The 51954-nt window shown below is 36.9% G+C and carries 51 protein-coding genes, 1 other RNA gene and 1 pseudogene; 41 read left to right on the top strand and 12 right to left on the bottom strand.

Going from position 1 to position 51954, the window contains the following annotated elements; all coding sequences use genetic code 11:
* On the bottom strand, positions 1-265 hold a 265-nt coding region (locus ACNSTQ_RS19630; RefSeq protein WP_418201477.1), incomplete at its 3' end, for an HTH domain-containing protein.
* Positions 266-702: 437 nt separating this feature from the next.
* Between ACNSTQ_RS19630 and ACNSTQ_RS19625 the strand changes: the two genes are divergently transcribed.
* The 4 genes from ACNSTQ_RS19625 to tatC all read left to right on the top strand — a co-directional run bounded on the left by ACNSTQ_RS19625 (position 703) and on the right by tatC (position 3983).
* Positions 703-2340 (top strand): FAD-dependent oxidoreductase, encoded by a 1638-nt coding sequence (locus ACNSTQ_RS19625; RefSeq protein ID WP_418201476.1) that lies wholly within the window; start codon positions 703-705, stop codon positions 2338-2340.
* Between the two features lie 62 nt (positions 2341-2402).
* A complete protein-coding gene (locus ACNSTQ_RS19620) occupies positions 2403-2969 on the top strand; it encodes a Rid family hydrolase (RefSeq protein ID WP_418201475.1) in 567 nt (188 codons plus the stop codon).
* A gap of 28 nt (positions 2970-2997) precedes the next feature.
* Complete coding sequence (locus ACNSTQ_RS19615; protein ID WP_418201474.1) at positions 2998-3189, top strand: twin-arginine translocase TatA/TatE family subunit; 192 nt, start codon at positions 2998-3000, stop codon at positions 3187-3189.
* A 68-nt stretch (positions 3190-3257) separates the two neighbouring features.
* Entirely contained in the window at positions 3258-3983 is a 726-nt protein-coding gene (tatC, locus tag ACNSTQ_RS19610) for a twin-arginine translocase subunit TatC (RefSeq protein WP_418201473.1), read from the top strand.
* A 104-nt stretch (positions 3984-4087) separates the two neighbouring features.
* Here the strand turns inward: tatC and ACNSTQ_RS19605 are convergent, their stop codons facing one another.
* Positions 4088-4522 (bottom strand): Rrf2 family transcriptional regulator, encoded by a 435-nt coding sequence (locus tag ACNSTQ_RS19605; RefSeq protein ID WP_418201472.1) that lies wholly within the window; start codon positions 4520-4522, stop codon positions 4088-4090.
* A gap of 194 nt (positions 4523-4716) precedes the next feature.
* Between ACNSTQ_RS19605 and hmpA the strand changes: the two genes are divergently transcribed.
* From hmpA to ACNSTQ_RS19520, 17 genes are all read left to right on the top strand, one after another.
* A complete protein-coding gene (hmpA, locus tag ACNSTQ_RS19600) occupies positions 4717-5949 on the top strand; it encodes an NO-inducible flavohemoprotein (protein WP_418201471.1) in 1233 nt (410 codons plus the stop codon).
* Between the two features lie 248 nt (positions 5950-6197).
* On the top strand, positions 6198-7328 hold the full coding sequence (locus tag ACNSTQ_RS19595) for an MFS transporter (RefSeq protein ID WP_418201470.1): 1131 nt from the start codon (positions 6198-6200) through the stop codon (positions 7326-7328).
* A 152-nt stretch (positions 7329-7480) separates the two neighbouring features.
* A complete protein-coding gene (gene lhgO / locus ACNSTQ_RS19590) occupies positions 7481-8680 on the top strand; it encodes an L-2-hydroxyglutarate oxidase (RefSeq protein ID WP_418201469.1) in 1200 nt (399 codons plus the stop codon).
* A 157-nt stretch (positions 8681-8837) separates the two neighbouring features.
* Positions 8838-9614 carry a VOC family protein gene (locus tag ACNSTQ_RS19585; protein WP_418201468.1) on the top strand — a complete coding sequence of 259 codons (777 nt, stop codon included), beginning with the start codon at positions 8838-8840 and terminating at the stop codon, positions 9612-9614.
* Positions 9615-10002: 388 nt separating this feature from the next.
* Complete coding sequence (locus ACNSTQ_RS19580; protein ID WP_418201467.1) at positions 10003-11124, top strand: amidohydrolase; 1122 nt, start codon at positions 10003-10005, stop codon at positions 11122-11124.
* Positions 11125-11415: 291 nt separating this feature from the next.
* A complete protein-coding gene (locus ACNSTQ_RS19575) occupies positions 11416-11979 on the top strand; it encodes a GNAT family N-acetyltransferase (RefSeq protein WP_418201466.1) in 564 nt (187 codons plus the stop codon).
* Between the two features lie 205 nt (positions 11980-12184).
* On the top strand, positions 12185-14905 hold the full coding sequence (locus tag ACNSTQ_RS19570) for a cytochrome P450 (RefSeq protein ID WP_418201465.1): 2721 nt from the start codon (positions 12185-12187) through the stop codon (positions 14903-14905).
* A gap of 167 nt (positions 14906-15072) precedes the next feature.
* Positions 15073-15549 carry a glutathione peroxidase gene (locus tag ACNSTQ_RS19565; RefSeq protein ID WP_418201464.1) on the top strand — a complete coding sequence of 159 codons (477 nt, stop codon included), beginning with the start codon at positions 15073-15075 and terminating at the stop codon, positions 15547-15549.
* 57 nt (positions 15550-15606) lie between these two features.
* Positions 15607-16038, top strand: a complete 432-nt coding sequence (locus ACNSTQ_RS19560; RefSeq protein WP_418201463.1) for a MarR family winged helix-turn-helix transcriptional regulator — start codon at positions 15607-15609, stop codon at positions 16036-16038.
* Positions 16039-16186: 148 nt separating this feature from the next.
* Complete coding sequence (locus ACNSTQ_RS19555; RefSeq protein WP_418201462.1) at positions 16187-17386, top strand: DUF418 domain-containing protein; 1200 nt, start codon at positions 16187-16189, stop codon at positions 17384-17386.
* A 198-nt stretch (positions 17387-17584) separates the two neighbouring features.
* Positions 17585-18265 carry a zinc metallopeptidase gene (locus ACNSTQ_RS19550; RefSeq protein ID WP_418201461.1) on the top strand — a complete coding sequence of 227 codons (681 nt, stop codon included), beginning with the start codon at positions 17585-17587 and terminating at the stop codon, positions 18263-18265.
* Between the two features lie 357 nt (positions 18266-18622).
* Positions 18623-18868: a DUF5392 family protein gene (locus ACNSTQ_RS19545; protein WP_418201460.1), complete on the top strand. Its 246-nt coding sequence runs from the start codon at positions 18623-18625 to the stop codon at positions 18866-18868.
* A gap of 238 nt (positions 18869-19106) precedes the next feature.
* Positions 19107-19382, top strand: coding sequence for a hypothetical protein (locus ACNSTQ_RS19540; protein WP_418201459.1), 276 nt, complete (start codon positions 19107-19109; stop codon positions 19380-19382).
* Between the two features lie 72 nt (positions 19383-19454).
* The gene (locus ACNSTQ_RS19535; protein ID WP_418201458.1) at positions 19455-19859 is read left to right on the top strand and encodes a hypothetical protein; all 405 of its coding nucleotides are present in this window, start codon (positions 19455-19457) and stop codon (positions 19857-19859) included.
* Entirely contained in the window at positions 19850-20107 is a 258-nt protein-coding gene (locus tag ACNSTQ_RS19530) for a hypothetical protein (RefSeq protein ID WP_418201457.1), read from the top strand. Before ACNSTQ_RS19535 ends, ACNSTQ_RS19530 begins: the two co-directional genes overlap by 10 nt.
* 73 nt (positions 20108-20180) lie before the next feature.
* Positions 20181-22472: a DEAD/DEAH box helicase gene (locus ACNSTQ_RS19525; RefSeq protein WP_418201456.1), complete on the top strand. Its 2292-nt coding sequence runs from the start codon at positions 20181-20183 to the stop codon at positions 22470-22472.
* The gene (locus ACNSTQ_RS19520) at positions 22462-23745 is read left to right on the top strand and encodes a ribonuclease H-like domain-containing protein (protein WP_418201455.1); all 1284 of its coding nucleotides are present in this window, start codon (positions 22462-22464) and stop codon (positions 23743-23745) included. The genes ACNSTQ_RS19525 and ACNSTQ_RS19520 overlap by 11 nt, the downstream gene beginning before the upstream one ends.
* A gap of 75 nt (positions 23746-23820) precedes the next feature.
* Here ACNSTQ_RS19520 and ACNSTQ_RS19515 read toward each other — a convergent pair whose 3' ends face one another.
* A complete protein-coding gene (locus ACNSTQ_RS19515; protein ID WP_418201454.1) occupies positions 23821-24144 on the bottom strand; it encodes a 2Fe-2S iron-sulfur cluster-binding protein in 324 nt (107 codons plus the stop codon).
* Between the two features lie 313 nt (positions 24145-24457).
* Between ACNSTQ_RS19515 and ACNSTQ_RS19510 the strand changes: the two genes are divergently transcribed.
* From ACNSTQ_RS19510 to ACNSTQ_RS19485, 6 genes are all read left to right on the top strand, one after another.
* Positions 24458-24808: a CotD family spore coat protein gene (locus tag ACNSTQ_RS19510; RefSeq protein WP_418201453.1), complete on the top strand. Its 351-nt coding sequence runs from the start codon at positions 24458-24460 to the stop codon at positions 24806-24808.
* Positions 24809-24920: 112 nt separating this feature from the next.
* Positions 24921-25469 carry a DUF1273 domain-containing protein gene (locus tag ACNSTQ_RS19505; RefSeq protein ID WP_418201479.1) on the top strand — a complete coding sequence of 183 codons (549 nt, stop codon included), beginning with the start codon at positions 24921-24923 and terminating at the stop codon, positions 25467-25469.
* Between the two features lie 98 nt (positions 25470-25567).
* A complete protein-coding gene (gene gpsB / locus ACNSTQ_RS19500) occupies positions 25568-25876 on the top strand; it encodes a cell division regulator GpsB (protein ID WP_418201452.1) in 309 nt (102 codons plus the stop codon).
* 63 nt (positions 25877-25939) lie between these two features.
* Positions 25940-26329 carry a reverse transcriptase-like protein gene (locus ACNSTQ_RS19495; RefSeq protein ID WP_418201451.1) on the top strand — a complete coding sequence of 130 codons (390 nt, stop codon included), beginning with the start codon at positions 25940-25942 and terminating at the stop codon, positions 26327-26329.
* Positions 26330-26411: 82 nt separating this feature from the next.
* Positions 26412-26802, top strand: an RNA gene (gene rnpB / locus ACNSTQ_RS19490) — RNase P RNA component class B.
* A gap of 146 nt (positions 26803-26948) precedes the next feature.
* Complete coding sequence (locus tag ACNSTQ_RS19485; protein WP_418201450.1) at positions 26949-28106, top strand: THUMP domain-containing class I SAM-dependent RNA methyltransferase; 1158 nt, start codon at positions 26949-26951, stop codon at positions 28104-28106.
* A 47-nt stretch (positions 28107-28153) separates the two neighbouring features.
* Here the strand turns inward: ACNSTQ_RS19485 and ACNSTQ_RS19480 are convergent, their stop codons facing one another.
* Positions 28154-28684, bottom strand: coding sequence for a CBO0543 family protein (locus ACNSTQ_RS19480; protein ID WP_418201449.1), 531 nt, complete (start codon positions 28682-28684; stop codon positions 28154-28156).
* A gap of 288 nt (positions 28685-28972) precedes the next feature.
* Here ACNSTQ_RS19480 and ACNSTQ_RS19475 point away from each other — a divergent pair, with 288 nt between their 5' ends.
* Positions 28973-29221 carry a DUF2564 family protein gene (locus ACNSTQ_RS19475; protein WP_418201448.1) on the top strand — a complete coding sequence of 83 codons (249 nt, stop codon included), beginning with the start codon at positions 28973-28975 and terminating at the stop codon, positions 29219-29221.
* A gap of 165 nt (positions 29222-29386) precedes the next feature.
* Here the strand turns inward: ACNSTQ_RS19475 and ACNSTQ_RS19470 are convergent, their stop codons facing one another.
* On the bottom strand, positions 29387-29692 hold the full coding sequence (locus ACNSTQ_RS19470; protein WP_418201447.1) for an iron-sulfur cluster biosynthesis family protein: 306 nt from the start codon (positions 29690-29692) through the stop codon (positions 29387-29389).
* A 145-nt stretch (positions 29693-29837) separates the two neighbouring features.
* On the opposite strand from ACNSTQ_RS19470, the gene ACNSTQ_RS19465 reads away from it, so the two are divergent.
* The 4 genes from ACNSTQ_RS19465 (at position 29838) to ACNSTQ_RS19450 (ending at position 35665) form a co-directional block, all read left to right on the top strand.
* Positions 29838-31337 carry a carboxypeptidase M32 gene (locus ACNSTQ_RS19465; protein WP_418201446.1) on the top strand — a complete coding sequence of 500 codons (1500 nt, stop codon included), beginning with the start codon at positions 29838-29840 and terminating at the stop codon, positions 31335-31337.
* A gap of 185 nt (positions 31338-31522) precedes the next feature.
* Positions 31523-32272 carry an oxygen-insensitive NADPH nitroreductase gene (nfsA, locus tag ACNSTQ_RS19460; protein WP_418201445.1) on the top strand — a complete coding sequence of 250 codons (750 nt, stop codon included), beginning with the start codon at positions 31523-31525 and terminating at the stop codon, positions 32270-32272.
* A gap of 59 nt (positions 32273-32331) precedes the next feature.
* Entirely contained in the window at positions 32332-33777 is a 1446-nt protein-coding gene (locus tag ACNSTQ_RS19455) for an aldehyde dehydrogenase family protein (RefSeq protein WP_418201444.1), read from the top strand.
* Between the two features lie 481 nt (positions 33778-34258).
* A complete protein-coding gene (locus tag ACNSTQ_RS19450; RefSeq protein WP_418201443.1) occupies positions 34259-35665 on the top strand; it encodes a hypothetical protein in 1407 nt (468 codons plus the stop codon).
* Positions 35666-35687: 22 nt separating this feature from the next.
* Here ACNSTQ_RS19450 and ACNSTQ_RS19445 read toward each other — a convergent pair whose 3' ends face one another.
* The gene (locus tag ACNSTQ_RS19445) at positions 35688-35948 is read right to left on the bottom strand and encodes a DUF6154 family protein (protein ID WP_308447226.1); all 261 of its coding nucleotides are present in this window, start codon (positions 35946-35948) and stop codon (positions 35688-35690) included.
* 155 nt (positions 35949-36103) lie between these two features.
* Here ACNSTQ_RS19445 and ACNSTQ_RS19440 point away from each other — a divergent pair.
* Both ACNSTQ_RS19440 and ACNSTQ_RS19435 read left to right on the top strand, forming a co-directional pair.
* Positions 36104-37080: pseudogene (locus ACNSTQ_RS19440) on the top strand (HD domain-containing protein).
* A gap of 174 nt (positions 37081-37254) precedes the next feature.
* Positions 37255-38991 carry a glycosyl hydrolase family 18 protein gene (locus ACNSTQ_RS19435; RefSeq protein ID WP_418201442.1) on the top strand — a complete coding sequence of 579 codons (1737 nt, stop codon included), beginning with the start codon at positions 37255-37257 and terminating at the stop codon, positions 38989-38991.
* A 102-nt stretch (positions 38992-39093) separates the two neighbouring features.
* Here the strand turns inward: ACNSTQ_RS19435 and ACNSTQ_RS19430 are convergent, their stop codons facing one another.
* The 3 genes from ACNSTQ_RS19430 to ACNSTQ_RS19420 all read right to left on the bottom strand — a co-directional run bounded on the left by ACNSTQ_RS19430 (position 39094) and on the right by ACNSTQ_RS19420 (position 41234).
* Positions 39094-40107: a DUF4003 family protein gene (locus ACNSTQ_RS19430; RefSeq protein ID WP_418201441.1), complete on the bottom strand. Its 1014-nt coding sequence runs from the start codon at positions 40105-40107 to the stop codon at positions 39094-39096.
* 205 nt (positions 40108-40312) lie between these two features.
* Positions 40313-40645: a hypothetical protein gene (locus tag ACNSTQ_RS19425; RefSeq protein WP_418201440.1), complete on the bottom strand. Its 333-nt coding sequence runs from the start codon at positions 40643-40645 to the stop codon at positions 40313-40315.
* A gap of 94 nt (positions 40646-40739) precedes the next feature.
* Positions 40740-41234 (bottom strand): NUDIX domain-containing protein, encoded by a 495-nt coding sequence (locus ACNSTQ_RS19420; RefSeq protein WP_418201439.1) that lies wholly within the window; start codon positions 41232-41234, stop codon positions 40740-40742.
* Between the two features lie 160 nt (positions 41235-41394).
* Here ACNSTQ_RS19420 and ACNSTQ_RS19415 point away from each other — a divergent pair, with 160 nt between their 5' ends.
* Positions 41395-41667, top strand: a complete 273-nt coding sequence (locus ACNSTQ_RS19415) for a hypothetical protein (protein ID WP_418201438.1) — start codon at positions 41395-41397, stop codon at positions 41665-41667.
* 49 nt (positions 41668-41716) lie between these two features.
* On the opposite strand, the gene ACNSTQ_RS19410 is transcribed toward ACNSTQ_RS19415, so the two are convergent.
* Positions 41717-42019, bottom strand: coding sequence for a hypothetical protein (locus ACNSTQ_RS19410; RefSeq protein WP_418201437.1), 303 nt, complete (start codon positions 42017-42019; stop codon positions 41717-41719).
* Positions 42020-42197: 178 nt separating this feature from the next.
* Here ACNSTQ_RS19410 and ACNSTQ_RS19405 point away from each other — a divergent pair, with 178 nt between their 5' ends.
* Together ACNSTQ_RS19405 and ACNSTQ_RS19400 are read left to right on the top strand one after the other, a co-directional pair.
* Entirely contained in the window at positions 42198-44765 is a 2568-nt protein-coding gene (locus tag ACNSTQ_RS19405; RefSeq protein WP_418201436.1) for a helicase-related protein, read from the top strand.
* 19 nt (positions 44766-44784) lie between these two features.
* Entirely contained in the window at positions 44785-45420 is a 636-nt protein-coding gene (locus ACNSTQ_RS19400) for a lytic transglycosylase domain-containing protein (RefSeq protein ID WP_418201435.1), read from the top strand.
* 351 nt (positions 45421-45771) lie between these two features.
* On the opposite strand, the gene ACNSTQ_RS19395 is transcribed toward ACNSTQ_RS19400, so the two are convergent.
* Entirely contained in the window at positions 45772-47169 is a 1398-nt protein-coding gene (locus ACNSTQ_RS19395; protein WP_418201434.1) for a class II fumarate hydratase, read from the bottom strand.
* A 144-nt stretch (positions 47170-47313) separates the two neighbouring features.
* On the opposite strand from ACNSTQ_RS19395, the gene hyi reads away from it, so the two are divergent.
* On the top strand, positions 47314-48093 hold the full coding sequence (hyi, locus tag ACNSTQ_RS19390; protein WP_418201433.1) for a hydroxypyruvate isomerase: 780 nt from the start codon (positions 47314-47316) through the stop codon (positions 48091-48093).
* On the top strand, positions 48093-49001 hold the full coding sequence (locus ACNSTQ_RS19385; protein WP_418201432.1) for an NAD(P)-dependent oxidoreductase: 909 nt from the start codon (positions 48093-48095) through the stop codon (positions 48999-49001). Before hyi ends, ACNSTQ_RS19385 begins: the two co-directional genes overlap by 1 nt.
* 130 nt (positions 49002-49131) lie before the next feature.
* Here ACNSTQ_RS19385 and ACNSTQ_RS19380 read toward each other — a convergent pair whose 3' ends face one another.
* Positions 49132-49611, bottom strand: coding sequence for a glutathione peroxidase (locus ACNSTQ_RS19380; RefSeq protein WP_418201478.1), 480 nt, complete (start codon positions 49609-49611; stop codon positions 49132-49134).
* 236 nt (positions 49612-49847) lie between these two features.
* Here ACNSTQ_RS19380 and ACNSTQ_RS19375 point away from each other — a divergent pair, with 236 nt between their 5' ends.
* Together ACNSTQ_RS19375 and ACNSTQ_RS19370 are read left to right on the top strand one after the other, a co-directional pair.
* Entirely contained in the window at positions 49848-50342 is a 495-nt protein-coding gene (locus ACNSTQ_RS19375; RefSeq protein ID WP_418201431.1) for a flavodoxin domain-containing protein, read from the top strand.
* 38 nt (positions 50343-50380) lie between these two features.
* Positions 50381-51736, top strand: a complete 1356-nt coding sequence (locus tag ACNSTQ_RS19370) for a purine-cytosine permease family protein (RefSeq protein WP_418201430.1) — start codon at positions 50381-50383, stop codon at positions 51734-51736.
* Positions 51737-51954: the final 218 nt, after the last annotated feature.

The following is a 51954-nucleotide window of genomic DNA, read 5'->3' as shown; positions in this document are numbered from 1 at the left end:
TATCATTTAACCCTAGAACTCCACTTTCTCGATAGGCAGCTCTCCACCTTTTGCCTGAAGATTCAACACGTTTCATCCCAATGATATCTATATCAAACCCACATTCCTCAAATATCTCTCTTGGGAATTTTCCCTTTTTATTTTCATTAATGAAAAGATGCTTAAATTCATCAGTATAAGTAATTCCTTTTGTACTAACTGATTTAACATATTTATTAGCTGATAGTAGCTTAATTTCTTTCACTGTAAAAACCTTTTTACTCATTTTGTTTTCTCCGTCTCCATGTTTTTTCTCTGTCGTATTTCTTAATTATACAAAAAAGTACCCTACAGGTAGACTTTTTTTAGTGTCTACTCTATAGGGTACATTTTAATACCTTGGATCGTTTTTTTGTTTTTAATTAAAGTAACTCCATTATAGATTGTATTAAAAATCATCATGGTTATAAAGTTTTAGTAGAAAAGGTTGTAGTTTGTCATGAAATGTAAAATTATTTGACACGGTCCTAAATAAAAATACACAGAAATTCTCGCTTATTCGACAAATAATTGATAGATCGTGTTCTTTTTTTTATAACAAGCGATTATAACACAACTATATTACTATTCAAAATATTCTGTTAAATTTTCTGTCAAAATAGTTATTTTTTGTCGAGAATGCTTGTACTATTTAGCTATCAAAACAAAGGAGGTATATAAAGAGTGGAGAAACCAAAGAAAAATATGACAAGAAGAGATTTTCTAAATCAAGTAGGAAGAGTAGGTGGCGCTGTAGCTGTATTTGGTGCAATGGATGCTGTAGGGTTATTCGGAACACCTACTTATGCTATGAAAAGTGATTTTAACCTACCAAAAAAGGGTGACTTATCTAATGGAAAGAAAAATGGTAAGACGATTATTATTCTAGGGGCAGGGATAGCAGGTCTCTCTGCTGCTTACGAAATGTCAAAGGCAGGTTATGATTGTAAGATCTTAGAAGCACGGGATCGTGTAGGTGGTCGAAATTGGACCGTCCGGGCAGGAACAACTGAAACAGAAATTGGGGGTGTTAGTCAAACTGCTCAATTTGCAAGAGGTGAATACTTTAACGCTGGACCAGCCAGGATCCCGCAGCATCATATTACGATGGACTATTGCCGTGAGCTAGGTGTACCGCTCGAAATTTTTACTAATACAAACGATCACGCCTACTATTATCGTGAAAGTGTCGGTAATCTAGCCAATACGAAAATTAGAAAGCAAATGATTAAAGCAGATATTAGAGGGCATGTATCTGAGTTATTAGCAAAGGCAGTTAATCAGTCTGCTTTAGATAGCGAGTTATCTTCTGAAGATAAAGAAAGATTACTAACTTACCTTCGTGGTGAGGGTGGATTAAATACGAACTATCAATATTCAGGATCGAGTGCTCGTGGATATGATATTCTTCCAGCAGCAGGGTTAGAACCAGGAAAAGTTGGTGATCCATATACTTTAGGTCAATTATTATCCTCAGGAATGCCTAATAGTATAAGTAGTGAATATTCATTTAATCAACAGCCAAACATGTTCCAGCCGGTTGGTGGAATGGATGCGATACCGAAGGCATTTGAAGCACATCTTCCAGGTAAGATCACCTTTGGTGCTGAAGTTAAAGAAATTCGTCAATCATCTGACGGGGTAAAAATTTTATATACTGGAAAAGGAAAAGGGAACGGTGCAGGAAGTGGTAATTTAAGAGAAATTACGGGTGATTATTGCATTTGTACAATACCTCTACCTGTATTATCAAAAATATCTGCTGACTTTTCTTCAGAAATGCAACGTGCGATAGGAAGTATCAGTTATGCGACTACTGGTAAAATCGGTCTGCAATACAAACGTCGTTTCTGGGAGGAAGATGAGCGTGTGTATGGTGGGATGACAACAACGAACCTTGATATTAACCAAATTTGGTATCCTTCATCAGGTTATGGAACACAAAAAGGAACTGTTGTTGGCTACTACAATTTTGGTAATGATGCTGTGGCTCTTGGGGATATGTCAATTGCCCAGCGCCAAGCACATGCTTTAGCACAAGGAGCGAAAATTCATGGTGACACTTATAAGAAAGAGTTAGAAGCTGGCTTTTCTCTAGCATGGCATAAAATTGAGTATAGCGAAGGTGGTTGGGCAAACTATTCGGCTTCGCAAAGACAAAATGAGTACGTGACTTTGAATAAACCAGATGGTCGCATTCATTTAGCGGGTGAACACTTAAGCTATATGACAGGTTGGATGTCAGGGGCTATCGAATCCGCATTGATAGCAGTAGGTAGAATTCATGAAGAAGTGATGCAAAGTCCAAGTGTTGCCTCATAAATAACTTGTAGACTAGTAACGTCGAAACTAAAAAATGGATAGAAAATAGAGGAGGATAAATAATGAAAATACTATCTAAAAAAATTGTAGCATCTGCAATAATTGGGACAAGCTTATTAGCGGGGGTAACGTTTACGGCAGCAAATGGTGATATGGCCAAACTGATGAGAGGAAACGATGTTGTATTTTTCGGAAGCTCGACTTCTTCCATATCTAGTTCAGTAGCGATACCACATAATTATAACAAACTTTATTTCAGTGGGACGGTTCCGGTTGTAAAGGATAGAAATGGTTCAACCATTTATGAAAGATATGGGAATACAGAAGAACAAGCGATTACAATCTTAGAGCGATTTAAACAAGATTTAGAAGCAAAAGGACTATCGATGTCAGACATCACTTACTTACGTGTCTATGTGGTTCCAGATCCAGAACATCCAGAAAACCCTGGTGAAATCGACTATCAAGGTTGGTTCAATGCCTATGCAAAATACTTTAACACAGAAGAAAACCCTGTAAAAACTGCTCGTTCAACGGTTGGAGTTGAAGGTCTAGTAAACTCAGATTGGTTAATTGAAATTGAAGCGGAAGTCGCTTATAAAAGCATTAACCCAGGAAAAGGAAAATAATAAAACAATAGAGTAGGAGATGAGTTTAATGTTACAAAACATCGGAGTTCCCGGTTTAATTTTAGTATTAATTATCGCGCTTGTGATTTTCGGCCCATCCAAGCTTCCTGAGATTGGCAGAGCAGCCGGAAGAACGTTAAGTGAATTTAAAAGTGCAACAAAAGATCTAGTCAATGGAAATGATTCAGAAGAGGAAAATTCAAAAGAAGTGAAAAGCTAAAGCTATAAATTTAATAAGGAGATGTAAACAACTGTTTACATCTCCTTTTGTATAAAGGATGTGATCATATGACGGTAAAAGAAATGAATTTAGTCGACCATTTAGAAGAGTTGCGAAAACGATTAATTATTGTCATTAGCTTTTTCATTCTTGCCTTATTCGGGTCGTTTGCATTTGTAGAAAAAATATATGACTGGCTTATTATTGCTGCCGATCAAAACTTAACGATATTAGGTCCGAGTGATATTTTATGGATCTATTTTATGATCGCTGGATCGTGTGCGATTATCGTAACGACTCCGATGATTCTTTATCAAGTATGGAAGTTTGTAGAACCAGCCGTAAATGAAAAAGAGCGTAAAGCAGTTTTTCTGTTTCTTCCACTATTATTTATTTGTTTTACGGGTGGAATTTCATTTGGTTACTTTGTTTTGTTTCCAAGTGTTTTATCTTTTTTACAAACATTAGCTGCTGACCAACTGAATACGATGTACACGGCAGAAAAATATTTTAAGTTTTTATTACACTTAACGTTACCTATTGGGTTTTTGTTTGAAATGCCAATTATTATCATGCTTTTAACAAGGATTGGTATCATTAACCCAGTTATGCTGGCAAAGACAAGAAAAATTGGTTACCTAATCTTAACAATTGTTTCCACGCTCGTTACACCGCCTGACTTTATATCAGCTCTTATCGTTATGGCACCACTCATTTTACTTTATGAAATAAGTATTAGTATTTCCAAAATAATGTATAGAAAGAGATTGAGAGTTCTTAAGGAAGCTAGTTAAGTTATTAAGATCGGTGGTTTAGTACAAAATAATAAGGTCAGGGTTTCCTTTTCCTAAGAATTAACCCTGACCAGTAATATAGTCAATTTAAATAATAAACTTTTTTACTCCTTCGATAGTAAGGACCTCAAAAAATCCTTATTCACTAACATATCCTCAAGTGTATATTGATCGAGTACTTGTAAATAGGCTTTCATAGCTTCGTTTAATACATGTTTTAAGCGGCACCCCGAACTAATCATACACATATTTCGCTCCGCATCAAAACATTCAACTACTTCTAAGTCTTCTGTTTGTCGTACAACGCTTCCAATGTTGATTTCACTTGGAGATTTTGCAAGTTTAATTCCACCATTACGCCCTCTAATCGTTTCTATTAATCCGAGTTTACCTAGTTCAAAAACAATTTTACTTAAATGGTTATTTGAAATTCCATAAGCTGAAGATATCTCTTTAATACTAGCGAGTTTGTCATCAGAGAGAGTGCCTAAGTATAGAAGAACACGAAGAGAGTAGTCTGTATAAGTTGTTAACTGCATGTGAACCCCTCCGTTCAAAATAAACAAGTAATATACTTATATTTTATCATAGTACCATAAAAGAGTATTTTATTTTAATTATGTCTATTTTATGAAAAGGTGTATTTAAAATATTGCTTTAAAATTCCTTCCGTGTTTAAATTAAAGATGTATTTCAAATATATGTTTTAATATTCACGGGGAGATGATCGGAAATGACGGCTACAAAAATACTAAGTCAAGAAACGATTTCAATTATTAAATCAACGGTACCTGTTCTTGCAGAACACGGGGAAGCAATTACTAAACGTTTTTATCAAATGATGTTTGAAAATCATCCAGAATTATTACATATTTTCAACCACGCAAATCAGAAGCAAGGAAAGCAACCTAAAGCATTGGCTAATTCTGTATACGCTGCAGCTGCTCATATTGATAATTTGGAAGCAATTATTCCTGTAGTTAAGCAAATTGCACATAAACACAGAAGCTTAAATGTGAAAGCGGAGCATTATCCAATTGTGGGGAAGCATTTACTATTGGCCATAAAAGACGTATTAGGGGATGCCGCGACGGATGATATTATAAATGCCTGGGCAGATGCTTATGGAGTAATTGCGGATGTGTTCATTTCAGTCGAAAAAGAAATGTACAATGACGCTGAGCAAAAAGAAGGTGGTTGGAAGGAATTTAGACCATTTACAGTCGCTAAAAAAGTAAAGGAAAGTGATGTTATTACATCCTTCTATTTAAAGCCTCTAGATGGTGAAGAGATTTCTGAATTCCTACCTGGTCAATATATTTCGGTTAAAGTCATTATCGAAGGTGAAGAATATAATCATATTAGACAATATAGTTTATCAGATGTTTCAGGAAAGGGATATTATCGTATTAGTATAAAACGTGAAGACGCACGTGGAGACATTCCTGCAGGAATTGTTTCGACGTATATGCATAACGAAGTGAACGAAGGCGATGTTCTTGAGATAACAGCTCCAGCAGGTGATTTTGTTCTTAACACGGAATCAACTCGTCCTGTCGTGTTAATTAGTGGTGGTGTGGGACAAACGCCAATGATCAACATGTTAAAAAAATTATCTCAACTTCCAGAGAAGAAGGTCACTTATATTCACGCGGCCATAAATGGAAACCATCACGCATTGAAAGAAGAAGTAGCAACAGTTGTTTCAGAAAGTACTAACATTAACTATTTTCTTGCTTATGAACAGCCAACAGAAGAAGATCGAACAGCTCAAATCTATCAAAAAGAAGGATTTGTTGAACTTGAATGGTTGAAATTAGTCGTTCCAAGTAACGATGCCGATTTCTATTTCTGTGGTCCAGTTCCATTCATGAAAGTGATAAATCAATCATTAAAAGACTGGGGAGTACCTCAGGAACAAATCCATTTTGAATTTTTCGGTCCAGCTGGTGATTTAGAAAAGTAAGGTAGTAGTAAAACGATTAATCGAGGGGAAGTTTAATAAAAACGGGTTTGATCTCAATTATAAGAACCGCAATGGCCTAAGCTCCATCGCGGTTTTTATTGCTCATTTAGTTTTAGTTTTACATTGGAAATAGAAATTACAGTTATCGTGAAATACATATATTTAGTCTTAAACTATTTCTTATCAGACCATGTTTACATACATACACATACATACATACTATATCTTCCTTATTGAAGGTGAAAAAAATGATCTTAATCTACATCATCATCGCAGTTGCGTTTATCGATACGTTTTCCCAGCTCCCAATTATTGCGCCTTTTGCCCTTGACATTGGAGCGAGTCCGTTCTTAGTTGGTATTATTATTGGAATGTATTCCTTTGCAAATATGCTGGGGAATTTGTTATCAGGAGTTTGGATTGATCGCATCGGTTCTAAGCGAATTTTATATGTTGGAATGCTTTCGGTAGGTGTTATTATCTTTTTCTATTCGATAGTCAGTCACCCATATGAATTATTAGTTGTTCGGTTTTTCCATGGAATGGCTGGGGGTCTAATTGTTCCTGCGGCCTTTACGTTTTTAGGTTCCAGAGGACAACGAGCGGAGAATGGAAGGACGATGGCTTTTTCAGGTGCAGGTGTTGGCATCGCTGCAATTGTAGGCCCAGCAATAGGCGCCATTGTAAGTGGACGATTTGGTTATGATCTTCTTTTTTACTTCATTTCAAGTCTAATGATTGTGTTTGGAGTTTTAGCTATTATCTTTTTAAGAGAAAAGAGAGAATTAAAAACTCACACAGTAAAGCATAATACATTTCCTAAACTAAAAGAACTTGTACCTGCGTATTTATCCATCTTTTTGTTAATGTATACTTTAGGTTTACTAACGTATTCGTTACCTTTGAAAGTTATCGATCTAAATTTAAAAACAGAACTGACAGGTATTTTACTAAGCGTCTTTGGTTTGGTAGCGATATTGATTTTTGTACTTCCAACCAATAAAGTCTTTGATCAGTTGAAAAAAACTCGGCTAATGATAAGTGGTCTAATTGTTATATCCATTGCACTACTTTATTTAGCGTTTGCATTGACGTTATCACATATGATTGTGGCTATGGCTATTTACGGAATTGGATTTGCCCTAATTTTTCCGTCAGCGAGTGGAACTGTTATCGAACGTACCAAGGAGAAGGAAAGAGGAAAAGCGTTTGGTCTCTTCTATGCATTCTTTTCATTAGGAGTGATTTGTGGTTCTTTCTTTGCAGGATTGTTTTCGTTTTTTCCAGCCTATCAGTTTGTAATTGGGACTATGTTCGTGTTGTTTACAGTATCCACTTATACAATTGCGATGCTATGGAAGAAATCTATTAGAAAATAAAAATAAAATATTTAAAATTATTAAACAACTCATGCCGTTCTTTTGTTAAACTATTATTAAAAGAAAGAGATACGAAAAATGCCTTAAATCCAACCATGGTTTAAGGTTATTTTGATGAAGTTTTTAGAAGATCATTTCATGGGGGAATAATGATGTATGATTTTGCTATTATCGGTGGGGGAATTGTTGGTTTATCGGTCGGAAAAGGGATCCTAGAGAAGTTTCCAAGTGCCAAAGTGGTCGTTTTAGAAAAGGAAAAAGTATTGGCGTCACATCAGACAGGTCACAATAGCGGCGTTATTCATTCGGGCCTTTATTATAAACCCGGAAGTTTTAAAGCAAAGTTTGCTCGTCATGGTAATGAATCTATGGTGGCGTTTTGTCAGGAACATCAGATTGAACATGAAGTTTGTGGAAAAGTTGTAGTGGCAACAAATGATGAAGAGCTACCGTTACTAGAGGCCTTATACAAGCGGGGTCTTGACAATCAATTAACGATTAAGAAAATATGCGCTGATCAATTAAAAGAAATCGAGCCTCATGTCAGTGGAAAAGCCGCAATCCATGTCCCAATGGCAGGAATCGTTAACTACAAACAAGTAAGTGAGACGTTGGCGAAGCTCATTAGGGAACGTGGAGGAGTATTAAAATTAAATACGAATGTACAAAAAATTAAAGAAAACGGTAGCTACGTAGAGATAGACACGAATAATGGAACGTACCAGGCAAAAATGCTGATTAACTGTGCCGGGCTACATAGTGACCGTATCGCAAAATTAACGGGGTATTTGATGGACATGAAAATCGTACCTTTTCGTGGTGAATATTTTGAGTTAAAGCCAGAAAAAAGAGATCTAGTCAAACATCTGATATATCCTGTTCCTAATCCTTCTTTTCCTTTTCTAGGTGTCCATTTTACTAGAATGATTGGTGGTGGTGTTGAAGCAGGACCTAATGCTGTACTTAGCTTAAAACGTGAAGGTTACAAAAAGACAGATTTTCATCCTGTGGACTTTTTTGAAATCATGAAATACCAAGGATTTTGGAAGCTAGCTCGTAAAAATGTTAAGGAGGGGTTTGTTGAAATTACTCGTTCGTTAAATAAGAGGAAGTTTGTACAGAGTCTTCAAAAACTTATTCCAGAAATTACAGTAAATGATCTTGAACCAGCTCCAGCTGGAGTACGTGCGCAAGCGTTAAAAACAGACGGTAGTTTAGTAGACGATTTTTACATCATCGTAGGCAAACGAAGTATCCATGTGTGTAATGCACCTTCACCTGCAGCAACAGCATCTTTGCAAATAGGAAGTGAAATTGTTCGGAGGATTCCTGCTCAAAAGATCTTTCTCTAATCAATGAATATAGTGTTATTTTGATAAAGACAACAAAAAACTCCTCTCTCATAAGACAACTTTCAAACTAGAAAAAAGTCAGAAGTAATGGAAGGAAAAGTACGGTTAAAGGTGAACTATAAAAGATATGAATTGCAAATTGGAGGAGTAAATATTAATGAGTCATTTCATTGAAAATTCGATTAATAGTGTTTTTGTTCATGTAAGTAATCTTCAACGTTCGGCTGAGTGGTACAGTACGTTGCTTGGGTTGAAGGTATTAGAAGAACGTTTCAATGGCGGGCCCGTATATTGGATGGAACTAGACAACTTCACAGGGTTAATTTTAGATGATAACAGTGTAAATATAGCAAGAGGAGAATGGAGCAAAGACAATGCTCCGTTATATCTGTATAGCGCTAAAAGTGTTGCCGGGGCATATGAGAGTCTAAAACAAAAAGGGGTTAACATTACACTTGAAATAGAAACTCCACACGAAGGGTTAACTTTTTTCAATTTTGAAGATCCCGATGGAAATATATTTATGGTTTGTAGCTGTGACGATAATGAAATGCCATTAGAAAAAGTTTCACCTTCACCCATTCATAATCGAATACCGGCTGTCTTTGTAAACGTTTCCGATATACAAAAAGCGGCCCAATGGCATTTTGGTTTGTTAGATATTGAACCCCGGTTGATCCACCCGAAGGAAACGATTGTTGAAATACAAAGTGAAAAGGGTGCGAATATATTACTCGATAATAATCGTTTTCTGAATGGGGATAACTATAAAGTTCGATTTATGTTGGAGACGGACGATATTCATGAAGCCTATTCTTTTGTGAAAAATAACCGCATTGAGGTGTTTACAGAAAAAGAAGGTCACGGAGACATAACATTTTTTACTATTCTAGATCCAGATGATCACGTTATTATGGTTTGCCAACCGCACTAACCGAACGAGTGATCATTAGGAAGGATATTAGTAGGTATTCATGACTACTCAGTTAATCCGAAGTAATGTATAGCAAAAGGCTATCTTATTGATAGCAATTGGATAGCGGTGGAATAGAGCTCTCATAGTGATGAGGGCTTTTTTTATAGTTAGCTAGATCATTAACTACAGCTATCAAACCACCCTGCACTTCTAAAAGAATATAGCTTGTCATTAAGCACTGAAGGAATGATAAAAGGAATAGAGCGTCTTATGAAGTTTATAATGAATGAAATAATCTAGAATTTTACGATATTCAATTACATAAATGAAGATATTATTGACTATGATTAAATCAATTACCTAAAAATCTAGTTCGTTTCATTTAGAACTAAGGAGGTTTTACGCAATGATTTTAATCAAAGGGGCAACAGTATATCCGGTCACGTCAGAGAAAGTAGAAAATGGAGATGTATTAATAAAAGAAGGTAAAATAGCAGCAATTGGAACACACATAGAACAAACCTCACAGATGACAGTTATAAACGGGAAAGGGCTTCACTTGCTTCCTGGTTTTATCGATGCACATACTCATCTTGGTCTTTATGATGAAGGAACGGGTTGGGCAGGTAATGATGCCAATGAAACGATTGAGGCTACTACGCCGCATATTCGAGCAATCGATGGAGTCTACCCTCTTGATATTGGGTTTAAGGATGCCGTGAAATACGGGGTAACAACGGTTCACGTAATGCCTGGAAGTGCGAATGTAATTGGTGGGACAACTTCCGTCATTAAGACGCACGGTAAGAGTATAAAGAAAATGATGATTAAAGATATTGCCGGTTTAAAAATCGCATTGGGTGAGAACCCGAAACGAATTCATAGCCGGTCTACAAACAACGATTCCATCACGAGAATGGGTATCATGGGAATGCTCCGGGAAGCGTTTATTCATGCCACAAATAGTGATGACCCAGAAAACTTAAGAGTTGCTCCTTTAATAGCGGCCTTAAAAAGGGACATTCCTGTAAGAATTCATGCTCATCGTGCGGATGATATTTTATCAGCGGTTCGTTTTGCAGAGGAATTTAACTTGGACTTACGGATTGAACATTGCACAGAAGGGCACCTGATCGCCGAAGAGCTAAGTGGTCGTAACCTACATGTAACGGTTGGACCGACATTGACGAGACGCTCAAAGATTGAGTTGAAAAATAAAACTTGGGACACTTATCGAGTTTTAACAGATTACGGTATTAATGTATCAATAACGACCGACCATCCATATACACCAATACAATACTTAAACATTTGTGCGTCACTTGCAGTACGTGAAGGTTTAGATGAGAAAAAAGCGCTAGAAGGAATTACAATTAATCCAGCGCAAAACCTTGGTATTGAACACAAAGTAGGAAGTCTAGAAGTCGGTAAGGATGCTGATATCGTACTATGGAATGAACAACCATTTCACTATCTTGCAACCCCCATTATGACCATGATAAATGGGGAAATTATTTACAAAAAATAAATAAAAAAATCGGTTCACTTTTTCGTATAAATCGATTATTATATAGAAGGTGATGGAGGAAGTATGAATATTTAAAAGTATTTCAGTCATATCAATAGAATTACTGTTAATATTAATTGAATAAGAGAAAATTCGGCGTTTTTTAACTGATTATAAGGAAATGGGAAGGCAATTGGTGCGCCACCAGTTCATACTGGTTCTAGTGGGTTCGATTCCCACCCCGAATTTTAAACAACTTCGAGGGTGGGTCTTATACAACAGGACTGCCCTCTATACTAAGGAGGGATTCAAATGCTGAGAAAACGTGAACTGTCGGACTGTCATGAGTTATATGATTTAATGATTGACCCTGCTGTTTTTCCTTTTGTTCGCCACAAAGCCAGCTCATATGAGGAGTACCTATTTTTAACGAAACAAACGATTGAGGCTGAAGAACGTGGTGAGCTTGTTTCACGTACGATTACTGATGAATGGGGAAATCCGATAGGAACCATCAATTTATTTGATGTTCAAGATGGTACTGGTTTTCTTGGTACTTGGATCGGTAAGCCCTTTTTTGGGGAAGGTTATAATCAGTTAGCAAAAGACGCCTTTTTTAGTGAGCTCTTTTTTGAGCTTGACATTCAAACTGTTTTTATGAGAATTCGGAAAGAAAATATAAGGTCTATTAAAGCTGCGCAAAAACTACCATACAACATACTGGCAAATGAAATTAGAACAGATGTTTATGAATATATCAACGCAAATGGTCCAACGTATGATTTGTTCCAGATTGAAAAGGACCAATATCATTTATTCCGAATTAGAGAACAAAATTATCAGATTCACGAAGAAAGCCAACTAAAAGAGGCATAAAAAACCGAGCGAATTAGCTCGGTTTTTTTGTGGGGAGTAAGTTTTAAGCACTGCCTTTGAATAAACTAATATAATAAATTAAAACGAGACTACATATCGTTAAATGGTAAACCGAGTATTAACAACAGGTCGTTAACTGACCTCTTCTCTCATATCATATCTAGATGAAAATAAAAGATTACTATTCTCGAAAGGAGATCTATTTTTGGAAAACTCATCAAACATCCCACAACCGAAGACTTACGGTCCCCTTGGGAACTTGCCATTAATCAATAAAGAAGTCCCCACTCTATCCTTTTGTAAGTTGGCTGAAGAGTACGGTCCCATTTATCGATTTGAAGCATTTGGTTATTCTACTGTCGTTCTTTCGGGTCATAAATTAGTAGCTGAAGTATGTAATGACAATCGTTTTGACAAAAGTATTGCCAGTTTAATTTCTGTGCGTCCGATTGGTGGGGATGGCTTATTTACAAGTCGAACGAAAGAGGAGAACTGGCAGAAGGCTCACAATATACTGATGCCTTCTTTTAGTCAGCAAGCGATGAAAGGCTACCATCCAATGATGGTAGATATTGCATCACAACTCGTACAAAAATGGGCGCGGCTAAACCCTAATGAAACGATTGATGTACCAGATGATATGACTCGTCTTACTCTTGACACGATTGGATTATGTGGATTCAACTATCGTTTTAATAGTTTTTATAAAGAAACATCTCATCCTTTTATCTTAAGTATGGTTCGTTCGTTGGAAGAAGCGATGTACCGTGGCACACGATTACCAATCCAAAACAAATTAGCAATAAAAAAGAAGCGCCAGTTCGAACGTGATCTTGAAAAGATGTTTTCTCTAGTAGACCAAATCATTGCAGAACGTAAAGAGAATGGTGATGACGGTAAAACGGACTTACTTGCTAGAATGCTTAATACTAAGGACCCTCAAACAGGTGAGCGACTTGATGATGAAAACATCCGTTATCAAATTATTACGTTTCTTATTGCCGGTCATGAAACAACAAGTGGACTATTATCGTTTGCTTTATATCTCCTGTTAAAGCATCCGGATGTTCTAAATAAGGCTTGCGAAGAAGTGGACCGAGTGGTGGTAAATGGGACACCTGCATACCAACAAGTGATCGAGCTCAAATATATTCGAATGATTTTAAATGAGGCGTTGCGTTTATATCCTACAGCTCCGGAGTTTTCACTTTTTGCAAAAGAAGACGTAACGATTGGTGGAAAGTATTTGATCAAAAAGAAAACGGACGTCACGATCCTTTTGCCGCAACTTCATAGGGACAAAGAAGCCTGGGGTGAAGATGCAGAACAATTTCGTCCAGAACGGTTTGAAGACATGAGTAAGATACCAGATGGGGCTTATAAACCATTTGGTAATGGACAGCGTGCTTGTATTGGGATGCAGTTTGCTTTACACGAAGCAACTTTAGTTTTAGGGATGCTTCTGCAAAATTTTGAAATCATTGATCATACGGATTATAAGTTAAAAATTAAACAAACTCTAACATTAAAACCTGATGATTTCACAATCCGTGTCAGGTTGAGAGAAAAACAAGTATATCAAAATCATTCAATAAATTTAAGTGAGATGGTTACACGTGATCCTTTAGTTGAAAGCCATTTGAACAGAGAATTCAGGGTAAAAGATAAGAAAGGATCACTTCTTATCCTTTATGGATCCAATATGGGGACTGCAGAAAGTATCGCTGAAGACTTAGCGGAGCAGGCTCTAGAGTTCGGTATTGAAAGTAAAATATCATCATTAAATGATCAAATCGATCAATTATCTAAAGAAGAACTAGTTCTCATTATTACTTCTTCCTATAATGGGAAACCGCCAAGAAATGCTGTGCGATTTGTCAAATGGATAAAAGAGGTGGAACAGGGGCGATTAGCAGGAGTTCAGTTTGCTGTTCTAGGGTGTGGGGACCGTAACTGGGCGAATACGTATCAGGCTGTACCGCGATTAATAGATGAACAACTAGTATTAAAGGGAGCAAACAGGTTCTCTTTACGTGGTGAAGTCGATGCAAGTGGAGATTATGAAAAGCAATTAGATGGATGGGTTGAACAAATGTGGTCTGATGCTTTAGATACTTTGGGCATAGCTGAACAGTTAAAAGAAGACCCAAAAATAACTATTAAATTTGTTAATAACTTTGCCCATATTCCTCTTGTTCAATCTTATGAAGTTTCTCATGGAACCATTATTGATAATCATATAGAAGATAAAGCAGGTGCTGTTCAACTAAAAAGGAGTATTGAAATTTCTTTGCTGGAAAATATCGATTACCAAGAAGGTGAACTAATAGGTATTTTTCGTACAAACCGAAATGAAGATATTAACCGTTTATTGAAACGTTATGGGTGGAATGAATGGGATCATGTCATCTTATCGGGAGATCAAGAGGGCACCCCGCATCTTCCATTAAATCAAACTGTTAGTCTCAATAGGCTTCTTCGTTATAGTGTAGATTTACAGGAAGTTGTTACCCAAGAGCAAATACGTGAATTGGCAAAATATACTACTTGTCCACCGCATAAAATAGAACTTGAATCATGTATAGAAAATTCAGTATACGACGAACAAATCGTAAAAAATAAAATCACCATTCTTGATCTTTTGGAAAAATACGAAGCCTGTGAGTTACAGTTTGATCGATTGCTGGAAATCCTATCACCTGTACAACCTAGGTTTTATCCAGTTTCATTATTCAAAAGACCAAACCGAGTAAGTTTTTCAATAGTGATGGATCAAAACTCAACTGGCCAAGATGGTAATACACGTTTAAATGCCAATTCTAATTACTTGGAACAATGTAAGCCAGGTGAAGAGGTAATGGTGGTCTTCGATAAACAACAATCAAACTTACAGGTTTCCACTAGTTCGAGAGATGGGTATTCATAAAGAATGATATTTAACCGCGTAGATTCTTCTAACTCAATAGTTAAGTTACTTTCAAGTCTATCATTAAAAAAGAGCAGGCAAAAATGTTGCTTACTTTAATAAAATCGTGTACGATTTGGTTGTGTACGATCGAAATAAAAAATAGAAGAACCCTAGGAGGAAGAAATATGCAAACGGTTTATGATTTCCAAGTCAGTTTGAAAAATGGGGAACAAAAGTCTTTACAAGAATATGAGGGTAAGCCGTTAATTATTGTAAATACAGCCAGTAAATGCGGTTTAACACCACAATTCAAAGGGCTTCAAGAGTTGTATTCGAAGTATAATGAAAAAGGTTTAGAAATTCTAGGTTTTCCTTGTGATCAATTTAATAATCAGGAGTATGCTAACATAGATGAAACGATGAATTTTTGCCAAGTGAACTATGGAGTAACTTTCCCTATGTTTGCAAAAGTTGATGTAAATGGTAACAATGCAGATCCTCTTTTTAAGTATTTAAAAGAGCAAAAAAAGGGCCTTTTATCAAGTAGAATTAAGTGGAATTTCACAAAGTTTCTTGTTGACGGGAAGGGCCAGGTGATTAAGCGTTACGGACCAACGATAAGCCCAAGTATAATTGAACAAGATTTAGTTAAATTATTATAAAAGCTTTTCAGTACAAGGTGCTGCTCAAGTTAATACAGTAACTGATGGGTGATTAGTGTGAATGACTTCTTAAAGCTAGATAAGCAATTATGTTTTGCTATCTATGAAACAGCAGGGAAATTTAATAAATTATATACATCAATATTGCAGCCTTTTGGGCTAACATACCCACAATATTTAGTATTACTGGCTCTTTGGGAAAAGGACCATGTAACGATGAAAGCATTAGGGGAAAAAATTAATCTTGGAACCGGGACGCTAACACCTATGATTGCAAGGATGGAAGCCAACGGTTGGGTTCAAAAGCAACGCTCAACAGAGGACGAACGAAAGGTGTTCATTTCCTTACAGCAAAAAGGGTTAGATGAGAAAGAAAATATTACACAAAAAGTGAGTGATGCGATTCAAACGTGTAATATAAAGCAAGAAGAATACGAATGTCTTATGCAGAAACTATCTACATTACAAGCCAAACTAACTAAATTATAATTAAACAATAGTATGCGATGCTTTGATAGTATCGCTTTTTATTTTTTATTAAAAACAAGGATTAACATTTCAGGAGAATTATGTAATGATGGTTTTGTCCATATCATTCATTTTACAAAACAAATAATACTAATTAAAGGAGCGGAAAATGAAGGCGAACCCCATAAGTAATACTGAACGAATTATTACAATAGATATCATCCGTGGAATTGCTTTAATGGCGATTTTAATAGCAAATATGGTTGCATTTAAGGCACCTGTATTTCAAGAAGCGAATTTTGTCTTAGAGGGAAAGTTATTAGTAGAAGGAACATTAAATCAAATAGCAGATTATTTATTACACTTATTTATACATGGAAAGTTTTATCCAATGTTCTCGCTGTTATTCGGACTCGGTTTTTTTCTTTTTTATGCCCGTTTGAAACAAAAGGAATTAAACGGTAATCGTTATTTTACAAGGAGAGCGTTATTTCTTCTCTTGATTGGAATTTTACACGTCACATTTTTATGGTCAGGTGATATCCTACATACTTATGCAATAGCAGGTTTGTTTTTAATGTTCTTTATTAATAGAAGCCCTAAAGTGATTTTAATTTGGGCTATTAGCTTAGTTTTTGTTTCGATGGTGATCATGTTTCTATCTCTTCTCGGATATGGTGCCCTGATGCAATTTGAATCTGAGTTACAAGTTACGCGACAACAGCTATTCGAGCAAGCCATGATAATCTTATCTAATGGAACCTATGCTGAAATACTTGAATTTCGTCTTATAAATGAAGTTTCACTTATGATACTAAACTTAATCTTTACGCTGCCCAACGTACTAGGACTGTTTCTCATAGGTCTTTACATGGGGAAAAAAGGGATGTTCCATAATGTTGAAGGTTCAGTCCCACATTGGAAAAAAATTCGTCTTCATTCTTTCTGGAGTGGCGGTCTATTAGCGGTTGTATTCGTTTTCTTACTCTATAACGGCTTAAATACACCGTATTGGTTGTCCTATACTTTAGCGTATACCGTTAATATTATCGGTGGTCCACTCCTTATGCTCTGGTATGTATCATCTATTGTATTAGCATTACAAAACAAGGACCGTATCAAGAGGCTTATGCCGATTGCATCATATGGTAGAATGGCATTGTCCAATTACATTGCTCAATCGATTATATGCGTTTTCATCTTTTACGGATTTGGTTTTGGGTTGTTTGGTTCCGTAGGGGTTGCAGGCGGAATCGGTATAGCAGTGGTTATCATTATTTTTCAAGTGTTAGTCAGTCAGTACTGGTTAAAAAAATACAAGCAAGGGCCACTTGAAGCGTTATGGAGAAAGTGGACGTATTCAAAATAATATAAATAATAAGAGCAGGTGCCTTTATACTGGGTCCTGCTCTTATTATTTAAGTCTCTCAAATTACCTATGATTATTCGGTAGTTTTTTATAAACTTTTGGAAATACTCGATGAATTCATATTCAGTTCATATAAACGCTTTATAATACGAATTAAGAAGTGGTCATTAATTGACGGGAAAAGGAGGATTTGACATTTTGTTTTTTCATCCAATGGATTTTTTAATATTTCTTGCGCTTGGTCTTGCGTTATGGGCACAAGCAAAGGTTAAAGGGAATTTTGAACAATGGTCTAGAGTCCAAGCGACGTCAAGACTTTCAGGTGCACAAGTTGCACGCCAAATTTTAGATCGGGAAGGACTTTCCCATGTGAAAGTAGAGTACTCAAGAAGTGGAACACTTTCGGATCATTACGATCCAAGAGCGAAAGTAGTCCGCTTATCCGAGCCTGTCTATAATGGGAGCTCCATTTCATCCCTTGCTGTAGCTGCTCACGAAGTTGGTCACGCTATTCAAGATGATTCTAATTATTCTATGCTTGTATTACGACATCGCTTATTTCCGGTAGCTAATATCGGGTCACAACTTGCACCTATCCTATTTGTTGGCGGTTTTCTATTAGGAATCACAAATTTAATTGGGTTAGGAATTATCCTTTTTGCGGGAGCTGTGCTCTTTCAAGTTGTAACTCTTCCTGTTGAATTTGATGCGAGTAATAGAGCAAAAAATAAATTACTAGAACTTGGAATGATTACTAATAGCGAAGAAAAAGGTGTGGGGAAGGTCTTGAATGCTGCAGCTTTAACTTATGTAGCAAGTACATTAATGGCCTTACTTCAACTCATTAAATTTATTTTGATTTTTAGAGGCAGGCGCTAAATAAATTCGTATACCAAAAAGGGGCAGGGATAAATAAGCGGGAAAACGATTGACATTAAATCTTTTAAGTTAGTGAAGATGGAGCTCACACGGTTTATGATGACTTACAAGTTATTCCACAACGATTAATGAATGAACTGAAAGAAGATGCAGAGTCAGCATCACAATTAGATAAAAAGATGAAAATATTCATAAAGAGATGAATGAATTCAAAGCCAATGTAAGCTCGGGCGATGATGTGCAGGAATTGAAGATTAGTAATGAAAGGTTCCATCTTCCAGATGATTTCTTGAAGTATATGAGTCTAATAAAATAGTTTTATGTATATTACAATGCTTGATAAGGAGTGAATGACATATGTTACCTATTAAGATGGACCATGTCTCCTCTTACACAAAAAAAGAATTTGAAAAAATGCATAAGGAAATTTACAATACAAGTATTAATTATATTAAAGAAAGAATGATGAAAAGTGAAATCGTACCTGATTACACTAGAGATAGGTTTATTGAAAAAGTAAGTTCAGAACCTATGAATGGCCTTCAAACGTTTAGTGATTTCCTACATCAAGAAGAGCGTATGGAGAAAATGGGTAATTCATAAAAGTTTTATCGTAAACTAAATAGGAAACTATAAACAAAGACGACTCTCATTACACGAGAAGTCGTTTTTATTTGGTATTGGAATATGAGCAGAAAGATATCATATCAAATACAACGGATATGTAGTATGTAAAAAAAGAAAGTTACAACTCTTATCATATTAAATGGTAAAATTAACTAAAAATGAAGCGCTACATTTTATGGTGACTAGTCGTATATCATTGTTGGAGGAGGAAGCTATGAAACTACTTGTGCAATCTATTATGATTTCATTGGTTATTCACGCATTTTATTTTATCAGTCAAATCGCCTACGGTGTGATGATAACAAAATCGTACGTCCCTGATATTGTTGATTCTTATGAAAGTGTGACTTATTTACAAAATGAAGTTAGTTTTGGGTATATCATAAGTCCAATGCTTCTTATCTGTTCTTTTATTGCTGTTGCATGTTTAGCAGCGTTGGCTATTCTGTTAATCAAAAGATTGCGACCGTCCAAATTTACATCCAGTTAACATATTGGTGTTATATAAGAATAAATTATATATTTTGAAAGATTATGTCTGCTCATAGAAAGGGGGATCAATTTGATACGTAATAAAAAACTGTTTTATATCGCGATTGGTTTACTTTTATTCATTTTATTTATGAACTTGCCGTTTCCACACCACTATTCACTTGGGGAATTGATTGGTACTTTTTTTGGAATTCCAGTTCGTTCAGTTACAGGGATTCATTATGGGAATATATTTTTATTATTTCTAATCATTGGCGGATTATTTGCACTCTCAAGGTCACTTGAAAAATATCGTGGTCGGTTTGTTTTATTGGCACTATTCATTTTAATTGTAGGACCGTCCTATATTGTAGACGTTATTCAAAATACGTTTGCTTCAGATATTTATGCTGTTTCATACGAGCGACACGCAAGTCACTGTATATATGAAATGATAAATGACGATACGTTGCGTGGTGAATGTGGTTGCCTCTGATTAATCATAGTAAAAAGGAAGTTCAATTCACAATAGAACTTGATGACCATCACGAAAGAGGTTTATCATTCAATTTAATGGTGATGAATCAAAAAGGCGTTCATGAGGTGACTTTAAAAGGGAAACAAAAGAAAGTAGTAAAGATTGTTTCAGAAATTGATGTGTCTGAATTGGATAGTTACATTTCAGGCAGTTCGAATTCCATCGGCATCATTTTAAAATCGGGTCGCCGTAGCAGGGAATTATAGAAAATATTTCCCTGCTATTTTTTCTTTATAAACAAACACACATTCGCTACAATATAGGGTAGAGGTGAAAAGTATGTTCGGGAAAAAGTCGTTATCAGATGTATTAGAACTTTTAAGAACGGATGAGGAATTATCAAAAAATATTACACACTGGCATGAGATCGAACCAGAAGAAGGATCGTACGTTTCCTTTCCTAGTAAGTTAGATGATCGGATAAAAAACGCATTAAGAAATCGTGGGATCACGTCTTTATATAGTCATCAAGGACAAGCGTTCACATCAGGTGTTAATAAGAGAAGTTTTGTGGCTGTTACACCAACAGCATCGGGGAAAAGTCTTTGCTACCACTTACCGGTTTTACAGCAAATTATTGAGGATGAAGAAAGCAGAGCACTTTATCTCTTTCCTACTAAAGCATTGGCTCAAGATCAAAAAAGTGAAGTGAACGAACTAATTGACGAAATCGGTGTTGATGTTAAATGTTATACGTATGACGGCGATACCGCTCCTAACATCCGTCAAGCGGTGCGAAAAGCAGGGCACATCGTTATTACTAACCCAGATATGCTCCATTCAGCCATACTGCCTCACCATACGAAATGGGTTGCCTTCTTTGAAAACTTGAAATATATCATTATTGATGAGTTACATACGTACCGTGGTGTATTTGGCAGTCATGTTGCTAATGTAATTCGTCGTTTAAAACGGATTGCTCGTTTTTATGGCAGTGATCCTACGTTTATTTGCACGTCGGCAACGATTGCGAACCCGAAAGAGCTGGCTGAACAGCTAACGGGCAAACGAATGGAGTTAATTGATAAAAATGGAGCGCCTAGAGGTCGGAAGCATTTTCTTTTTTATAATCCACCCATGGTTAACGAACCATTAAATATTCGTAGAAGTGCAACAGTGGATGTAAATAAGCTAGCAAAGACGTTTTTAAAAGAAAAAATTCAAACAATCATTTTTGCTAGAAGTCGTGTGCGCGTTGAAGTCATCTTAAGTCATTTGCAGGAACTTGTAAAAAAAGAACTTGGCCCTGCTTCAATTAGAGGCTATCGTGGAGGTTATCTGCCGAAACAACGTCGAGAAATCGAACGAGGGTTAAGAAAAGGAGATATTATTGGTGTTGTTAGTACAAATGCGTTGGAATTAGGAGTTGATATTGGTCAGCTTCAAGTTTGTATCATGACAGGTTACCCAGGATCTGTTGCCAGTGCTTGGCAGCAAGCGGGAAGAGCAGGACGAAGACAAGAAGAATCTCTTATTGTTATGGTTGCTAGTTCTACACCGATGGATCAGTTTATGATCCAACACCCTGATTATTTCTTTGAACGAAATCCTGAATCGGCACGTATTAATCCCAACAATTTAATTATTTTGGTAGATCACTTAAAATGTGCTGCTTACGAACTTCCATTTAAACAAGGTGAAACTTTTGATGGTGAAGATATAGAAGAAGTTCTAGAGTTCTTAACAGAAGAACAAGTCCTTCACCATAAAGGATCGAAATGGTATTGGATGAACGATGGTTTCCCAGCTCACGGTATTAGTCTGCGCTCAGCCTCTCAAGAAAATGTCGTCATTATTGATCAATCAAATGTTGGAAATGTAAAAGTAATTGGAGAAATGGACACATTTAGTGCGATGACACTACTACATGATGAGGCGATTTACCTTCATCAAGGAATACAGTATCAAGTGGAATTACTTGACTGGGATGAGAAAAAAGCGTGGATCCGTGAGGTCGATGTTGAGTATTTTACAGATGCAAATTTAGCTGTAGAATTAAAAGTACTGGAAGAAGATAAGCATAAACCAATGGAAGAAGCGAAATTATCATACGGAGACGTTATGGTGAATGCCAAAGCGACAATCTTTAAAAAGATTAAACTTTCAACGTTCGAAAATATTGGTTCAGGGCCGATCCATTTGCCTGAAATGGAACTTCATACGAATGCGATGTGGATGAGTTTTTCAAAAGATGTATTGGATGAGTTAGGTAAAGAACCACTTGAACAAGCACTAACTGGGCTTGCTCACTTATTCCAGCATGTTGCACCAGTTTTCGTCATGTGTGATCGAAATGATTTGCATGTCATTCCTCAAATTAAAGCAATTCATTCTGAAGACCCGACGATCTTCTTTTATGACCGTTATCCAGGCGGGGTAGGGTTAAGTGAACAGATTTACAAAAATTTTCCACAAGTATTAAGGGAAGTTCAGAAAATGGTCAGCAGCTGTCCGTGTGAAAGTGGATGTCCTTCTTGTGTAGGACCAGCTGGTGAAACAGGAGAAAAAGGAAAAAGCTTAGTTCGTAAACTCATTGCTAAATTGACGGGGGATGATGTCCATGTCCATTAAAGGAAAGCTTTCGCGGATGAAGAAGCATTTATCGATTGAAACACCTCAAGAATCATTGATAAAACCCACGCCCATAATAGAACAGTCTCGCATCGAAATTCCGTTCTATGAAAAATGGAAGAAGCTTAATGCGAAAGCAATCCATCTCGATGACAATTATACGATTCTTCGTGAACAACAGTATGAGTTAAAAACGATGCACGGTAAATATTCCTTTGCCGAAGCAATTGACATTGTGGAACGTTGGCATGAGACGAGTCTGAACCATCCACTGTCTGCTTCAGGTCGATCACCAGAAGACCTATTGTTTTTTGATACGGAAACGACTGGGTTATCTAGTGGTGCAGGAAGTACGATTTTTTTACTTGGCTATAGTCAATTAACAAGAGATGGGGTAAAAGTAAAACAATATTTTCTCCCTGGACCAGAACATGAAGTGGCCATGTATTATCATTTTTTACATGATGTCAAAAATTTAAGCAATCTTGTCACCTATAATGGGAAAGCTTTTGACTGGCCGCAAGTAAAGACGAGGCATACGTTTGTTAGAAATGAAGTCCCGAAATTACCAACGTTTGGCCATTTTGATTTATTGCATGGTGCTAGAAGGTTATGGAAAGAAACGTTACCTTCTTGTAAACTAGCCATCGTTGAAAATGAAATTTTAAAATTTGAACGTGGAGAAGATACACCAGGTTATATGGCACCGATGTTGTATTTTGATTTTTTACATGAGCCAGATCCAGAATATATTGAGGGTGTCTTGACGCACAATGAATGGGATGTCTTATCTTTAATATCATTATATGTTCATATTTCAAACTGTTTATTAGATTATGATGGTAAAGAACTTTCGACGAATGAGAAATTACAGATTGGGAAATGGTTTGAGTTTGTCGGTGAGAAGCGGCGGGCCCTCGTTTGTCTTGAACAACTTTTGAAAGAGGACAGTAGTAATGTATCCGAAGACGGGGTTTTATTATTGACGAAATTGTATAAACAGTCAAGTCGAGAAAGTGATGCAATTACCCTTTTAGAAGATACCTTTACAAACCAACGTTTCCCATCTGCTGAGATAGCAGTTGAACTTTCTAAACTATACGAACACCATGAAAAAGACTACGAAAAAGCACTAGACGTTGCAGTAAATGGACTTAACTGGTTAAAGGAAACAACTAAATTATTGAAAAAATCGAAGACAAAGCAAATTGCAGAATTAATTAAACGAATTGAGAGATTAGAGCAGAAAATAAAAAAAGCGACTGACTTATAAAGTAGGTACTGTAACCAAGGTCTTTAAGCAAGAGGAGGCGACAAGTACTTATTGCAGTCAGACGCTTTTCCTTAATTAACTGTCACTCGGTCTTGGTCCAGCATCGAGTCCTGATTCACTTACGGTCATCATTGGCTTAACAGTAGCATCGCTTTTTACAAATACTTGGCAAGATAAGCGGTAATTTGAGTCAATTCCTTTAGCGGAAAAAGCGGCTTTCTCAATATCTGTTAGTTCACCAAATTCACCATCAAGTACTTCCACTCTACAGGTCGTGCATTTTGCTTTACCGCCACAACGGTGAAGTATATCAACACCGTGATCTTCTAAAGCTAGCACTAATTTAGTGCCTTCAGTAACTTCAAATGGATCGTGGCCAGGAACTGTTACTTTTGCCATAATTATCCCTCCTTTTTTTATTATTATAGCCCCCTTATTTCCTTGAAGCAAATCAATCGTATTTCCCGAGCAAGCGCATAATTAGAGGTGTTTCGTCAAAAGGGCGAATAGAAATGTTTTATTTTGACGAAATATTTCGGCTATTATCAAAAAAGAAGTTTTTCTTGAATTTAGAAACATATGGGGACAAGGTTAAAAGATAAACTTTAGGCGAACTCATAATTTATATAGGAAATTAGGGCAAACAACTAGTACATCTAGAAGGTCTTTTACATAGGTTAATATTGAATAACAATAAAGGAGGAATTTTAAAATGTGGAATAGACCATGTACAAAAGTAATGCCAGCGGTTATTCACCCGACGAAAACGACTCACTCTAAACAATGTTGTGAGTATATCGTTCCTGAAATTCATCCAAGTCACCACCATCACATGACACAACATCACTACAAGCATATTCACAGTTTCCCTCAAACAGCATCACAATCACAACAAATTACGCATCAGCACTTTGTGTCACCAGGAGCAGCACCATTCGCAGGACCAGGAGTAGGTCCAGCAGGTTTTGGTCCGGGAGTAGGTCCAACAGGAGCACCAGGTTTTGGTCCAGGTGTAGGAGGAGCAGGCTTTGGCCCTCGACCACGTCCAGGTTTTGGTTGGTAATCATTAAGGAGAGCTGTTTAGCTCTCCTTTTCAATTTCAGAAACTTGTATTAGGATAGTTTATGTATGAATGCAAATAATAAATCATTCAGAAAGCGTTAGGAGAATATATGATAAAAGTTTGTGTGGTTTCCGGCTACAAAGGACATGAGTTAGGAATTTTTGATCAAAAGCATAAAGGTATTCATTACATAAAAAAGACAATTGAAAAAAAGCTTCGCGCGCTGTTGGATGAGGGGCTGGAATGGGTTCTTATCAGCGGACAATTAGGTGTAGAACTTTGGACAGCTGAAGTTGTCTATGAACTAAAACAAGAATTTTCTCAGCTGCGGCTTGCCGTAATGACGCCATTTTTGCAACAAGAAAAAAATTGGAGTGAAACGAACCAAGAGCATTACCGTCATGTTTTAGGACAAGCTGATTTTGTGGACAGCATTTCAAAACGTGAGTACGAAAATCCTGCACAGTTGAGGGTGAAAAATCAATATCTGATTGAGAAAAGCGATGGACTTGTTCTTTTATACGATGAATGGAAAGAAGGTTCGCCAAAATTTTATTTAGAACCTGCTTTGAAGCGTTACGAAAAAGATGGTTATCCTATTATCTATATCACACCAGATGATATAAATTCGACAGTACAAGAGGATATGGAAGAGTTTTAAGGTGAATAAAGTCGAAAAGAACAAATTGACAATTGTTCTTAATTCTGAAAAAATAGTAAAAGTAGTAGTCTACAGTTAAGAACTGGGGTGGAGTTAATATGAGTCAAATACGTTTTACAGCAAAAGATATTTTAGAAAAAGAATTCAAAACAAGTATTAAAGGATATAATCAAGATGATGTTGATAAATTTTTAGATGCAATTATCCAAGATTATGAAAAGTTTCACGAAACGGTTGAACGTTTAGAACAAGAAAATCAACAGCTTCGTCGCGAAGTCAAACGCGCGCAAGAGCAAAAACCAAAAGCACCAACAGCAACATCACCTGTTGGAAGTACAAACTATGATATTTTACAACGTCTATCAAACTTAGAAAAAGAAGTATTTGGTAGAAAGCTATACGAATAATAAAGTGATGTCAGCAAAAAATATAGGTAAAGCACACTACGAGAAATTAAAGGAGAGGCTCTATTGATCGAAGTATATATTGATGGGGCAAGTGCTGGCAACCCAGGACCATCTGGAGCAGGTGTATACATTAACTATAAGGATGGAAATGAAGATCGTTTTGCGATTCCACTTGGCGAACTGACAAACCATGAAGCGGAATATATGGCACTCATTAAGGCGTTAGAAATATGTAAAGAAAAAAAATTAACAGCCGTTTCGTTTCGGACCGATTCGCAACTCATTGATCAGGCGGTTGAAAAGCGCTATGTCAAAAAAGAGAAATATCAAAATTTATTAGAACAAGCGTTGTCGTATATTGATGAACTCGATTTGTTTTTTATGAAGTGGATCCCAAGTAATCAAAATAAAAATGCGGATGAACTATCTAGACAAGCTGTTAGAAGAAATTAACTGCTCTACAATGTAGTACCAGTTGACCCTGCAGCTATATCGTAATATAATAATAGTTGTCGATAAGACAAAACAGCATTTAGCGTTCAGGTAATTGCTATATCACTTGATGATATAGAGGAAAGTCCATGCTCGCACGATCTGAGATGGTCGTAGTGTTCGTGCCTAGCGAATTCATAAGCTAGGGTAGTCTGGTTTTGACTGGGCTAACGGCGAGGTAAGCACCTACGTCCTTTAGGATATGGTGTGATGCTTCTGAAAGTGCCACAGTGACGTAGTCCGCTTGGAAACAAGTGGAGTGGAACGGGTAAACCCCTCGAGCGAGAAACCCAAACTATGGTAGGGGCACCCTCTTGAAGGAATTCAACGGATAGAGGGACAGGTGACTAGTCACCTGTAGATAGATGATTACCCCCAGAGTACGAGGCTCATCACCGCTTGCAGTACAACGGGACAAAACATGGCTTATCGAACGCTAAAATGATGACTGTTAAGCCCACAGTATTAGGGCTTTTTTATTTGCTCTTTTTTAATGGGAAATGCTGGTCAAACATCCTTATTTGTGATTTCGATTGAACATGACTATAATAGGGAAAGACTATAATGTAGGTGATTGAAAATGGATAAAGTGACGTTAATCGCTACAGCGACAATGGGACTTGAAGCGCTAGTAGCAAAAGAAGTAAGAGATTTAGGATACGAAGATGTAACCGTTGAAAATGGACGAATTATATACACAGCCGATCCGATGGCGATTTGTCGTTCGAATTTATGGTTAAGAACGGCTGACCGTATTAAAGTTAGAGTCGGTGAATTTAAAGCACTAAGCTTTGAAGAGTTATTTGATAAAACAAAAGCTCTTCCGTGGGCTGATTTCATTCCAGCAAACGCGGAATTTCCAGTAATAGGGAAATCGGTCAAATCACAGTTATTTAGTGTATCTGACTGTCAAGCGATCGTCAAAAAAGCAGTCGTAGAAAGCTTAAAGAAAAAGTACCGTACCGATTGGTTTAAGGAAGATGGCCCACTCTATCGAATTGAAGTTGCGATACATAAAGATATAGCGACGTTAACGATAGATGCAAGTGGAGATGGGTTACATAAGCGTGGGTACCGATACCGATCCAACCAAGCCCCATTAAAGGAAACGTTAGCGTCGGCACTTATTATGCTTACAAATTGGAAAGCGGACAAGCCTTTAATCGATCCATTTTGCGGATCAGGAACTCTGCCAATTGAAGCCGCAATGATCGGGCAAAATATAGCACCTGGATTTATGCGAGAATTTGCTTCAGAGCAATGGGGCTGGATTGGTCAAGATAAATGGGATCAAGCAAGAATGGAAGTTGAGGATTTAGCCAAATATGATCAAGAGTTAGATATTCTAGGAACAGATATAGATCACAGAATGATTGAATTATCTGAGCACAATGCGGCTGAAGCTGGATTTAACGATATTATTCGCTTCAAGCAAATGCAAGTAACGGACCTTCGAGCGAAGCGAGAATATGGCTGTGTAATTGCTAATCCGCCATATGGGGAACGTTTAGGTGAAAAAGATCAAGTTGCTCAATTATATAAAGAGATGGGTAAAATCTTTCAAGAACATATTCCAACATGGTCCATTTATGTGTTAACTTCAAATGAACAATTTGAAGAGTTATATGGGAAAAAGGCGACAAAAAAGCGGAAATTATATAATGGGAAAATCAAAACTGATCTATATCAATATTGGGGACCGCGACCACCTAAACCAGTTGCCCCGTCAAACGAATAGAAAAAAGACGCCAAAGTAATCCACTACTTTGGCGTCTTTTTTTCTATTCACATATCATACCCAGGTCTCTCTTCAATCGGTACATCGACAGGGACATCAAAAACCCAAACAAAGAAAATGGTTATAATTACTGAAATGATATAAGTAAGCAGTGGTCGTTTATGGTGTAATCGAAACATCGGAAACATAATTGCTACGAGAAAAGCCGACCATCCTAAGTTCCATCCAAATTGATAATATATTCGTCCCGTTTTGAGGAAAAAATATTCAATCCCTACATAAATGACAATCCAAATAACATTGTGCATAATTTGTTTTCCAAATGTCTTAGGGTAATGTCGTAAAAACATTAATATCGTTCCAGGGAAAACAACAAACGTATACAACATCTCAGTCATTGAGTGGTTAGGCATAATGTCGGGATCTAGCTTCCACAGTAAATAATTAGCACAAAGAAAGTTGTAGGTTAGGTTTCCGAGTGCATAGTAAAGCATCGTTGTATGGTACTTTTGCCAGTTTTTATAATCACCCTTAACCCAAACGGCTATGATCACTAATAACGTTAATGCAAAATGCATGAAACTGTTCCACCTTATCTTCTTCCAGTTAATAAGGTTTAATTTTCCCGTACTACACAATTTTATCCAATGAATCGTTTTAACTATTCAATTGAACAAGATTTCATAAAGAGAGTTCTTCATGTCTAGCGTCGAAGCTAGAGATATGGAAGTATACAGAAACAGTTATTTATTTTATGTATGCCTATAGTAGTTTGCAATATTTTTTTTATGTAAACTTGGTAGTGAATATTTTAAATGGATTAGACATACAATATCACTATATGAACGAAAGGTGGAATATAGTATATGTCAGAGCCTTATAACGATTTAAAACAAGTAGAAATGGCAATTAAAGCCGCAGAACGTATGGTAGGACAAGCTACCATGAGTATGGATGAAGATCAGTTACAAGCGGCAACTGAGGCGGTGCAACAAGCAAAGAAACAATATTATACTGCAGCGTCGCATCAAACGGGTATTGATGAGCGTTTTTTTGAAATCTCATCTGAGTTAATCGAGAAAATTGATCACCAATTGGAAGAAGCAAAGAAATAAGGAGCATTTTTTTGATGCTCCTTATTTATGATATAGAAAACAAGACATCATATTTTGGAACAAACCAATAAATGGGAAAAGGCTGACTCTAAACATCGTCGCTGTAATATACATAATAAAGACCTTTGTATATTAACAGAAGTGATATTACGAGTCAGCCGCTTTCTATTGTCTAGGGTGGTTGATATCTTCAAATTGTGGGTTAGTAAATATCATCATATTTAAATCTTCATTGTAATCTATCGTCATGCCTTTAAAGTACCAAGCATCATCTTCAGTAATAAAGAAGGTAATGCCTTCTACAGTTGTTTGATAACAATGGCTTGTCGGGTCTTCTTTGCTCACACCTACTGAAAAACCGCCCGAGCCGACTCCTCCAACACGAACAAAAAGTCTTAGTGGTTGGTCTTTATTTGAAAGAACTTCTTGTTTGTAAAAGCGAGCAGCTTCAGGCGTAATAGTTACATTCATTGTTGTTACCTCCTCTTTCATACAGAACATCATAACAAATTTCTTTGTCGAGTGAAAATAGTTAACATTTGCTATAAGAAAATTTATAATAAAAAGTGTATTTCATTTTTCGAAATATTGTTAAATAAGAGAGGATGCATAAGAGATGTCAAAAGAAATCGAAAAAGATTTTTTAGAGTACGTTAAAAAAATGGAAAACTTTAGCGAGGCTCGTTCGTTAATGTTTTGGGACCTGCGCACAGGAGCTCCAAGAAAAGGTGTCGAGCAACGCTCTGAAGTAATTGGTACACTGTCTACTGAAATTTTCAACATGTCTACTTCAGATCAAATGAAAGAATACATAGAGGCCTTAAGTGAAAGTGAAGTTGTTTCAGAAATTACAAGAAAAACGGTTGAGGAATGCAAGAAAAATTATGACCGTAACAAAAAGATCCCTGAAAAAGAATTTAAAGAGTATGTTATCCTTGAGTCAAAGTCTGAAGCCGTATGGGAACAAGCAAAAGCAAAGTCAGACTTTGCAATGTTCCAACCCTATTTAGAAAAAATTGTGGAAACGAAAAAGCGCTTTTTAGACTATTGGGGCTACGAAGGGCATAAATACAACACATTATTAGATGATTATGAGCCTGGGATTACAGTAGACATTCTAGATGAGGTATTTGGAAACTTACGTAAAGAATTAGTTCCTCTAGTTCAAGCTGTAAAAGATTCAAGTCAGCAACCGAAAACAGACTTTTTATTTGAACATTTCCCAAAAGAAAAACAACGTCAATTAAGCTTGGAAATTTTAAATAACTTAGGGTATGACTTTGAATCGGGGCGCCTGGATGAAACTGTACATCCGTTTGCAATTAGTTTAAATCCTAATGATGTTCGTGTAACAACAAAGTATGACGAAAAGGATTTCCGCACTGCTATTTTTGGTACGATTCATGAATGTGGTCATGCGGTGTATGAACAAAACATTTCTAGAGATTTAATTGGCACACCGCTTTGTGATGGTACGTCCATGGGGATCCATGAGTCGCAGTCATTGTTCTTTGAGAATATGATTGGACGTCATCCTTCATTCTGGAAAGTAAATTACCCGTTATTACAAAAACATTCAAATGGTCAGTTTGATAATGTTTCATTAGAAGATTTTTACCGAGCAATTAATGTGGCAGGCCCATCGCTTATTCGTATTGAGGCAGATGAAATGACTTATGCTCTTCATGTTATTGTACGTTATGAAATTGAAAAAGGTTTATTCAGTGATGAAATTGAAGTAAAAGATCTTCCACAAATTTGGAACGACAAAATGGAAGAGTACTTAGGTGTCCGTCCAACGAATGATGCAGAAGGCGTGCTTCAAGATGTGCACTGGTCAGGTGGAGCTTTTGGATACTTCCCTTCTTATGCTTTAGGTTATATTTACTCAGCACAAATGAAAGCAGCAATGGATAAGGACCTTCCTAATTATGGAGAGTTATTAGCTGAAAATAACATTCAACCAATCAAAGAATGGTTAACAAATAATGTACATCAATATGGAAAAATGAAAAAGCCTGTAGAAATCTTAAAAGATATTACTGGAGAAGGAATTAATTCAAGCTATCTTGTGAACTACCTTCGTAAAAAGTACGGTGAAATTTACCAATTCTAATGACTTAACAGAAAACTCCTTTCCTCATATACAGGGGAGGAGTATTTGTAATTTTTCTCTGTTAAATAGCTCGCTAGCTCGCATCTTGGAGCAACGATAGCAATAAAGTATATGAAAACTGCCATTTAGAAAGATAACCCGAATATCTCGTTAAAAAGCAATATATAAAGAAGGAGTTGGATAAATTGAACAAAACGATTGAAACTCTACTTAATCACAAATCAGTACGTAAGTTTCAAGAGCGTCCACTAACGAAAGAGCAAATTGAAACAATTGTAAAAAGTGCCCAAGCAGCCTCAACGTCGAGCTTTATCCAAGCATACTCGATCATTGGCGTTAAAGATCAACAGAAAAAAGAAAAATTAGCTGAACTGGCTGGAAACCAAGAGTATGTAGCCAAAAACGGACATTTCTTTGTGTTTTGTGCGGACTTGCACCGACATGAACTCATTAGTGAAATGGAAGGTAAAGATTTATCAGATGCACTAGAAAGTACAGAGAAGTTTATGGTTTCACTGATAGATACAGCATTAGCAGCGCAAAATGCTTCTATTGCTGCGGAGTCAATGGGACTTGGGATCGTGTATATTGGTGGCATACGGAATAATCTTATAGAGGTGTGTCAACTTTTGAATGTACCGAAAAAAGTAATTCCGTTGTTTGGTTTATCTGTTGGTTATCCTGGTCAATCGCCTGATGTAAAACCACGCTTACCACTTGAACATATTTATCATGAAGATAGCTATAATGAGAATAATAGTGTCTTAAAAGATCAGTTAAAAGACTACAATGAGTTAATTTCCTCCTATTATGACCAAAGAACAAACGGCAAGAGGAAGGACACGTGGACCGAACAAATGGCACAAATGTTGTCTAATCCAAAGCGCCAATATATGAAGGAATTTATTGAAGGGAAAGGATTTTCGCGTAGATAGTTGAAATAGATAAAGGCCAGGTTTTCTTTTAAATTAGAAACGTTTAGGAGGAGATAGACATGCCTAGTACCCCTTTACATTATGGCTCATTAATTAATGGTGAAGAACGAAAAGGTTCGGGTAGAAAAAGCTTAGAAGTAAAAAAACCTTTTGATGGTGAAGTTCTTGGAACAATTGACTTAGCTTCTGATGAAGATATTGAGTTAGCTTTAGCAACATCACAAAATGTTTTTCGAAGTACGATGAAAAGGATGCCGGCTCATCGCCGTGCAGAAATCTTAAGGAGAACAGGTGACCTTTTAGCTGAAAGAACAAAGGAGTTTGCCCAAGTTTTAGCACTAGAAGCCGGTAAGCCAATTCGCGATGCACGTGGTGAGGTAGGCCGTGCTGTTCAGGTACTTTACTTTGCTGCTGATGAAGCGAAAAAAATAAAAGGGGAGCTCGTTCCAATGGATAGTGCCGTTGGCGGTGAAAACCGTATCGGTATGGTTCGGCGGATACCAATAGGCGTCGTTGTTGCAATCACACCATTTAATTTCCCCTTAAACTTAGCCTTGCACAAATTAGGCCCGGCTTTTGCAGCGGGGAACACCGTTGTTTTAAAACCAGCGGAAAAAACACCTTTTACTTCTTATATGTTAGCGAAATTATTTGAAGAAGCCGGTCTCCCAAAAGGGGCATTAAACCTTGTAATGGGTATCGGGTCAGAGGTGGGTGAAAAGCTTGTAACGGATGATCGTGTTAGTAAGATCACTTTTACAGGAAGCCCAACAGTAGGGAAAATTATTAAAAACCAAGCGGGACTTAAAAAAGTAACGTTAGAATTAGGTTCAAACTCTCCTAATATTATATTTAGTGATGGTGATATAGAAACAGCGGCTACTAGTCTAGTAAAAGGGGCATTTGCTTTTGCTGGTCAAGTTTGTATTTCAGCTCAGCGAATATATGTTCAAAAAGGCGTGTTTCAACAATTTCAAGATAAGTTTGTCCGACAGGTAAAAGAGTTAAAAGTAGGAAATCCAAAAGAGGAAACAACGGATATCGGACCAATGATTACAGAAGAGGCCGCCATTCGTGCAGCAGAGTGGGTAGCCGAAGCACGAGACCAGGGAGCTACACTTTTAACTGGTGGAACACGTTCAGGGAATTTATTTGAACCAACTGTTCTCGTAAATGTTGAACCGCAAATGAAGGTTGTTTGCCAAGAGGTATTTGCTCCAATCGTATCGATTATTCCGTTTGAAACAGAAGAGGAAGTAATTGGCTACGCTAATGATTCGGACTTTGGTCTTCAAGCAGGTGTCTTTACAAAAGACATTAACCGTGCGATGCGCTTGGCCGATGAGTTAGAAACGGGTGGAGTGTGGATTAATGAAATGTCTACCTACCGTCAAGATAACTACCCATACGGTGGTGTTAAGTTAAGTGGTGTTGGTAAAGAAGGCGTAAAATACGCTGTTGAAGATATGACAGACATTAAGTTTGTGGGGATTAAGTTAGGGTAATAATGTACTAGAATTGTGACGATATTTAAAAGTAATAGACACAAGAAATTTTTCTTTATGTTACCCATAAGGATTAATAATCATCATTAACGCTACTTTAATGCAACAAAAAAAGAGTTTGAGAATATTCTCAAGCTCTTTTTAATAGTGCAGCTATTTTAAGATACATACGACAGTTATTAAGCAATGGTTTTAATGTTTTTAAACTTCACACCGCATTTACATAGTGTACTATGCTTTAACTGTTTAACTGCGGCATGGCATTTAGGGCATACGGGCTTTTTGTGCATAGAGTTCACACCTCTTCAATTTAATATATATAAGTTTATTAAGATCCCTGTGTAATTTCTGGATTAAGATGGTAAGATTAGCTCATTAGAGTAGTTTAGTAGAAAAATAAATCTTATAGTTATAATAATATCATGTTTCAAAAAATAATCAATCCTTATTAATAATAATTATAATTTAAGGAGGGGAAGAAGTGAATTATTACAAGCCTGGATTATCATCCATCTTTTGGGGTCTTATAATTGTGTTTTTGAACTTTGACATTAATGGTGTGTCTTTATTACCTAACTTTGTCGGATTTTTACTTGTATTATCAGGGCTTCGGGAGGTAGTAAAGCAAAATGAAAGGGTGAATACACTCGTTCCATGGACATACGGTCTGATTGTCTTGTCGGCTATAGCTTGGTTTTCTTCGTTCATAAGAGTCGATACTGAACAGGCTATGCAGCAACAGGCTGGATTTCTTACAATTGATTTACCTGTCATTGACCTATTCTTTATAGCAGATGGGGTGGAGCAGGTACTAACCCTTGTTTTTGTAATATTGTTAATGAACTATTATATTCAATTGGTTAAACATTCGAGTGAAGAACAATGGGGTTTGACCTTTATTAGGCGTAGGAATTTTTATGTCGCAGTAAATGGTTTGTTGCTTTTTAGTATGCCATTTGTAGTTCTCTTTCCTGGTTGGCTTCCGATCTTGTTTATTTTTTTATTGTTATTAAGCTTTATTGCCTTTATTAGAGTTTTAATGACTGCTTATCGAATGAAAAAGATTGCTGAGACGGAAACTTTTGTTGAATTAGAAGGAATGGAGCAGATCAAACCATTTTATGTTACACGAAAAAAACTAACGATAACCGCTTTGGTGGTCATCATTTTATCATGGGCTGGAAGTATACTGTGGCTTGAACAATGGCGTATAGAGGAGCCGTTACTTCTTCCTGCTTTTATTGCAACTACTGGAGACGATTATGCGAGTGTTTACTACGTACATAACGGTAAACCTGATGATATGGAACCTCAATTTACTTTTTATAACGAATTTGAACAGGAGAGTACGATTTTTTATGAAGGATATTTTGCGATTGGTCAGTTACGTTTCAGAACAGGGGATCACGAAGGGTTAAAAGATCTTGAAAATAGTGAATTTAGACTTAGTTACGGTAATTTTTTGAAAAATAATGGCCAATTGTATTATTTAGAATTACCGGAACTGAATATAGATCCATCGAAGTATATGGAACTTCAAGGTGGGAGTGGTGATGCGAGTGGGTATAGTTTAACCTTTAAAGTAAAAAAATCATTTCAAATGATTGAGGAATTAGCTGTTCCGTTTCCAAATGAAGTTTATGATTACTTTACTTTTGCCTGGGAAGATTCTTCAAAAAATAAAGAATTTGAAGAAGGTGAAATAGTTACTTTTACGATTCAACCGAAGGAAATGGAAAGCTACCAACAGTTGGCGACTTTCCAATCCCCTGTGAGAATTGTCGTTGATGGAGGTGAAGGTGAGGAGATAATCGATGTCGGTTGGATTGATTATTACCCAACTTTCAGCATGGGTTCGCTCAAAGATTACGTGAGGCAATTTAAATAAATATGTAGACGCACATTATAGTCTAATGAATGTACCCTTTTCCTTGATCGTCTTCATTTAAGGTCTCGCCGATGCCTTCTTGTGCGACTTTTAAGCGAAAGGTTTCATATAAATACATTCCAAACATTTCAAAACGTTCGTTATCTGAAAGCTCATCAATCAATTTCTTCACATCTTCTTTGCTTATTTCCTGGAGGATGCCGTCGACAATAATGTAGGCATCTTCCTCATCTCCTGTTAAATGGTTTTTATACATCTCATATAGATCATCCACAAATTTCATATCCATCCCCCCGTGTTTAACCAAGTGCTCTTCATCTTTCTAGTGTGACATCTTTTACTTTGAATTATTCCCAAGGGATAAAGTAGTAAATTAATTGTTATTTTTGCTGTTTTCATTTATGATACATGAGGCAATAAGAGGGGAGGAATTGCATTTTGATTATTCAAGACTCCATTTACGGCAGTTATGAAATAGAAAAAGTCCTTGAAGAACTCATTCTTTCTAGTCCAGTGCAGCGGTTAAAAAAAATTCATCAAGGTGGGGCTAGTTACTTAGTTAACCCTAAATGGAATGGGACAAGGTATGACCATTCGGTAGGGGTGATGTTACTCATTCGAAAGCTTGGAGGAACGCTAGAAGAGCAGATCGCAGGTTTACTTCATGATGTGTCCATACCGCATTTTCTCATGTGATTGATTTTGTCCTTGAACAATTAGAGGATAGTTATCATGAAAAAATATTTCATCAAGTTGTTGAAACTTCTGAGATTCCAAAAATTCTAAAGAGAAATGGGTACAATTATGAGGACTTGTTACTTAATGATGGAAAATGGACGTTGCTTGAGCAGCCTGCTCCAGAGCTTTGTGCAGATCGAGTGGATTATACACTTCGAGATATGTTTGAATACGGCAAGATTACCCGTAATGAAATCGAACGCTTTTTAGACCAGCTTACTGTTGTAGATGGTAAGATGTTTATTCGAGAATTAGGAACGGCTGAGTGGTTTGTGGAAACGTACTACAAAGAGGTCATTGATTTCTTCTTGGATCCTTTAAATGTTTACGGTTACGACCTGTTAACGAAGGCGATTAAGATCGGATTTGAAAAAAACATAATAACTATTGATGATATGTTAGGTGTGGATGAAGAAATAATGTCCATAATGAGCAACTCTCCAGACCAGGACTTACAGTTTTTAATTGGGCAACTTCACGATCAAGTTAACGTTTGTGAAGATAAAGAAGATTATCATGTACACATGAAAAAGAAAGTAAGGTTGATCGATCCATCTGTTTACATAGAAAAACAATTAGTGAAGGGCTCTAGTTTATCTGAAAAAATTAAAATGATGAATAAAGATGCTTTAAGAAAGTCCACTGAAGGCACATATGTAAAGGTCATTACGAGGTAGTACGAAACTAAATGTATTAAAGGGTGATGGATAAAAGGGGAGTTTCCATCGCTTTTTTTGTGGACGTAAACGTTAAACTTTGGCACCCAATACATGGTCCTTCTATAATTTACAAACTCTTTTCCTTCTATTTGTTCGTTATAATACGGGATATAGGCAAAGGAGGGCGAGTTCGTGTCATACAATGATGAGCGTCGATTATTTAATCGTAAGTTTATATATATTGGATGTACCTTAATCTTTTTATCAGTCGTTGGAGGTTCGATTCTAGCAATCTACCCATTTCCATCGAAAGAACAAGTGAAATACTTTCATTCCGAACAACCGATTATTTATCAAAAAGAAGTCATTGAAGGCGAAGCTATTCGCTTGAACAACCAAAATTATGTAAGTTTACGATTTTTTATGGAATACATCGATCCCACTGGATTTTTTGATGAACAGTCAAGGTCAATGATCATTACAACAGATGATAGAGTGCTCCAAGTTCCAGCGAAGGAACTGTCTATTTTTATAAATCAAGAGCCTTTAACATTTGAAATCCCAGTTTTAACATTAAATGAACAAGATTATTTTATAAGCCTTGAGTTAGTCGAAATGATTTATGCGTTGGAAACAAATGTAGTCGATGAGACAGAAGCTCTTTTTATTCGCGAAGACGGTGAAGAAGTACAATATGCGGTTGTAGCAGACTCATTAAAGGAGCACGAAGCACGCTTAAGAATAAAAGAGACAGTAACAAATCCATTTACAGCAGAAGTAATTAATGATGAAAGAGTAATTGTTGAACACCAAAACGAGGAGTTTGTGTATGTCCGTAAGTTAAATGGGGTGGCAGGGTTTATAAAGAGAGATCATATTACCATAGATCTAGAGCGAGAGCTGATCGTAGTAGAAGTGGATGGAAAAGGAAACACGGACCTACCTATCATTGATGGACCAATTAACCTGACGTGGGAAGCTGTATACACAGAAACACCTAGTGCAAGCTCCTTACCTGAACTCCCTGGGGTAAACGTTGTTTCACCGACATGGTTTAAGCTCAAAAACGGTGAAGGAGATATTTCAAATCTTGGGTCGTTAGAGTATATGGAATGGGCAAGAGACAGGGACTTTCAAGTATGGGGGTTATTTTCTAATGACTTTGATCCTGATTTAACCAATGAGGCGCTCGCAAGTTTTGAAACCCGTCAGAACATGATTCGTCAGCTTATTTATTATAGTCAATTATATGGCTTAGACGGAATTAATGTTGACTTTGAGAATGTATATTTAAAAGATAAAGATTTGGTTACGCAATTTATGAGAGAACTTACCCCGTATCTCCATCGTGCTGGATTGATTGTTTCTATGGACATTACGTTTATTTCTGCGAGTGAAAATTGGTCAATGTTTTATGACCGAGTGGCCTTATCATCGATCGTGGATTATATGATTGTTATGGCCTATGATGAGCATTGGGCAACATCCCCACAGTCTGGAAGTGTGGCTAGCCTGCCATGGGTGGAACAAAATGTGATGCAATTACTGGAAGAAGTTCCGAACGAAAAGCTCGTCCTTGGAATTCCATTCTATGCAAGATTGTGGACCGAACAAACGACAGACGGTGGAAATGTTGAGGTGTCCTCTCAAGCCCTGTCTATGAATGAAGTGCAAGAATGGATAAGAGAGCGGGGATTAACACCAACCTATGATAAAACTAGTGGTCAACACTATGTTGAATTTATAGATGAAAGTGAAAATGCAACATATAAGATCTGGATAGAAGATGAGATGTCGATTGAAAAAAGGGTGTCTATTAGTCAGGATTACAAATTAGCAGGTGTTGCGAGTTGGGCAAGACACTTTGCAATTGATGCCGCTTGGAAGCATTTAGATCAAGTACTACACAGTAAAAAATCTGAAAAGTAAAGGAATACTAGGAGGGATTTCTAAATAAGTAGTCATTCCACCTTTACTATATATAAATTTATTAGGTAATTTAAAGGTGGTCGAAGAATATCGACCACCTTTTTAATTCGTGTTTGAGTTTGAAGAGGCAACGGATACACTGGTAACAGCAGCAATCATCGCTGCTTGTTGAGCCTGCATAAGTGCTTCAAAAGTAGTGAAGATGCCTGTTTCTAGGATCATGGATTCCTTCATTTTATCTGTCATTAAGAAGTTGACCGCCATTATAAAATTCATATCTTTATGCCATTTGAATGCTTTTTCATTATTGAGTTGGTCTTCAAGCTGCAATACGAAGTCAATTTCTTGGATACCATCTTCTAGCAAGGCTAGTAATCCGATTTCAGGATAGTGCATCGTCTTTAATCTTCGTCTAGATTGCTTAAATTTGTCCAAGATATTTAAAGAGCGTTCAATTAGGACATTTGGTTTTTCTTCATATTGCAGAGATAAGATATGGCTAAGAAATTGAAGGTCATTTCCTTTTCTAAAACCATGCTTTGACAATTCATCGTAATACGTTTTTGTAAGATCTAGAAGTATTTGTATGTCTGTGTCTACTTTTGCTAGCAAGACAGCTAACGGATAGTCTACAGTTGATGTGAGAAAAAAATGTTGCGCCTTCATTCCCTTATAAATGGCGAGTGCCCGCTCAATACTTTCTCTATGATCACTACCATCAGGATCATTAGTAAGCAAAATCATTGCTGCTATATAGGAAAATGAGTCGCGTTTAAAACCGCCTTGGATTAATTGTTCATATAAGTCGATGAATTCTTCAAATTTAGCGTTTGGATTTTCAAAACGAACATCGAGCATCGCAGCGATCGTAAAACGTTGGTAGCCCCTTAATGTTGAGAGCAGTCCAACTTGACTTTTTATGTGCTCACTTAGCTCAGTAAATTGGGATATGTTTAATGTTTTGTTGTTAACGACATAAATTGAAGCAACCATCATCAATGTTTTGTCAGAAACTTTCCATTTTAGTGCACTTTTTAATTGCTTATAACCATCTATGTATTGCTCCACCTTTTGTTGCAAAGGTTCCGGTAAGATCATCATAATCACTTCTTTCATTAGACTTTACTTTATATACGAAATGTAGAGCGATTGGTTGCACACTTTTGTACATTACAAGAAAGGTTATTTCCTTTTAGTTTATCCTAAAATTTTTTCAATCATCGGAGAAGTTTTTTGAGGGTTAGGAAAAGGTTGTTATCTAAGATCAACATTTGAATTATAGAGCTTACTTACAAACATAATAAAAAGAGACTGATAAACATCAGCCTCTTGCATAGGAAAGCTTTTTGAATGGAACAATCTTTGTAAATTGTTGAAAGTCCCGTAACTCACTCTCAATTTTAATCAGTTTCAAGACATCCATGAACGTTTGAACATTTTGCATTACGTCAATAAACTGTTCGGTAAAAGAACGATTTTCTAATGATGACCGCAAATGAGCATTCAAAGTAACCCAATCAAAACTTTGTGTTTCGTACGCTTTAGAACTACTCCATAAAATGTATTGGTAGCTGATCGCTGATAGTGTAAGGTTACTATCAGTTTCAAGAAAATCGTTACACCATTTTACAGCTAGTGCTTTTTCCTCAATCATAAGGCAACAACCCTTATCTAGTAATTATCTTCTACCATTATATTAGAATGTTGGCCGATAAACTACTTGATAAGTTTGGAAGATGGTTTATAGTTTATAGGATGTTTTCTTTCTTTAACTTTTCTATTACGAGACGGTCGGTTTCAAAGGCTAGTTCTGGTATCGCGTCAAAGGCAAAGTAGTCTACTGCACTTAAATCATCATTCGCTTTTAACGTTCCACCTAAAACTTCTGCAAAAAACCATATACCGACAGTATGCTGTTCAGGATTATGAAAATTCGAGTGCACCTCATAAACTTTTTTTAATTCGATTTGCAGACCTGTTTCTTCAAAAAACTCTCTTTTGGCTGCTGCACGAACGTCTTCATCGTATTCAACATAACCACATGGAATACACCATTTATCCTTAAAACTTATATTGCGTTTTCCGAGAAGAAGTTTTTGGTCTTGAATAACAATTGCGGCCACGCCAACGATTGGATTTTGATAAAAGATAAATCCGCAATCGATACACTTAGGTTGGTGAATACTTTTCGGACCTTGGATTTCTAATTTACCACCGCATTTCGGACAAAACCGGTAGCGCATTTGATCACCTCAATTATCAAATATTTTATTTAACATTACTTGAAAGATTGGTGCATCTAAAAGGTTTGTCAAGAGAAGAACTTCTAAAAAAGATAAATGCAATTATCTTTTTAGTATTAGGGCAAACTATTTTAAAATGCTATGGGGAGTGAAGGTGAAAATGTCCTATGTTAATGGTCAAATTATTTCCGGAGAATTTGATACGAACTCAAATGAATTCTCGCTCCATTCCGTCAAACACCATTTAACAGAAACAAGTTTAAAGCAATGTCAAGTTGCGCAATTATATAATTACTTGAAAAAGCACGAGAACGAAGCGGATGGCCAAGTTATTAGCCTTTATGATCAGCTGCTTGTTTCTTTATCAAGCGAAGAGACGAAGGCCATTTTACGAGATCTTGAACAAATTCAAAACCTATATCAGAAAGGGTAACTTCCTAAAGCTTGATCATGAACAGTTGACAAAGGTCATGAACGTTAATTTATTGTTTCTCTCGCTTTGAAATTTCTTCAGTAACAATAAATGCGAGGTCATCATTACCAAATAAGGATAGTACACCGAGGACGGTATCATCAGGGATTGGACCTGCTTCTTCTTTAGAAACTGTTAAACTTAAAGCTTGTTGTAAAGCTTGGTTACTTTCTTGGTTTGGATAGGCTTGTAAGTATAATTCCTCAGGATTTAGATCATGATTGACACACCATTGGGCAAAAACGAGAATCATCATTTGCTCATCTTGTTGAAAGTTTTGGATAATCTGTTCTTCTAATTGCTTTTTGCTCATTGAAAAATCTCCTTATAAACAGTATGGTTAATATATTATAACAAACAACTTTGGATGACGAATAAAAAAAGAACAATGCGTCTCTTTCAGACAAAAAGTGAAGCTAGCCGATAAGTAGTAAAAAAATCTAAACAAAAAATACATAGTGTCTCTGAACGAATAGGAAGGGGTGCTTATGATGAGCAAGCTAACCGTACTTTACCCTCAAGCGATAGAACATACGAAAATGAAAATTAATGAGGACATCGATCATTACCTCGAGATAAAAGAATCAATGCCCACATATGAACAATATATGATTGACCGTCGGCACTATATTGAACAAATTTGGATTAATGTCTGGCTTACAAAAGTAACGAATGAGGTACCAAAGCGAGAGAAGAAGGCTTTTCTTAGTGAAAATGGGTATGAAGTCGAAGGTGTAGACCGGAAACTGATTAACCGTTTGTTTCGAAACGAAATGCGTTCATATGAACCATTTGATACCCTTTTATGGGTTGAGGAATCATTTTCTGGAAATAACTTAGCATGGGAAGAACGTTATCATCGTGTACGTGAAGAGTTTCTTAAAAGAAAAGAAGAAGAGTTACAAGCTGAAAAAAGAAGCAGCATTAAAGAAAACATTGAAGCTTTTGCTCAACATTTAATTGAAGAAGAATATGAACATTTTTACCTTTACGTCAGGCACCATGTGGCGAAACAATTAGCTTTCGATTTTGAGAACAATCAAAAGTATCCTGCAATTGCACCTTTTAAAATAGAAGAGAAGTTAGTTGAAGAAGGTCCTTTTGATCCCTCTAACTATTCAACAATAGCTACGTTCTTTGATGAATTAACAGGGGCTGTTCATAAAAAATTTCATTGGGAATACGAAACGTATTTTTATGCGTATGAAAAATTAATCGGTGACTATCTTCCAAATTTTGTAGCACGTACTGTATTAGAGCAATTGCCTCCATCACTAACGGATCAATATGCTATAGAATTCAATCGAGACTTATCTCAAAGATCGTTAAGAAAACTGTTAACCATCTATGTGAATACTCTTGAAAGTGACTATTTTAAAAGGATACAAGAAGAATACCTATCTGATCTTCTCGAATTAGCAACCATTCCATTTGATCTAGAACGTCACGAAAAAATATACGAACAAGACCTTGAAGACCGCGAACGAAAAAAAGCCGAAGAAATAGCTGAGATTGAACGCAAAAAAGCGATGGAAGAACGGATGCTTGAAGATATATTTGGACGTGAATATCGACCATCGATCGGCCGAAACATTAAGTATGTGCTGCATATTGGTGAAACAAATACAGGAAAGACCCATCATGCACTTGAACGAATGAAGGAAGCAAACAGCGGTTTATATTTAGCTCCACTGCGATTGTTAGCTCTTGAAGTGTTCGATAAATTAAATCACGAAGGAGTTCCTTGTTCGCTGAAAACAGGTGAAGAAGAAAAAGAGATGGAAGGTGCGAACCATATTTCGTGTACAGTTGAAATGTTCCACGAGAAAGAGTTCTACGATATCGTTGTCATTGATGAGGCTCAAATGATTGCAGATAATGATCGTGGGTTTTCATGGTTCAAGGCGATCACAAAAGCTAATGCGAAAGAAGTCCATATTATCGGAAGTCATAACGCAGAATCAATGATTGTCGAACTGCTGGGGGATTCAGATATTGAAATTTATAAGTATTACCGCGAAATCCCCCTTGAAGTAGAGTCGAAAGAGTTTAGCATGAAGCATACGAGAAAAGGGGATGCACTCGTTTGTTTTTCTCGAAGAAGAGTACTTGAAACGGCTTCTAAGTTGCAGAACAGCGGTCATTCGGTCAGTATGATTTACGGCAGTATGCCCCCTGAAACGCGGAAAAAACAAATGCAACGTTTTATTGATGGTGAAACGAATGTCATAGTTGCGACAGATGCGATCGGTATGGGGTTAAACTTACCGATTCGGCGAATTGTTTTTCTAGAAAATGAAAAATTTGACGGTACAAGGAGACGACGTCTAACGTCTCAAGAGGTAAAACAAATTGCTGGACGTGCGGGTCGGAAAGGGATTTATGATGTTGGTAAGGTCGCTTTTACGAAAGACATTAAACGTATGAAGCGTCTGTTAGATCAAGAAGATGCACTTGTGTCGACATTCGCTATTGCACCAACGAATGCAGTATTTGAGCGATTTCAAAAATATCATCGTGATCTTGGAACGTTTTTTGAGCTATGGAATAAGTTTGAAAGTCCAAAAGGTACGAAGAAAGCAACTCTTTCTGAGGAAAGAGAATTGTATACGATGGTACGTGGTACGCAAATCGAGGCGCGCTTATCAATGATGGATCTTTATGGATTTTTACATTTACCTTTTTCGACGAATGAAACGCTCCTAACAAAACAGTGGAGAAGAGCTATGTCTGCCATTATAAAAAATGAAGAACTACCGGATCCGATTATTAAAAAAGGTACCCTTGAGGAAGTAGAGCTATCTTATAAAGCGGTTGGTTTACATTTACTATTCTTGTACCGTCTTGACCGGCGTACCGAAGCATTATACTGGGAGCGAGTACGTGAGGAGATTAGTGATGATGTACACGAACGCCTAAAAACAGACGTCCGAAATATGAGCAAGAAATGCAAAACCTGCGGAACGAAGCTTGACCTTGACTTCGCATTTCCAATATGTGAGGACTGCTACGCTTCCCGACATAAGAAATATGATTATTATTATGAATTCAAAAGATAGAAAGTGAAAGGTAAAAATCATGGGGAAGAAGAAAAAGAAAAAAAGAAAATCGATGAGGGGACGGTTAATCTTCGCATTCGCCGTTCTTCTTCTTGTGATGGTGTTACATTATCAAACGGAAATAAAAAGAGGTCTTATTCAATTTTCGTTTAAAGATAATGCCATTCCAAGCTGTTATATACCGATTTATAAAGAAGCTGCCGAAACATATGCGATACCATGGGAATTACTAGCAGCAATTCATCGAATTGAAACGAGATTTTCAACGGTAGATCCAATGGTTAGTTCAGTTGGAGCTGTCGGTCATTTTCAATTTATGCCACGTACATGGGTCGGTTGGAGATACCCAGGAACCGACTTAGGGGATATTACAGATGGTGTAGATATAACCGACCTAGAATTGATAGTAGAATATGGCGGTTATGGGATAGATGCTTCAGGTAACGGAAAAGCAGATCCTTTTAATGTAGTTGATGCTGCGAATGCGGCAGCAAAATATTTAGCCGATCATGGTGCGGCAAATGGTGATATACCAAAAGCTGTTTTTTCTTATAATCATAGTCAAAAATATGTAGACAAAGTGCTGCATTACTATGAGCTTTATAACGACGGAGGATACACAGCAGAAAAGCCGTTGGGGTATTGTTTTAAATAGAAATAGGCGAGCGCATAATTAGTAAGTAGTTCTGTTTTTGCAAAGATCATTGAAAATAGCATATGAACATAGTATTTGCTATGCTATTTTTCGTTGGTGCATCAACTTTTTTAAAGAATTTACGGTTACAATAGTATAGTAGCTGATGAAGGACAAAATAAGGAAGGATTTTGAGGGAAATGTCCTTCATAGAGCTGATGAGGGACAAAACAAGTTAGAACCTCACTAGAAATGTCTTTCATATGGGTGACCACATGGACGGATGCATTTATTTAATAGCTCAATATACATTAAATTCCATAAGGTTGGGGTAAATTTAGAAAACCCAACCTTTTTTATTATACTTTTAACCTAAACCATTCCTTTAGGATCGATTGCTTTTTTAACTTCATCTGACAGCAACCCTAACTCTTGGAGAACTTGCTTTAATGTCTTATTTTCAACATCAGCCTGCATTCCAATTTGAGCGGTAAGATCGTACCCCATAGACGGGCTGAGCCCCGTTACTAATGCTAAGCTTGCTTCCATCCAATTTTTGCATACTTCTTCATTCGCCTGAATACCTACAATACATTTTGTGACTAATGTTGATACAGCATTAGCTAGTATATCGATGGCGTCTAGGAGAGTGTAGGCAATAAGTGGCATCATTACATTAATCTCCAACTGAGCCGATATTCCGGCTGTAGCGATAGCAGCTTCATACCCGATAATTTGACAACAGACCATATGGACCATTTCTAGTATCGCTGGATTTACTTTTCCTGGCATAATCGTTGATCCTGGCTGTACCGATGGCAGTGTAATTTCAGCTAAGCCTGTACGAGGCCCTGAACTTAGTAACCGCAAATCGCTTGTCATTTTTATTAAGTGAACAGCTAGTTCTTTCAATGCCATCATTGTACGAATCGGTGCATTTCGATTTTGCATAAAGCTGAACAGGTTAACAGGAGATCGAAAAGGATAATTCGTACGATTGCTGATCTCTTGAATGACTTTTTGCGGGTAATCTGGGTGTGTATTTATAGGAGTACCAATTGCATTGCCGCCTAAGCCAATTTCATAAAGCGGGTCAACGGTTGCTTCAATTTGAGCGTACATTGATTCGATTGTCCCAGCATAGCCTGAAAATTCTTGTCCTAATCGCATCGGTACTGCATCGTGTAAATGAGTTCTACCCGTTTTTAAAATGTGCATAAATTGATTCGACTTGTTTTGGAGCTCTTGCTGCAAATCTGAGATAGCAGGAAGGAGCCGTTGATTTATATTTTCTACGGCAGCCATATTTAGTGCTGCAGGAAATGTATCATTTGTCGATTGTGCCATATTCACATGGTCGTTTGGATGTACTCGAAATGTATTGAGGGAATGATCAATAGAACCACCTAATAACTCGGTAGACCGGTTTGCGATAATCTCATTTGCGTTCATATTTTGTGAGGTTCCAGCCCCAGCTTGATATACATCTACGACAAAATGATCATCCCATTTTCCTTCTACAACTTCATTGGCTGCTGTAATGATGGCTTGCGCTATATTTTGAGGTAATTTGCCAACCTCCATGTTTACGAGTGCCGCAGAAGCTTTAATAATGCCCTGTGCTTTAATAAAGGACCGCGGTAGTTTTCTCCCACTAATTTGAAAATTTTCGAAAGCTCGTCGGGTTTGAGAACCATAGTACGCATTAGATGGAACGTGAATTTCACCTAAAGTATCCTTTTCTTTGCGAAATTGATTAGAAGGTATCATTATTATTTATCTCCTTAACATCCAGTAATCTTAAAGGTTATTGTTTCCAGAGGGTATGTATTTTATTTGAAATTGATTATTGAAGGAATTTAGAATAAATTGTCGAAATAATTCTAACTATCAATTTATAGAGGTGTGTGTTAGATGTTTCAGTTTGCAGTTAATCTTTCAACGGTTTTTACAGAAGTACCATTTCTAGAACGTTTTAATAAAGCAAAGGAAGCTGACTTTTCCTTTGTTGAATGTCAATTTCCATATAAATCTACCATTGGAAGTATTAAAAAGGAGCTTGATCAACACCAATTATCACTCGTCCTTATCAACTTACCACCAGGAGATTGGGAAAACGGGGATCGTGGGTTAGCGGTTGATCCAACGAGGATGAACGAGTTTCGTCAAGGAGTTGAAGACGGGATCAAATATGCGACTGCTTTAGGCTGTTCAAAAATACACTGCATGGCAGGGGTACCGCCTCAAGGACTTGAAAGACAGGTTGCGAAGAAAACGTATTTAGAAAATATTCAATATGCAGCGAGTCGTTTTGAGGAACATCAATTGACATTACTGATTGAACCTATTAATTCTTATGATATGCCAGGTTACTTTTTATCGAATTTTGAAGAAGCAGTAAACGTCATTCAAGAAGTCGATTTACCAAACGTAAAACTTCAGTATGATTTTTATCATCTGCAAAGAATTCAAGGTGGAAACCTAATGTCTACATTTAAAAAATATAAGAATCATATAGGGCATGTACAAATAGCTGATGTTCCTGGTCGACATGAACCTGGAACCGGAGAAATAGATTATAAATATGTCTTTAAATCGCTGGATCAACTACAATATCAAGGATTTGTAGGTCTAGAGTACACACCTAAAGGAAAAAGTGAAGAAAGCTTTATGTGGATGAGGAGGAATGCGTAATGAACATTGGATTTATCGGAACAGGAGTTATGGGTTCGAGAATTGTAAAAAGGTTGTTAGCTAGTGGCTATAAGGTAACGGTCTATAATCGTTCACCAGAAAAAGTCGAACCACTTATGAGAGAAGGGGCTTTCCGAGCAGAGAATATAGCAACTATATCAAGTCAGTCAGATGTAATTTGTACATGTCTTTCCATGCCTCAAGATGTAGAAGAGGTGTATTGTGGGAGCGGTGGGGTATTAGAGCATACGAATCCTAACACCGTTTGTATTGATTTTACGACAGTAGGCGTTGATACGAGTAAATATGTTGCTATCAAGGCTAATGAAAAAGGAGTGGATTATTTAGATGCACCTGTTAGTGGTGGCCCAGAAGGCGCGGAACAAGGAACATTAACAATTATGGTTGGTGGAAAGGAGACTTCTTTTGATCAAGTTCTTTCGATTTTAGATGTATTAGGACAGACAATTAAGTACCTTGGTCCAACGGGATCGGGAAGTGTAGCTAAATTAATTAACCAGTACTTAGTAGCTGTTCATTCCATTGCAGCTTCAGAGGCTATGGTGACAGGAACAGCCCTAGGATTAAATCCTGAACAGCTTTTTGAAATATTACAAGTGAGCTATGGAGATAGCAAAATGTTACGCAGACATATGGGGGATTATGTCTTAGACCGTCAATTTGAACCTGGTGGCGCTGTCAAATATGTTCATAAGGATATAATGTTGGCCAATCCATTGTTTGAACAAGCAGGATTACATGAGTTTTCCGGACGTTTTGCCGAACGAGCGTTTCAAGAGGCGGTTGATCAAGGGTTTGAAGATTTAGATATGTCAGCCGTAATCCGACCGTTAGAAAAAGACTGTGATGTCGTTGTCCAAAAAAGAACGGTGAGGGAAGGGAAGTAGGTTGGGGAAGGTAGTGACGAAAGTAGGAGGTAAACCGCTTACATCTAATCTCCCATATAATTATCAAAAATAGGATGCAAATCATATCTCGATTTGCATCCTAACTACTAAAACTAATTAGACACTATGATCACTGTCCCAAAGCGGCTTCAATCGCCTCAGTTACTTGATCATCATCGGGTTTAATTCGACTTCCGTAACGTTCAATGAGTTCACCCTCACGTGAAATAAGGAACTTTTCAAAGTTCCATTTAATAGGATCGCCTGAGGCTGTTAACTGTTTAAACAGAGGGTGAGTGTCCTCTTGCCCCGCATGAACTTTATCGAACACTTCAAATGAAACCCCATAGTTTACTTGACAGAACTCAACGATTTCTTCAACCGTACCAGGTTCTTGGCCGCCGAAGTCATTAGAGGGAAAGGCAAGTATTTCAAAACCTTGATTTTTATATTTTTGGTAAACGTTTTCTAACTGTTCGTACTGAGATGTAAATCCACATTTAGATGCAACATTCACAATCAATAGCACTTTTCCTTCATAATCTTGAAGTTTTTTTTCATTTCCTTCAGCTGTTGTCACAGTTACAGTATAAATAGAGTCTTTTGCCATTGAATTTTCACTAATCCTTTCCGTTTCGGTAACTTGTTGCCCGCAAGCGCTCAAAAATAGGGCGCACAATAGAAAGATTAATCGCAACTTGATCACCTTTTCTTTTTAAGTCAATCCAATAGAACTAAAATAAAGTATAGTCTAATCGCAGGTTGATCTCAAACATTATGGTATTCCTATCCAATAACATATAATATACTGATAAATATACAAGTAAATATTGTGGGGGAATACATATGAAGTGTTTAATTGTTTTTAGTACTTCACATGGGACAACAGAAAAAGCATCCAAACTTCTTTCTCACTATTTTGAAGGTAATGTTGAACTCGTAGATTTAAATAAGATTATATTTCAGCCGAAAATAGATCGGTATGACACGATTATTATTGGGGGGTCTATTCACTTAGGCTCGATCCAAAAAAAAGTGAGGCAATTTATAAAAACAAATCTTGATCTACTCCTCACAAAAAGAGTCGGGCTTTTTCTTTGTTGTATGAATGAAGGAGAATTAGCAAAAGAGCAATTTAATAAGGTATACCCAATTCAATTAAGAGAGCATTCCGTCGCGAACGGTCTTTTTGGTGGAGAGCTCCTGTTTTCACAGATGAACTTTTTAGAACGGCAAATAATTACGAAAGTCAAAGGCATTAGCAGTGACGTTGCTAATTTAAATGAACAGTCCATTCGTGCATTTGCTAAGCAAATGAATGAAAAATTAGCTAGCAGCTAAAGTAATTGGCAGTTGTATTAACATCTAGGAGTGGCAATATGGGAGAAGTAAAGTATCGTCATAAAGAGAAAATTCCCGTTGTAGAACGGTATGGTTTAGAGGCAGTTCCCATTCATTTACGAACGACAACATCAATTGAATATGCGATGATCCAGATGGCCATCTCAGTCAATGCAGGAAATGTATTAATTCCTGCATTAGCAGTACTGCAAGGTGGCCTATCTTTTTATCAAGCGGTGTTATCAACGATTATTGGTGCAACTGCTGCATTCATTTTCGTCTCATTTTTAGCGTTGCCAGGGGCAAACTACGGAATTCCTGCACAATATGCGATTCGTTCCATCATGGGAGTAAAGGGGGCACGGTATATTGCTTCACCTGTTCGAACGATTACATCGCTATACTGGTTTGCGGTACAAACGATTGGCGGGACGTATTTATTTAAAGAGATACTAGAAAGAGTGACGTCAATCGCAGTACCTTTTACCCCGCTAGCGTTAGTAATGGCTACGATCATGGCAACTCTAGCACTTATTGGCTTTGAAGCAGTAAAAAAGATGACGAAGTATTTTTTACCACTGCTTTTTATTGGTGGTGTCATTATGCTCTATATTTTATTTACATCTGGTCGAAGTAGTGTCGCAATGACAGAGGTAGCTACACATGATGGAACTATTCCAATAGGAACGATGATGTTCTTTGCAAGTTTAGCTTTCGTTCAGTATATTTCTGGGGTTAGCTCGGCTGCGGATATGGCTCGTTACGCCAAATCTACAAAACATGCCTATTTTGGATTGTTAACGGGAAATACGATCGGGTTTGCATTAACTGCAATTTTAGGAGCTTATACCGCAACGATTTCAGGAAATTGGAATCCGTATGTGGTTTCAAGTCAGCTCACTAATTCTACTATTTTTATTACGATCATCGTTGTGGCAGCAATTGCTTCGATGATTACGATTAATTTAAGCAATGCGTATACAGGCGGATATAGCCTATTAAATAGTATTCCGAGTTTAGGGAGAGTTCGAAGTGCGGTTATTTTTGGAGTAACAGCAGTTACTTTAAGTGCTTTTCCAACCTTAGTGAATAATGCCCAAGTCTATATTTCATGGATGGGTGCGCTTATTATTCCGCTTTCTGCCGTCATTGTAATCGATTATATTATAATTAAAAAACGGGAACTGACTTCAAGAGATTTTGAAAAGCTAACGACGAATAGCTTTAACTATAATAAGACTGCATTGATTACAATTAGTATTGGTATTGTTCTTTATTTATCTCTCCCAGAGTCTTTTTCGCCTGGGTTTATAACTTTTGTTGGAACTTGCTTCGTTTATGTCGTTTTAAAGCTATGTATAAATAGAAATGAAGTTACAAACTCATTCAAATAGAAAAAATCACTATTAAGCTACTGCTATTGTGGTAAAATTAATTAGGTTGAAATAATTATCGCTCAAATAATAGGTGTACCATTTTTGGTATACCTTTTTTGTTCGCCCAGCATGGGCGAACTCTAACGGGTGAAAGTCCCGAGTACGACCTTGTAGCGGTAAGTACATAGCCAAAAGCAAGGGTGTCCATGGTGACGTGGAATCTGAAGGAAGCTCGA

The sequence above is a fragment of the Alkalihalobacterium sp. APHAB7 genome (assembly GCF_048323755.1).
Taxonomy (GTDB): domain Bacteria; phylum Bacillota; class Bacilli; order Bacillales; family Bacillaceae_F; genus Alkalihalobacterium.
The sequence above is the reverse complement of the archived record's forward strand: the minus strand, read 5'-3'. Positions and strand labels throughout refer to the sequence as shown.

Excerpts from the sequence above, each read along its gene's own strand:
- ACNSTQ_RS19620 (WP_418201475.1), top strand. The coding sequence starts at position 2,403 with ATGAAAATACTATCTAAAAAAATTGTAGCATCTGCAATAATTGGGACA.
- ACNSTQ_RS19615 (WP_418201474.1), top strand. The coding sequence starts at position 2,998 with ATGTTACAAAACATCGGAGTTCCCGGTTTAATTTTAGTATTAATTATC.
- tatC (WP_418201473.1), top strand. The coding sequence starts at position 3,258 with ATGACGGTAAAAGAAATGAATTTAGTCGACCATTTAGAAGAGTTGCGA.
- ACNSTQ_RS19605 (WP_418201472.1), bottom strand. The coding sequence starts at position 4,522 with ATGCAGTTAACAACTTATACAGACTACTCTCTTCGTGTTCTTCTATAC.
- hmpA (WP_418201471.1), top strand. The coding sequence starts at position 4,717 with ATGACGGCTACAAAAATACTAAGTCAAGAAACGATTTCAATTATTAAA.
- ACNSTQ_RS19595 (WP_418201470.1), top strand. The coding sequence starts at position 6,198 with ATGATCTTAATCTACATCATCATCGCAGTTGCGTTTATCGATACGTTT.
- lhgO (WP_418201469.1), top strand. The coding sequence starts at position 7,481 with ATGTATGATTTTGCTATTATCGGTGGGGGAATTGTTGGTTTATCGGTC.
- ACNSTQ_RS19585 (WP_418201468.1), top strand. The coding sequence starts at position 8,838 with ATGAGTCATTTCATTGAAAATTCGATTAATAGTGTTTTTGTTCATGTA.
- ACNSTQ_RS19580 (WP_418201467.1), top strand. The coding sequence starts at position 10,003 with ATGATTTTAATCAAAGGGGCAACAGTATATCCGGTCACGTCAGAGAAA.
- ACNSTQ_RS19575 (WP_418201466.1), top strand. The coding sequence starts at position 11,416 with ATGCTGAGAAAACGTGAACTGTCGGACTGTCATGAGTTATATGATTTA.
- ACNSTQ_RS19565 (WP_418201464.1), top strand. The coding sequence starts at position 15,073 with ATGCAAACGGTTTATGATTTCCAAGTCAGTTTGAAAAATGGGGAACAA.
- ACNSTQ_RS19555 (WP_418201462.1), top strand. The coding sequence starts at position 16,187 with ATGAAGGCGAACCCCATAAGTAATACTGAACGAATTATTACAATAGAT.
- ACNSTQ_RS19545 (WP_418201460.1), top strand. The coding sequence starts at position 18,623 with ATGTTACCTATTAAGATGGACCATGTCTCCTCTTACACAAAAAAAGAA.
- ACNSTQ_RS19540 (WP_418201459.1), top strand. The coding sequence starts at position 19,107 with ATGAAACTACTTGTGCAATCTATTATGATTTCATTGGTTATTCACGCA.
- ACNSTQ_RS19525 (WP_418201456.1), top strand. The coding sequence starts at position 20,181 with ATGTTCGGGAAAAAGTCGTTATCAGATGTATTAGAACTTTTAAGAACG.
- ACNSTQ_RS19520 (WP_418201455.1), top strand. The coding sequence starts at position 22,462 with ATGTCCATTAAAGGAAAGCTTTCGCGGATGAAGAAGCATTTATCGATT.
- ACNSTQ_RS19515 (WP_418201454.1), bottom strand. The coding sequence starts at position 24,144 with ATGGCAAAAGTAACAGTTCCTGGCCACGATCCATTTGAAGTTACTGAA.
- ACNSTQ_RS19510 (WP_418201453.1), top strand. The coding sequence starts at position 24,458 with ATGTGGAATAGACCATGTACAAAAGTAATGCCAGCGGTTATTCACCCG.
- gpsB (WP_418201452.1), top strand. The coding sequence starts at position 25,568 with ATGAGTCAAATACGTTTTACAGCAAAAGATATTTTAGAAAAAGAATTC.
- ACNSTQ_RS19485 (WP_418201450.1), top strand. The coding sequence starts at position 26,949 with ATGGATAAAGTGACGTTAATCGCTACAGCGACAATGGGACTTGAAGCG.
- ACNSTQ_RS19480 (WP_418201449.1), bottom strand. The coding sequence starts at position 28,684 with ATGCATTTTGCATTAACGTTATTAGTGATCATAGCCGTTTGGGTTAAG.
- ACNSTQ_RS19475 (WP_418201448.1), top strand. The coding sequence starts at position 28,973 with ATGTCAGAGCCTTATAACGATTTAAAACAAGTAGAAATGGCAATTAAA.
- ACNSTQ_RS19470 (WP_418201447.1), bottom strand. The coding sequence starts at position 29,692 with ATGAATGTAACTATTACGCCTGAAGCTGCTCGCTTTTACAAACAAGAA.
- ACNSTQ_RS19465 (WP_418201446.1), top strand. The coding sequence starts at position 29,838 with ATGTCAAAAGAAATCGAAAAAGATTTTTTAGAGTACGTTAAAAAAATG.
- ACNSTQ_RS19455 (WP_418201444.1), top strand. The coding sequence starts at position 32,332 with ATGCCTAGTACCCCTTTACATTATGGCTCATTAATTAATGGTGAAGAA.
- ACNSTQ_RS19445 (WP_308447226.1), bottom strand. The coding sequence starts at position 35,948 with ATGAAATTTGTGGATGATCTATATGAGATGTATAAAAACCATTTAACA.
- ACNSTQ_RS19430 (WP_418201441.1), bottom strand. The coding sequence starts at position 40,107 with ATGAAAGAAGTGATTATGATGATCTTACCGGAACCTTTGCAACAAAAG.
- ACNSTQ_RS19425 (WP_418201440.1), bottom strand. The coding sequence starts at position 40,645 with ATGATTGAGGAAAAAGCACTAGCTGTAAAATGGTGTAACGATTTTCTT.
- ACNSTQ_RS19420 (WP_418201439.1), bottom strand. The coding sequence starts at position 41,234 with ATGCGCTACCGGTTTTGTCCGAAATGCGGTGGTAAATTAGAAATCCAA.
- ACNSTQ_RS19415 (WP_418201438.1), top strand. The coding sequence starts at position 41,395 with ATGTCCTATGTTAATGGTCAAATTATTTCCGGAGAATTTGATACGAAC.
- ACNSTQ_RS19410 (WP_418201437.1), bottom strand. The coding sequence starts at position 42,019 with ATGAGCAAAAAGCAATTAGAAGAACAGATTATCCAAAACTTTCAACAA.
- ACNSTQ_RS19405 (WP_418201436.1), top strand. The coding sequence starts at position 42,198 with ATGAGCAAGCTAACCGTACTTTACCCTCAAGCGATAGAACATACGAAA.
- ACNSTQ_RS19400 (WP_418201435.1), top strand. The coding sequence starts at position 44,785 with ATGGGGAAGAAGAAAAAGAAAAAAAGAAAATCGATGAGGGGACGGTTA.
- ACNSTQ_RS19395 (WP_418201434.1), bottom strand. The coding sequence starts at position 47,169 with ATGATACCTTCTAATCAATTTCGCAAAGAAAAGGATACTTTAGGTGAA.
- hyi (WP_418201433.1), top strand. The coding sequence starts at position 47,314 with ATGTTTCAGTTTGCAGTTAATCTTTCAACGGTTTTTACAGAAGTACCA.
- ACNSTQ_RS19385 (WP_418201432.1), top strand. The coding sequence starts at position 48,093 with ATGAACATTGGATTTATCGGAACAGGAGTTATGGGTTCGAGAATTGTA.
- ACNSTQ_RS19380 (WP_418201478.1), bottom strand. The coding sequence starts at position 49,611 with ATGGCAAAAGACTCTATTTATACTGTAACTGTGACAACAGCTGAAGGA.
- ACNSTQ_RS19375 (WP_418201431.1), top strand. The coding sequence starts at position 49,848 with ATGAAGTGTTTAATTGTTTTTAGTACTTCACATGGGACAACAGAAAAA.
- ACNSTQ_RS19370 (WP_418201430.1), top strand. The coding sequence starts at position 50,381 with ATGGGAGAAGTAAAGTATCGTCATAAAGAGAAAATTCCCGTTGTAGAA.